Raw genomic sequence first — 55,320 nt, 5'->3', positions numbered from 1 at the left:
ACCGGGCGGCGGAAAGACGTCGGCAGTGCGCGCGTGGGCGCAGACCCGGGACGTGCCTGTGACATGGGTGACCCAGGCCGACGATGCCACCCTGGTCGACGAGATCTGTCAGGGCCTGGCGGCACCTGCGGCATGGGCCCGGTCGACGGGGCCCGCCGCGGACGACCCGGCCCGTACGGCTGCTCTCGCCGCCGAGCTTGGCGCCGCGCTGCCGTCCTCCGCGGTTCTCGTGATCGACGAGGCGGAACGGCTCGCCCCGCATACGGTCGGCAGCCGCCTGCTCGAAGGGCTGTGCCGGCACGGGGGAGACAACCTGCATCTGGTGCTGATCTCGCGTTCGGGTGCGCCCTTTCCGATTCAGCGGCTCTGCGGCCTGGGCCAGGTGTTCCGGGTCTCGACCGAACACCTGGCCTTCACGCTCGAGGAGACGGGATCGCTGGCCCGGCTGGTCCTCGGGGAGCACGACGACGTGCTGGCGAAGGAGGTCCAGCAGCTCACTGCCGGCTGGCCGGTGGCCGTGCGTCTGGCGCTGAGCTGGCTCCGCGGCCTGCCCCCTGAAGGCCGGTTGAAGCGCCTCGCCGCGGCGACCGGGCCGCTCTTCGACTATCTGGTCGAAGAGGTGCTCCATGACGGTGACGTGCGACTGAACGAGTTTCTCCGCGCGGCCGCGGCACTGCCCTGGTTCACCCCGGAGCTGTGCGCGGCGATCGGCCTCGACATCTCCCGTCACGAGATCAGCACCCTGGCCGACCAGCACATCCTGATCACGCAGCGTGAGGACGGCTATGCGGTGACGACCCTGGTCAGGGAAAGCATCGGAGGTGCCGACCGGAACCGCGCGTCGCGGGCGGCCCGCTGGTATGAAGAACACGGGTTCATCAGGGAGGCCCTGGCCGTCTCGAGCGACCCCGCCCACCTCGCCGCCATGATCGAACGTTGGTGGGACACGCTGCTGGCCGAGGGCCGTCCCGTGGAGGTGGTGCGGGCCTGCCGCGCCGTACCGGCGGAGCTGCGGACGTCCACTGTCGACCTGGCCGAGGGTCAGGCTCGGCAGGTTCGGGGCGACTGGGCGGGAGCGCTCGACTGTCTGCGCCACGCCACGGCCACGGATCCCGCCGTGGCGTGGCGGATCGGGATGATTCACTACCATCGCGGCGACTACCGGGCGGCGCTGAAGGCGTTCGAGCGCGGCGTCCTCACCGGTGAGGCCTCCCCCCACGAGGCCATGCTGCTGGCCTGGACCGCCAGCGCCCGCTGGCTCGTCGGCGACCTCTCGGACGCGGCGCGGCTGGCAGAGCGCGCCCTGTCCGTCGCGACAGCCTGTGGCGACGAGCGGTCGGCGGCGTGCGCGCACACCGCGCTGGCCATGGCCGCCCACGACGAGGGCGACCGGGCCGCGAGCGAGCGACACAGCACGCTCGCGCTCGCCGCCGCCGAGAGCGCGGGCGACCTGCTGCTGGCCGTACGCGTCCTGGCCAATCGAGCCTCGCACCGCACCGAGGAGGCGCGGTACGCGGAGGCTCTTGACCTGGAGCTCGCGGTACGGCGGGCGGAACTGGCAGGCGCGCCGGTCAACGCGGCGATCGTCCTGCACAACCGCGCGGAGGCACTCATGGGGCTCGGCAGGCTCGACGAAGCCCTGGCCGACTTCGGAGAGGCGCGCGACATCCTCGGACGGGTCGGCAGCGACAAGCTGGGCCATCCGTTGGCCGGCCTCGGCAAGGTCTACCTCGAGCGCGGAGACCTGTTACGCGCCAGGTTCAGATACGAGAACGCGTTGAAGCACGCCGAGCAGCTCCAGGATGTGCACCTGATCCAATCCGTCCTGGCCGGGCTGGCGCGAGTCCACGTCGTCGACGACCCTGAGCGAGCCGTCCGGCTCGCCGAACGCGCGGTAGCCACAGGCAGCGGATCCAGCCAGGTCGGGGCGTTCCTGGCGGCCGGTTGGGTCTGGGCGGAAGCCGGTGATCGGGCCAGGGCCGCCGCCTGCGCGCGGTCCGCCCGTGAGGCCGCCGCGAACCGGCGAGATCGGGCGGCCACGGCCGAGGCGCTGGAACTGTCGGCCACCACAGCGGCCGGCTCGCCGGAAGATCGTGCGGAACTGCTCGCGGCGGCCGGCGAGATCTGGACGGAGATCGGCAGCACGCTGGGTGCGGCGCGCAACGGTTTCGCCCGGGCGTCTCTCAGCCGCACCGATCGCGGCAGCCGGCGTGACGGCCGCCGCGAGGCGGAGCGTGAGCTGCGTCGCGCCGGGATCCGTGGTCCGCACGACTCCGGCGCGGGGCTGTTGCGGGCGATCGCCCTCCTGGACCCCGGCGCGGTGCGCTTCTGCGTGCTCGGCGGGGTACGGCTGAGCCGCCATGGACGTTCCGTCCCCGCCGCCGAGTGGCAGTCGCGGAAGGCTCGAGATCTGTTGACATGGCTGGTCTGCCAGCGAGGGCGACTCGTTGCCCGAGAGGCGGCGATGGAGGCTCTCTGGCCGGAGGAGGACCCGTCCCGATGCGCCAACCGGCTCTCGGTCGCGCTGTCGACCGTCCGCTCCGTCCTTGATCCGCAGCGGAAGTTCGGCGCGGGAGAGTTCGTTCGAGGAGACAAGCACACCGTCCAGTTGGTCGGTCTTCGCGTGGACGTCGAGGAGTTCCTGTCCGCCGCCGAAGCGCTCGCCGCGCACGATGATGATCTGCTTGCCTCGGCCGAGGCCCTGTACACAGGCGACGTCTGCGAGGACTCCCCCTACTCCGGATGGCTGGAACCCTTGCGGGAGGAGGCTCGAGCCGTCTACCAGGCGCTGCTGAGGGCACTGGCGTCGCGTGCACGGCAGGCCGCCGAACACGACGGGGCGGTCCGCTATTCGAGCATCGTGTCACCCGCCTTCTCGCGGCGTGCGCGACCTCTTGCGGCTGCTCGAACAGGACGCTTATGACGAGGAGGCGCACCTGGACCTGGTCCGGACATTGACCATGGCTCGCCGTCACGGGGAAGCCCGCAGACGGTACCGCATGTATGTCGAGGCGATGGGCGAGCTGGGTGTGGAACCGGCGCCCCTTCCTGTCGTCGACGACCGGTCGGCCCTCTCGGCGTAGTCGCGTTCCTGCCGAACCGGGCTCGCGCGTCACGAATCCTCGGTGGACAGCAGCCGGGCCAGGGTGTCCAGACCGTGGTGGAGCCGGCGGAAGTAGGTGGCCCTGCTGATGTGGAGCTGCCGGGCGAGCTGCTGGTGCGTGCGCGGTCTGCCCAGGTAGTAGTGGCGCAGGATCCACCCCGCCTCGGTGTCCTCCGGTGCGTCGCCGTCCTCCAGGGTGCGCACCGCGTCGCGCAGCCACTCCTGCAGGTCCTTCACCGTCGCCGTGCGTGCGCAGGACAGCAGCGGGCTGTCGGCCAGTCTGGCCTGGTCACGGATGTGGGTCAGGGCCCAGCCCACCTCCCGGCCCGTCGGGCCCTGGGCGGCGCCCCCGTCCGGGGCGGGGACGAGCCGCTCCACCCAGTCGGACAGCGCGTCCTGGCCGAAGTCCTGGCTGTAGATCTCGGGCCTGCGTCCGCACCGGTAGATGTCGTCGGTGGTCGTGCCGTGCCGCCGGAACCGCAGACCGTGCAGGAGCCGCTGGTAGACGGGGTTCGGCGTGGAGACCGTCAGCAGGACGCCGCGGGAGCGGACCTGGTGCAGCAGGTGGCGCAGCAGGAAGGCGTGCAGGCCCGCCTCGGGGCAGTAGGCGGCCCCGAGGACCAGGCTGCCGGCCCCCCGAGGCCGGTCGAAGAGCCCGTCGGTGTGTTCCTGGAGCAGCGACTCCACGCTGGTCGCGGTGCGCTCGGTGACGTGGAGCAGGCCGATGAGGCCGGCGGACCGGCCGTCGCCGTCCTTCAGCAGATGGAAGCCCGAGGGGTCGTCGCGCAGCCATTGCTCCACCATGCGGTCGGTTCGCCGGGGGTCCAGCCCTCCGTGCCGGGCCCAGCGGTGCATCAGCTGCCCGATGTCGTCGGCGTCCCCGGGGTCGGCGGTGTGGACCAGACCCGTGGGCAGGCCGGCGGGGAACCTGGCGGGAAACAACGTCTCGCGCACGGCCGCGTCGTCGGACAGCGCCATGACGCCCTCGGCGAGGCGGCTGCGGTACTCGGCGCTCGGCTCTGTGGCCACCAGGCGCTTGCGGTAGGCCAGCGCCCGGGTCCGCGTGCCGCGGTGGGCGGCCGGTTGCCGCCACCGGTGCGCCAGCTCGATCACCGTGCGGAACGGCTCGGCCACGGCGAGCCCGAGCTCGGTGCGGGTGACGACGCTGAGCCCGCCGAGGGCGTCGAACAGCTCCGGGTCGACCTTCAGCAGCGCCTCGTCGCCCGACCACACGGTGGCCAGCCGGTCCAGCGCGCCCCGCCACCGGGCAGCGGGCGATTCGCGCGACAGCCGTTCGACGATCTCCCGGGTGACCTGGTCGGCCACCGCCCCCGCAACGTGCGGCGAGGCGCCTGCGTGCAGCGCCCGGCATGCCGCGCCGGCGATCAGGGGGTTGCCTGCGGCGAGGCGGACGACCAGGTCCCGGCTTCGCGGGGCGTGCAGCTGCGCGTCGGCGGCCAGCTTCCTGATCCGCTCGTCCTGCCAGGCGGAGACCGTGAGGACCGTGACTCCCGACAGGGTCCAGGCCGGGTGGGCCAGCAGCGAGCGCCTGCTCACGATCAGAACCGGCCTGCCGTGCTCCGGCCGCCGGGTCCGCACGGCCTCCAGCGCGGACAGCGCTGCCTCGCTGTCGGCGCCGTCGAGGGCGAGCGGTGTCCTGGTCTGTTCGGCGAGCGCGGCCGGTACGGCCTGCCGGGTGCCCGGCTGCGACAGATCCAGCACCGGCACCGAGGTCAGGCTCGACACGAGCCGGGACTTGCCGATGCCGAGGGGGCCCGTGAGGTTGACGAGCGCGTGCCTCGTCAGTGCCTCCCGCAGGACATCCGGGGTCACGCCCGGAGCGGGCCCGGCCTCTGGTGTCTCTGCCATCAGATCTCCTTGCACTCCTCGACGAACGGTCCGTCGCCGCACGTGGCGAACACCTCATCGACCCGGCGACGCGGCGAGGAACCGGGCTGCGGCCCTCGTGAGACTGTGAGACTCCCGTGAGACTTGGTTTGTTTGCTTCCCGACTAGTTTGTCCTCCGTGGTCACCAGGCACGCGGGACCGAACGCGCGGGGGGAAGACATGCAGGGCCACACCATGTCCGTACTCGGCCTGACCGGAACCGAGGAGGACGTGTACCGCCACTTCCTGCGCCATCCACGCACGCCCGCACGCGACATCCGCGAGGTGTTCTCCTTCGACGAGGAGAGCGCGACGCGGGCGCTCTCGCGCCTGCGCGACCTGCGGCTCCTGCACGGGGACGACGAGAGCACGTGGGCGTCGGAGCCCGAGGTGGCCGTGCCCCGGCTGATCGAGGAACAGCTCGAGGCGATGCACCGGACGATGCGCCGGCTCGTGGACCCCTGGCCCATCGTGCGTTCGCTGCAGCGCGACCGGCAGGACCCGGTGCCGGGGCTCTCCGGGACGGCCGACGGCGCGGGCGTCGCGCTCCGCCGGCTGGAAGACGCGCGGGAGGTACGCGCCCACATCGACCAGCTGGCCTTCAGCGCCCGGGACGAGGTACTGGCCGCCGAGCCCTACGACACGCTGTCACCGCGGGACATCGCGCACGGGCGGCCCGTCGACGCCCGCTGCCTGCGGCGCGGCGTGCGCATCCGGAACCTCGTGCGCGCCTCCGCCCTGGAGGATCCGGCGACCCTGGGCTATCTGCGGGAACTGCACGCCGACGGTGCGCAGATCAGGGTCGCGGACGAGTTGTCGGACCTGATGCTGGTCTACGACCGACGCACGGCGCTCCTCCCGATCGACCTCCACGACACCGGCAGGGGCGCCCTTCGCATCGAGGAGAGCACTCTGGTGGGCGGCGTCATCAGCCTGTTCGAGAGGCTGTGGGCGGCGGCGACGGACCTCGCCGAGCTGACGGCCCCCGACGCCGGGCGGGTCATCCAGCTCTCCGAGACGCAGCTGCGGGTGCTGACCTGTATGTGCACCGTGAGCAAGGACGAGGTGGGCGCCCGGCGGGCCGGCATGTCGCTGCGCACCTACCGCCGGCACATAGCGGATCTGCTGCGGGTGCTCGACGCGGGTAGCCGCGCGCAGGCGGCGTTGACCGCGCGCGAGCGGGGCTGGGTGTGACCGCGTGGTACGGCCCGCTCGATGGGTCTCACCGTTCGTGATCAGCGGATTCGTACGGCAAGGCGCGGGCCTGACAAGCGGTGCGAGGTTCTTTCACACAGATCGTCACCCGCGCACGGCCTTTCTCCGTTATCGTCACTCGCGCATCATCGGCAAAGTCCGTCATGATCGGGAGACTTCATGCGCGCGGTCCTCTCCGCTGCTGCGGCGGCCTTCACCCTCCTCCTCACCTGCATGGCCGCCCCTTGGCCTGCTGCCGCCTCCACCGCGGCCCTGCCGGGCGGCAAGGCGACCTATGTCGTCTCGCAAGGACACCTGAAGGCCGCATCCAGCCAGAACTGGGTACGGCTCGGCAGCTACCGCTTCGCCGCCGACGGCACGGTGACCGCGGCTCTGTATCTGTGGTGGCAGCGCCATCCCGAGGCCAGGCAGCCCACCGGCAACACCCCCGACTCGGGCTGCACCACCAGGGCAGGCGGTTCCCGCTCGCTCCCCCGTACCTGCGAGGTGCTCACCGCCGGGGGTTTCACCGGCTCCCCCGACGAGAACCGCACCGGAACGTACACCGTGTCGGGCAACGTGGTGAGCATCCGGTGGAAGATCGCCCAGACGTGGACCGAGCAGTGGTACGTGCGGCCCTCCCCCGACGGCGCTCTGGCCCGCCTGGACCTCAAGTCCAGCACGCTGGCCACCCACGGTTACGGCTACGGCAGCAACGCGGCGCTCGGCACCCGGCGCGCGATGAGTTCGGTGAAGGCGTTCGCCGGCACTCTCAGGCAGGACCTGACGAGCTGGGCGGGCGGCAGGATCGTCGCCACCGGCGGTCAGAGGTTCGCTCATTCCTCCTTCCGCGCCTGTGCCGACACCACCTGGTGCCTGACCTACCTGCAACCGTCGTCCGCGGGCGCCTGCCAGAAGTCGGGCGGATGCCCCAGGTACGGAGGCGGGACGAAAGCGAACGTGAGTTCCATCCAGTACTACCTCACGAAGATCTCCAACTCCGATCGCCGCGACACGTTGTGGCACTGGTGCACCTGTCTGGCGATGGAGCGCGGCGAGTTCTGCTACACCGGCAACTCCCACGTCAAGCCGCTCATGCAGATCATCGACGACAAGGGCGCCTTCCGCGGATGGGTCGGCGCGGAGGCCTCGTTCTCGACCGGTTCCAGGGGCGCGGACATGCTGGCGGTGTTCCGCATCACCGACTTCCGCTGACCGGAGGGAGCGACCCGCACGATCTCCGCGTGACCCCTGGGGGCCGCCGTGGCCGCCGAGTAGGCTCGGGTCCAGCGGGTCGCCCCTCCATCGCAGAGCAGGAGTAGTCCCATCGCCGGTCCATCGAGCTTGGCGGAGCTGCTGCGCCGTCATCGGCATGCGGCACGTCTGACTCTGGAGCAGCTCGCCGAAGCATCGGGGGTCAGTGCCCGCACCCTGTCGAACATGGAACGCGGCCGCCGCCCGCCGTCGTCCTGGACTGCGCCGAGTCGATGCACTGGTTCTCCGACCGGTGGATGCACGGGCCGCACTGGCGGGGGGTTTTCACGCTCGGCGCGGACGCTGCCCGAACGGATCTGGCAGTCGGTTCGCGGTCCGAACTCCTGACGGGCGGGTCGACCGCGTCTGAGGATCAGCCCTCGGGCGGGGCGGCGAAGGGGGCCAGGTCGGCGGGGGTCACCGCGGTCAGGCGACCGGTGCGCACGTCGTCCAGGACCGAGGCCACCCAGCCGGCCTCCGCGGCGGCCATCGTGCGGAGGTACTCGATCTCGATCACCGTGATCCGGGGCAACCGGCGCGCGGCATCCGAGCCCAGGCTCGCGTCCAGGGCCGCCAGCCGTTCGGCGAGCGCGGCGGCCCGTTTCTCCAGCACCGCCGTCATCTCCGCCGGCGAGAGCATGAGCAGGTGCGCCAGGCCCACGGCGAACTCGGGGAACTCCTGCCTGGGCACGCCGAGCATCTCGTGCAGCCATCGGCGCGTCGCCTCCCGCCCCGCGTCCGTGATCTCGTAGACGGTCCGCTCGGGGTAGAGCTGGTCGCGCTCGGTCTCCTTGACGGTGACCAACCCGCCGGCGAGCAGCCGGTCGATCGTGCGGTACAGGCTCGACCGCTGCCCGACGTTGACCACCTGGTCCTTTCCGTACTCCTTCAGCAGCCGCTGGATCCGGTACGGGTGCAGCGGCCCGCCGTGCAGGAGCGCGAGCACGGTCAGACCGAGTGGCGAAGACTTCATGGCCCTAATCCTAGCAACTAGTTGACGTGAAACTAGTTGCACTGCAACTATCAGAGCCATGGACACCCAGGTACTGATCGTCGGAGGCGGCTACGCAGGCCTCGCCTCCTCACTGTTCCTGTCCCACCAGGGAGTGCGTTGCGTCCTGGTGGACCGGCATTCCGGCGTCTCGATCCTCGGACGGGCACGCGGCATCAACCCCAGGACCACGGAGATCTACCGCCCCCTCGGCCTCGACGCGGCGATCAAGGCCGCGGGCAGGCCGTTCGACGAGGAGTCGGGCGTGGCCCGCTGCACCACGCTGGCGGACGAATGGCACTGGATCTCCGACGAGAAGTCACCGCGCGCGCTGCCCGAGCTGACGGCCGGCGAGTTCGGCATGGCCGACCAGAGCACGGTCGAGCCGATCCTGGCCCGGGCCGCCCGCGACAGGGGCGCCGACCTCCGTTTCAACACCCGGTGCGTCTCGGTCGAGCCGGACGCCGACGGGGTCACGGCCGTCATCGAGGACCGCGCCACCGGCGAGCGGCAGACGATCAGGGCCGGCTACCTGATCGCGGCCGACGGCTATCGCGGGCGGATCAGGGAGCAGCTGGGCATCGAGCGCACCGGGCTGGGCGTGCTGCGCCATTACCTGTCCTTCGTCGTCAAGGCGGACCTGTCGCAGATCATCAGGAAGCGCGCGCTGTTCTGGATCATCGGCGGTCCTGGCGCCGCGGCCTCCGGAGCGTTCGCCGGCCACGCCGTGCCGGGCCAGTGGGGTATCGGGCTGACCTACGACCCCGCTGTGGAGTCGCCCGACGACTACCCGGACGAGCGGCTCGCGGCCACGGCCAAGCAGCTGATCGGCCGCGACGTCCCCGTCGAGATCCTGGACCGGGCGGCCTGGGTGGAGGCGGTCGGCGTCGCCGACCGGTACCGCCACGGACGGGTCTTCCTGGTCGGCGACGCCGCGCACGTGTGGCCGGCCGCCCAGGCGATGGGCGCGAACTCGGCGGTGCAGGACGCCCACAACCTGGCCTGGAAGCTCGCCATGGTCCTCGCCGGCGACGCGGGTGACGAACTGCTCGACACCTACGAGGCCGAGCGCAGGCCCGTCGCGCTCGAACTGGCCGACCTCACGGTGCGCAGCCAGGCGGCCAGGTTCGGGCCGAACCCCGAGGACGATCCGGTGGACCCGATCATGTGCGTGCTCGGGCAGCGCTACCGGTCCACCGCGATGGTCGGGGCCGAGCACGGGTCAGTCTTCGGCGAGAGCGTCGAGCAGTACGCCAGGCCGGGCACCCGCGCTCCGCACCTCTGGCTGGAGCGGGACGGCCGCAGGATCGGCGTGCACGACCTGTTCCACGACTCCTTCGTCCTGCTCACCGGGGCGGAGGGCGAGCAGTGGACGCGCGAGAAGGCGCACGTGCCGGTGCGCGCCTACCGCGTCGGGGTCGACCTGCTCGATCTCGACGCGGCCTGGCAGTCACGGTACGGCCTGGGCGAGAGCGGCGCGGTGCTGGTGCGTCCCGACGGCTATGTCGCGTGGCGCAGCGACTCCTCCGCCATGAGCCCCGCCGACGCCCTCCGTCAGGTGCTGGCCGCGGACAGGCGTGGCGGTCGCCAGTCGGCGGCGACCCCGACGCCGGCCTGAGCACGCCTGGCCGGGCCGTCCGGTCCGCCGCCGCCCGGACCAGCCGGTCCAGGCGGGCCCTCTCCACGGTCGCCGCCCGATGCGTCACCGGGTGGGCGACCTGCGCGAAGCCGAAGGTCACCGTGCCGCTCGGCCGGCGTGGCGGCGCGTGCCCCGGTACGGCGGGCCCGCTCAGCCGCTCGTCGTGGTCGAGGATCCGCGACTCGAGCTCGCGCAACCCCGGCCCGGGTTCGACACCCGACCGGGCGCGTCCAGACCGGCCAGGGGAGTTCCGCCCCACTGCGCGAGGGCCGCGGCGAGATCGCCCTCGCGCAGGTGCCGGCGAAAGCGCGTCACGTCGACCGCGTCGGGCGCCACGTCGAGGCGGTAGGCGGCACCGACCCGCACGATCGTGCCGCGACCGAGGCTCTTGCGCAGCCGGGCCACGTGCCACTGCAGGGTCTTGTCCGCCGTGCGCGGGGGCGCGTCACCCCATACGAGCTCCACCAGGCGCGACACCGGCAGCGGTGTCCCGGGCGACAAGGCCAGGGCCGCGAGCACCGTCCGCGACCTCGCCGAACCGATGTCGACCGGCTCGCCGTCCTCGGTGGCGACGCGGACACCACCGAGCAGACCGATCCGCACCACAGGGCTGCTCCATGGGTGTCCGGCTGGGCGCTCGTCGCGGTGGCACCGTACCTGGCCGGAAGTCTCCTCGTCATGTTCGACCTGCTCGCCGCGTCCTCGGCACGCCGTTCTGGTGGTCCCCCTGGCGCTGAACGAGATGGTGCTCGCGGTCCGGCTGCTGGCGAAGGGGTTCAGCACGCCGTCGTCGCCGCTCACCGCCCAGGTCGCCGGCACCGGCGGCGCCGCGTGACGTGGTGCGGAGGAGGGTGGCCGCCGGGGGCGGGCACGGCTGCCGTCAGCGCCAGAACCTCACCTCCGGGTAGCGGCGCGAGGCCCGGTCGAGCAGCGGCCGCGACTGCTTGCGCAGGTGCAGGTCGAAGAAGGCGCCGACGTACGTGCGGAGGACCTCCACGGTCCGCGGACCCGAGAGCGAGGAGTCCAGCTTGAGTCCGAGCTGCTGGGCGAGGAGCGGATAGTCGCAGAACGACCGGTGTTCCATGCCGTCGAAGGTGATCCAGCGCTTCCAGCCGGGAACTGCCGCACTCCCCGGGCGAGTCCGGCGCTGGGTGCCACGCGGACGCTAGGATGCCGCCGTGTCCCAAGAGACGTTGATCGTGGCGGTCGCCCAGACTTCGGCCCGCCTCGGTGACGTGACCGCCAATGCTCAGGCGGCGGCCACGTCAATCCCCGTGGCCGCCGAATCCGGGGCGAAGCTTCTCATCTTCCCCGAGCTCTCCCTCGTCGGCTACGACCTCGACCTCCTGGACGACCCGGCGGCGTGGGTGACCGAGGACGACCCACGACTCGACGTCGTCCGGCAGGCCGCGCGGGACTGCGGGGTGACCGCGGTGGTGGGCGCGGCCTACCGCCGGGCCGACGGCACGGCGTGGATCGCCTCGCTGGCGGTGCGTCCGGACGGAAGCATCCATGCCTACGGCAAGCAGAACCTGCACGGCCGCGAGCGCGATCTCTTCCAGCCCGGTGAGCCGGGTCCGCTTCTCGACGTCGACGGCTGGCGGGTCGCCCTCGCCATCTGTTACGACGCCGGCGTGCCGGCCCACGCCGAGGACGCGGTCCGCCGAGGTGCGGAGGTCTACGCCGGATCGGTCCTGTACACGCTCGCGGAGGCGCGGCGGCTGGACCTCCATTTCGGGGCACGCGCCATGGATCACCGCATGTTCGCGATCGCCGCCAACCACGCCGGCACGGGGCCGGGCTGGGTCTCGTGCGGTGGCAGCGGGGTCTGGCACCCGGACGGGACTCGGCTGACGCAGGCCGCGACCGGCCCGGGGCTGGTCACCGCGGCGCTGTCGCGCGGCGAGCTGCTCGCCTTGCGCGACAGGGACGCGCTGGCGGGCTACCCGCGCGGCACGGTTCCCGACGCCTCGCCCGCGTAGGGGGCCGAGATCGTCAGCGGCCGGCCGAGCGCCGCAGCTCGTCGAGGATCTCGAACTCCTCCGCCGTCAGGTCGGCGGCCACGCTCAGCCTGCCCGTGGACGTCTCGAGCTCGATGGGCGGCGGCCGCTCGGCGCTCTCCGGCACGACCTCGAAAAGCGGCTTGTGTTCGGGGTTGCTCACTTTCCCAGCATGCCACGGGATCACTGAGGGGGTCGCCGGCCGGTCGGGACAGGGAGCCGCGTGATGAGGACCGCCGGGCAGACACCGCCCCGCCGCCGCACTCGATGTGATCAAGGCAGGGCGAGGCGGTGAGGGCATCTCCTGACGGCGTCCGTGGCGGCCGGGCCAGGCGGGCCGGATCCGTCAGGTGCAGGTGACGCTGTACGTGACAGGTTCGGAAACCGCCGTGTTGGGCGCGACGACCTGAAGGTAGCCGGTCACCCTTCCGCCGGTGGACTGGACGGCGCGCCAGTCCTTCCACTCCACCGTCCTGGTGAGCGGGCCGCCCTCGGGGAAGGTGATCCGCTCGGTCGGGCTGCTGGTGTTGTTGTCGAAGCGCCAGGCGTACTCGACCGGCACCGACGTAGGCGCGGACACGGTGATCGTCGCGGTGGCCTTCAGGTCGACGGGGCAGGCGCCGGCGTGGTTGGACGGCGTGATGGCAGGGTTCGTCACCGACGTCACCTTCCCGCCGGTGTTGGGCGCGGGCGGCTTGCCGTTGCAGGTCAGGGAGTACTCGCCGGGCTCGCCCTGAACCTTGGCGGGGCCGGTGACGTCCAGCCATACCTTGGCCGCGTGGCTCTTGGAGGTCATCCAGGAATGGGCGGCACGCTGTGTCCCCGGTTCGGTGAACCGGAGCTTCTCCTCCTGCCAGTAGCCGCCGTCGTCCCAGCGCCACCGGTAGGTCACGGTCAGCGGGTAGGTCAGGCCCTTGGGGGCGGTGACCGTCGCCGCGGCGGTGAGCTGGTAGGGGTTGGCGGTCGTGCAGGCGCCCGGTTCGCGGCTCCACGTGGTGACGGCCGCCTTGGACACGGTGAGCTGGGCCGGCTCCTCGCCCTTGCAGGTGACCGACCAGGTGATCGGCGCCGAGTCCTTCCAGTGGCCGTAGTCGTCGCCGGTCGCGACGGCGAACGCGGTCGATCCCGTTGTCGTGCCGTTCTCGACCCAGTCCCTGGTGTAGGTCCTGGTCCCGGAGATCCTCTCGGAGGTGGCGGCCGTGCCCGGGTACTTCCAGTAGTGCCAGACCACCGCCGGCCCGCCCGTCACGGTGATCGTCGCCGTGGTCCGCACCGTCACGGGGCAGGCCCCCGTGTACGGCTGGGCGGGCGAGGCCACCTTGGTCTCGGAGAAGCTGATGTCGACGCACGCGATCGTGAACTTCACCGGTTCGGTTCGGGCCAGAGCCGGCGAGGTGACCTCGACCCAGGCGGATCCGCCGCTCGTCCTGGACGGATCGGCGACCGGCCAGGCGAGGGTGAGGTCCCTGGTGAGGTCGGTGCCCTTGATCTCGATCTCGCCGGGGACCGTGGTCCCGTCGCTGCGGACCCACCTGTAGGTGACCTTCGCCGGCTTCGACACCGCGAGGGTCGCGTGGAAGGTGAACTGCAGGGGCCTGGTGCAGGAGCCCTGGTAGCCGGCCGGGCTCACCCACGGGTTGGCCGCCTTCACGACGACCGGGGGCGGCGTCGGGTCGGTCGCGCAGGTGACGCGGTACGGGGCCCTGTTCGAGGTGCTCAGCACCCTGCCGTCCGGGCCCAGGATCTCGATCCAGCGCGTACCCGACTGGCTGGTCAGGAAGGTGCGGCTGGAGGTGACCGTACGCGTGGAGGCGTCGGAGAACCACAGCCGCTCGGTGCCGAGCGCGCCGCCGTCGCTGTCCACCCATCGGTAGGAGACGGCCGCGGGCACCCGGGAGACGGTCAGCCTGCCGGTGAAGCGCAGCGTTCCGCCGCCGGCCGGGCACTTCCCTGCGTAGTCGTCGCCGGTCGCCTCGGCCGACGCCGTGGGTGCCGGCGGCGCCTGTCCTGGTCGCCCGGAGACGCCGACGTCACGCAGGCCGGCGCCACAGGAGACCGTGTAGTAGGCGCGCTTGGAGATCAGCTTCTTCGGGCTGAGCACCTGGACGGCCTGCCAGCCCCGGGTGCTGCCGGTGAAGGAGCGCCGTTCCCGCAGCGTCACCTTCGCTCCCGCGCGGACGGTCTTCACCGCGCTCTTGCTTCCGTCGCTGCGGATCCAGCGGTACGTCAACCGGTCGGCCCCCTTGACCGTGACGGCCGCGGAGAACACGGTCGAGACCGGGCACTGCTCGCCGCCACGGGCCGGGGAGGCCTTGACCGCGGCGATCCTGACCATGGGGTCCGCCGCCGCGTTCGCGGGAGCGGTGAATGTCCCCGCCGACAGGCAGAGAGCGGCGGCCGTCGCCACGGCACTCCGCCACCATAGGTTCTTCCTCACGCAAACTCCGATTCAGTGATGTAGCGCGCGTAGTCTGGTCAACGCGACTTGCGGGAGAGTGGGAAACGGCTGCAAACGTCGCCGCCCCGCCGCCGGCGGCCTGCCGCCGGGATCACGCCGCGGCGCGCACGCGCTGCAACGTGCGCACGCCCGCTACCGCGAGCGGCAGGAACAGCAGGCTGAACGCGCCGCCCACCACATACGTCAGGTCGATCGGGATGAACATCATCGCGACGAAGGCGCCGAGGTAGACGGCGGTCAGCCACCAGCCGACGACACCGGCGCGGGCGAGCCCGGCGCACACGGCGAGCAGGCCCAGGAAGGCGAACATCTCGGTGCCGCTCCACAGGGGCATGAACGCCGACCCGTCCACGGTGTCCGAGATCCGCACCGCGACGTCGAGCGGGAGCTGCCGGCCGAGGACCATCCGCCACCAGTCGTCGCGCACGGCGCCGGACACGTTCAGCAGCCCGAGGGCGGCGGCCAACGCGCCGACCAGGGTCAGCCACCGCCCCTTCCTGCCGCGGACGAGCCCTGGCACGACCATCGCGCCCAGCCCGCCGGCGATCAGGCCGTAGTGCAGCAGGATCGCCGACAGCTCCGTCAGGAAAGCGTCGCGGGCCAGCGAGGTGATGTAGTCCATCGTCGAGTCGGAGTCCTGCGGCGGGCAGGTCATCATGCCGGCGAGCATGAGCAGGGGGCAGGCGATCAGGGCGGCACCGCCGGCGCGTCGCAGGAACCAGCCGGCTCGATCGGCGGGCTCGGCAAGCGCGGGCCCGGCGGCCGTCGCGCTGTGGGCAAGGGGGGTCATGTCGTACCTCCGGGCTTCGGTGTCGTTGGCGAAGGAACTCTCTCGCCGGGACGCCAGGCGGCGCGTCAGCCATTGCGTATCGTGACGGGTCCACGCGTCGGTGGACCGGCTCTCGCGCGGGTCCACCGTTCGAGGGACCCGGTGAGCGGCAGCGGTCCGCCATCCGGCGGACTCGGCGGCCATCGGGCATGATTACCATCTGTAGCCATGACGATGACCCGGCTGAGGGACGCCCGCCTCATCCCGCTGGTGTTCGGCCCGCTGATCGGCGTCCTGTCCGTCGTGGAGACGAAGCTCGACGACTTCTTCGGCGCCAGCGCCGCGGCCACCTGGGTCTCGGGGATCGTGCTCGGCGTCGGCGTGGTGCTCGCGACCTGGTATCCGCTCGCCGGTGCGGCCGTCGCGGCCATCTGCTTCCCGGTCGGCGTGGTGGCCTTCGACGCGCCGGGTGCCGGCGGTGCGGCGATGATCGGCCTCATCGGGGCGGTCGCCTGGGCCGGATGGCGGGAGCCGCCGCGGCGTTCGGCCGTCGCGCTGTGCGTCGCGGCCGTGTCCTTCGCCGGCACGTCGGTCGTCGGCGGCCAGTCGGTGTGGGAGCTGTTCTTCGTGCCGGCGATCCTGCTGCCGGGCTGGTACATGGGGCTGCTCGCGCGGCGCAACGGCGAACGCGCGGTGAAGCTGGCCGAACTGGCCGCGGCGCTGGACGCCGAACGGGAGGCCAACGCCCAGGCCGCGGTCGCGCAGGAACGCACGCGCATCGCACGGGAGGTGCACGACGCCGTCGCGCACTCGGTCAGCGTGATGACCCTGCAGCTGGGCGGCTTGCGCCGGCTGCTGGCCGATCGTCCCTCCGAGCAGGAGATCGTGGTCGGGCTGGAACGGCTCGGGCGGCAGACGGTCGAGGAGATGCGCGGCCTGGTCGGCATCCTGCGCGAGCGTCCCGACGGTGAGCGGCCGACGCCCGTCCCGTCGCTGTCCAGGGTCGACGAGCTGATCTCCGACGTCCGCGCCGCCGGCCTGGAAGTGCACCTGGACTCCCCCGCCGACCTGCCGCGGCTGCCGCCGGTGCTGGATCTCACCGCCTACCGGGTCCTGCAGGAAGCACTGACGAACGTGCTACGGCACGCCGGCGCGGCTCCGACCGCGGTCGCCATCGGATACACCGAGCAGGCGCTGACCCTGGAGGTGCGCAACGAACCCGGGCGGGCGGCGCGCGCATCCACCGCATCGCCCGCGAAGCGCGGCGGCCACGGGCTGGTCGGCATGCGCGAACGGCTGGCGATGGTGCACGGCAGCCTGCACGCCGCCCCCGAACCGGACGGCGGTTTCGCGGTCCGTGCCCGATTCCCGCTCCCCCGAACCCGGTAGGGACAGGCTCGGTCGCGCCCGTCCTTCCCGCTCGCCGTTCAGGCCTGCTCCTCGCCGAAGAGGATGACCTGCCGGACGGCCTTGCCGTCGGCGAGCTGGTCCATCGCCTCGTTCACCGCCGAGAGCCCGATCCTCGCCGACACCAGCGCGCCGACCGGCAGCCTGCCCTCGCGCCACATCCGGGCGAAGACGGGAATGTCACGGGAGGGGACCGCCGACCCGAGATAGCTGCCGATGATGGTCCGTCCCTCCGCCACGAGCTTGAGCGGCGAGATCGACGATCGGGCGTCGGGCGCCGGAAGTCCCACGGTGACGGTGCGGCCGCCGGGGGCGGTCGCGTCGACCGCGCTCTCGAAGGCGCGAGCGTTCCCGGCCGCCTCGATGACGACCGGCGCCTTGATACCGAGCGCGGCGACCTCGGCGGGACTGTAGGTCGCATGGGCGCCCAGGTCACGGGCGGTGGCGAGCTTGTCCGGATTGCTGTCGACGCCGACGACCGTGACGCCGTCCAGGGCACGCGCGGTGATCAGCGCGGCCATGCCCACGCCGCCGAGCCCGACGACCATCACCGTCTGGCCGGCGGCGGGTTCGCCGGCGTTGATGACCGCGCCGCCACCGGTGAGCACGGCGCAGCCGAGGATCGCGGCGACCTCGGGAGGGACGTCGTCGTCCACCGGGACGACCGAGTGCCGGTCCACGACCGCGTGCGTGGCGAAGGCCGAGACCCCGAGGTGGTGCAGGACCCTGCCGCCGTTCCGGTGCAGGCGGACGCCACCGGTCAGCAACCTCCCCTCGTTGTTGGCCGCGCTGCCCCGGACGCAGGGCGTCACGCCGTCGGTGGCGCAGCCCTCGCAGGCGCCGCAGCGGGGCAGGAAGGTCATGACGACCCGCCGGCCGACGGCGATGTCGTCGACACCGGCGCCGGCCTGCTCGACCACGCCGGCCGCCTCGTGTCCCAGGAGCATGGGTACGGGGCGCACCCGGTTCCCGTCGACGACCGACAGATCAGAGTGACACACGCCGGCCGCCTCGACCCTGACGAGGAGCTCGCCGGGGCCGGGCGGGTCGAGGTCGAGATCGCAGATCGTCAGCGGACGGGACTCGGCGTAGGGGCGCGCCCGGCCGATCTCCTCAAGGACGGCTCCGCGGATTCTCATCACATCACCTCTCAGAGGCTCCAAGGTTGTCTTCACGATAGGTTCGGCGTGCGGATACGGCCCGGCCGGACGCCGGGCCACTCCCTCGCCGCGGCGGCTGGACGCCGGGCGGCTTCCTGCCACGGCGGCGGCTTCCCCACGCGAGGCGGCGCCGTGACTCTCAGGACGGGGCGGACCGATGGTTGGCCAGCAGGACACCGGCGCCACCGAGAACCAGACCGACAACGGCGAGCGGATGCAGCACCTGGCCCACCAGGAGCCAGGCCAGCACCGCCGTCACCGAGGGAGTCAGGAAGAACACCGTGCTCACCCGGCTGGCGGACCAGCGGAGCAGCATCATGTTGAGCAGGATGAACGACGCGATGGAGTTGACCAGCACCATCCACGCGACGGACGCGCCGAACGCCGTCCAGTCCGACACCCGCGGCGTCTCGACCGCCAGGCAGGCCAGCCCGACGGCGGGGGCGCTGACGAGAAGCTGCACCGCGGTTCCGGCCCGCACGTCCATGTCGGGGACGAACCGCTTCTGGTAGAGGGTGCCGGCGCTCAACCCCAGCAGCCCGACCAGGCACAGCGCCACACCCCAGCCGGACAGGCTCACCCGGTCGGCCACCGCGAGGACGACGCCGGCAGCGCCGAGGGCGAAGCCGAGCCCCTGCCGCCTGGTGACCGTCTCGCCGAGCAGGCGCATGGCCAGCACGATGACCACGGGGCTGAGCCCCTGGACGAGGGAGACGACCGCGGCGGGGAAGCCCATGCCGAGCGCCGTGTAGAAGCAGCCGAACTGCAGGGCCTGGATCAGCAGCCCGGAGACGGCGATGTGCGCCGCGGCCCGGCCGCGCGGCCAGGGCGCGCGGGTGATCAGGGCGTAACCGGCGAGCAGCACCCCGGCCAGGGCGAAGCGCGCGAACATCAGCAGCAGCGGCGGAGCCGCCGCGACTCCCGGGATGCCGGCGATGAAGGCGCTGCTCCAGAGCAGGACGAACACGGCTGGCGCGACCGCCGTCAACCGCGGACCGCCGGACGTCCCCACGGGTGCCGCGTCACCGAGGCCGCGGGCCGTGCTGACCGGTGGCGGGCCAGGGGTCGCCGCCGGGGATCCGGGCGGCGCACCGGACGGCGGCCCGGGTGGCAGTCCGGGCAGGTCCGGGGTGACCGGCGTCATCGAGTCGTCCTTCCGTGCGAAGACCCACCGGTGGGGACACACGCGGCGGCCGAGGGGCGGCTGAGGGATGGCTGCGCCCGCCCCGCACGCCCGGCGCAGCGAACGGCGGGACGGCGGGACAGCGGACGGCGGGAGGCGGGAGGTGGTTCAGGAGGCGCGCAGGGCCGACCGGCGCAGCTCCCACAGGGCCTGCTCCGAGGTGCAGACCCCGGCGGCGCCGTGGCGGAGCGCCTCGGCCACGTCCGCCTCGCCCTGGACGAACCCGGCGGCCAGGTACGGCACGCCGAGCTCCCTGGCCTGCTTCTCCACGTATCGCAGCACGACGGCGGGCATGAGCTGGACCAGATCGGGACGGGACCGGGCGATGGCCTGGACGCTGCGGTGCAGGTTGGAACGGTCGGTCACGAACACCTTCTGCATGGCCAGCAGTCCCAGGCTGCTCGCCCGCTCGACGATCGCCGCGCGGGTGGAGCAGATCCCGACCGCCCCGATCCCCTTGAGGTAGGTCAGGGCGCCGGGGTCGTGGCCGAGGCCGGGGGTCGAGTCCATGTTGACGAACACGATCTTGTTCGCGGCCAGGGTCCGCCGGACGGTCGCCTCGAGATCGCCGAGCGGGACCGAGGCGAGGATGCCCAGCGGGGTCGAGGTGGTGGTGAACCGGTCCGCCATCTCCACGCCGACCAGCGACGCCATCACGGGGTGTTCCGCGAGCGAGGCCAGCAGGCGCCGGTCAAGGGGACGTTTCGGACGAGGGTTCACTGCTCCACCTTATGCGTCAGCCGTGCGCGGTTGTGTCGGCCTGGAACCGGCTGGGCAGCCCCAGCTTCCCCGGGTTCATGATCCCCTCGGGGTCGAGGGCCTGCTTGACCGCCACCAGGGTGCCGAAGCCGCCGGCCAGCGATCGTTCGACGTACGGCGAGCGCAGCAGTCCGACGCCGTGGTGGTGGCTGATGGCGGCGCCGTGCCGGATGAGCACCTCGTTGGCGGCGTCCCAGGCGGCCCGGTACCACTCGCGGCGGCGAGCGCGTTCCACGTCGCCGCGCAACGAGAAGTACAGGCAGGCGCCGTCGGTGTAGGCGTGCGACTGGTGGGCGGAGGCGCGCAGCGTCCCGGGGACCGCCTCGATGGCCGCCACCACCTGGTCGTAGATGGCCGTCAGCGACGACCACGGCGCGGCGATCTCGCAGGTGTCGGCGACGAAGCCGGGGCCTTTGGCGAAGCCGTCGCCGGACTTGCCGACGACCATCCGCTCGTCGAGCCACCGCGCGAGGACCGCGTCGCCGTCGAGCGTGACCGCCGCCCGCTCCTTGCAGACCTCCTCGACCACCGCCATGGTCGCGTCGACCAGCGCGGGGTCTCCCTCGTCGGCGATGAGCAGCAGATTGGTGTCCCGCTCGCCGAAGTGGGTGCCGCTCTCGTGCGCGTCGTACAGGCGCAGTACCGCCGGGGTGGCGCCGCGCTGGAGGATCTCCCTGCACGCGTCGAGCCCGGCCGCGAAGGTGTCGAAGCCGTACGCGAGCCCCACCGCGTAGCCGGGCAGCCGGTGGGTGCGCAGCCGCAGCCGGGTGATCACGCCGAGCGTGCCCTCGGAGCCGATGAACAGCTGGCGCAGGTCAGGCCCCACGGCGGCCCTCGGGTAGGTGCCGTAGCTGGCGGTGCTCCCGTCGGGCAGCACCACGTCCAGCCCGACGACCATGTCCTCGATCTTGCCGTAGCGGGTGGACAGCTGGCCCGCCCCCCGGCAGGCCGCCCAGCCGCCGACCGTCGAGATGGCGAAGGCGGACGGCCAGTGCCCGGTCGTGGCGCCGTACGTCTCCTGCAGTTCCTTCTCGAACAGGTCGCCGAACATGCCGGCCTGCACCTCGACGATCATCGACTCGGCGTCGAAGGAGATGATGCGGTTGAGCCGGCAGACGTCCAGCACGACCCCGCCGAACACCGGCAGGGCGGCACCGAGGACGTTGCTGCGGCCCGCCGAGACCGTCAGGGGGATGCGGTGCGCGTGGCAGAGCCTGACGATCGCGGCCACCTGCTCCTCGTCGGCCGCCTCGACGATCACGGCGTCCGGCGTGGCGGGGTGACCGTCCGTCTCGCCGATGGAGGTGCCCGCCCACCAGTCGCGGGTGCGCGTGATCACCTCGTCCCGCTCGGTGTGGACGGCGGCGGCGATCGCCCGCAGCTCGGCGACGACCGTGGCGGGAACCTCGACCACGGCGGCCTGCAGGCTGGCCGGGCCCGCGCCGGGCGGGCAGTCGGCGGCCCAGCGCGGCGGGGTGGGCGCGCCGACGACGTAGTCACCCCGGTTGAACGGGTGGGTGATGGTCTGCCTGCTGATCATGAATGTGCCTCCATCAGTACGGTCTTCTCGCGCTCGATGCCGGAGATGTAGTCGTCGACCTGCCGGGCGACCTCGTCGTCGGACAGCCCGAGCTCCCTCTGGAGCAGCCGGCCGACCTCAGGGGCGGCCTTGACCGACAGGTCACGGGCGAACACCCGCATCCGGGTGCGGCGCGACAGCACGTCGTCGACGCTTCGCGCCAGCTCGCACCTGGCCGCGTAGACCACCTCGGCCCGCAGGTGGGCGCTGCCCTCGATGATCGGCTCGGCCAGGGTGGGATCCTCGCCGAGGAGGTCGGCGACGAAGCGGGCCTCGGTGCCGTAGCGCTGTCCCAGGTGGGCGCCGAGCCCTCCGGTGGCCGAGGTGGCCTCGGCGTCGTAGCCGGCGCCGCCCAGCAGCGGGAGGCGTGCCGTACGGCAGCGGGCCCTGCGGCCGAGCACCTTCAGGGCCGCGTCGACCACGAGCTCCCCCATGTGGCGGCTGGTGGTGAGCTTTCCGCCGGTGACGGTGACGAGCCCGTGCGCGTCGGTCGAGACGCGGTGGTCGCGGCTCATGTCGAGCGTGGCCCCCTCCTTGCCGCCGACCAGGGGACGCAGCCCGGCGATCGAGCCGACCACGTCCTCGGGGCCGAGGTCGGCGTCGAAGGCGGTGTTGGCCCCGTCGAGGAGGTACTGCATCTCCTCCCTGGTGCACAGCACCTCATCGAGGGATCCGTCGTAGTCGGTGTCGGTCGTCCCGACGACGACCACGTCCCCCCAGCGGGTGCAGGTCGCGCGGCGGGCCCGTCCGGGGATGGGCACGGTCACGGTGCCGTCGATGGGCAGCCGCGTCCAGGGCACCACGATGTGCACCCCCTTGGCCGGACGGATCCGGGGCCGGTGGCCGGGATCCGACAGGGCGTCGATCGCGTCCGACCAGACGCCGGTGGCGTTGATCACGACGCCCGCCCGCACGTCGATCTCGCGGCCGTCGACCTCGATCTTCGCGCCGCGCACCCGGCCGCCCTCTCGGACCAGGCCGCGGCAGGCGGCGCCGTTGATCACGGTCGCCCCGAAGTGCGCCGCGGTCCGCGCGATCGTCAGGGTCAGGCGCGCGTCGTCGGTGCGGCTGTCGTAGTAGAGCAGCCCGCCCTTGAGCTGTCCTGCGCGCAGCCGCGGGGCGCGGGCGAGGACTTCGGCGGCGCTGAGGCGCTGGTGCAGCCTGCCGATGCGCCATCCTCCCGCGAGGTCGTACGTCCACAGCAGGCCCTCGAAGGCCTTGGCGATGCGCGCGTCGAAGACGCCGTCCTGGGCGAGCACGGGGAAGACGAACGGCAGCCGCTGCACCAGGTGCGGGGCGTTGTTGCGGAACCGCTGCCGCTCCAGCAGCGAACGCCGTACCAGCGGCAGGTTGCCCTGCTCGATGTAGCGCAGGCCGCCGTGCACCATCTTCGACGACTTGGAGGACGTGCCCGACGCGAAGTCGTCCCGTTCCACGAGCGCCACGGTCAGGCCGCGGGTGACGGCGTCCAGCGCGGTGTAGCAGCCGGTGATGCCGCCGCCGACGACCAGGACGTCCACGGGCCGGGCGGCGAGCCGTTCGATCTGTTCCCTGCGGTCGAGCGCGAGCGCGGTACGGCGGATGGCGCTGTTCGTCTCTGACCTCGCCTTGCGTGCGGGAAGCCGGATCACGAGGGTGATTCCTCCTGTACGTCGGGTTCGGGACCGCGGGAGCCCGGCGCGCCGGGGCCGGCGGTGGCGGTGTGGCGAGCCAGCAGGTCGCGCCATGCGGCGCGGGCCGCCACCCGCTCGCTCTCGGGAAGGGTGGGTTCGAAGACGGGGGCAGGCCGGAGGCCGGCGACGGCCGCCGAGACGTCCTGCCACAGCCCGGCGCGCACGCCTCCGAGGTAGGCGGTGCCGCGGAGGCTGGCGGTCTCGTGGTCGCGGGCCCGCCGTACCGGCCGGCCGATCAGGTCGGCCTGGCTGGACATCAGCACGTCGCTGCCGGCCAGCCCGCCTCCGCAGAACAGGTCGGTGACCGGCCTGCCCATGACGTCCTCCACGCCTTCCAGCAGGTCGCACACCGAGTGCGCGAAGCCGTTGAGGACGCCGCGGGCCAGCTCCGCCCTGGTCGTGGACAGGCTGAGGCCGGTGAGGACCCCCGTGGCCTCCGGCGACCAGACCGGGGTGCGCAGTCCCGCCAGTGCGGGCAGGAACATCACCCGGGTCGGCCCGGTGTGCTCGCGGGCGAGTTCGGCCAGCTGGGCCGGCGAGCCGAACAGCCCGATCTCCTCGCACAGCCAGCGCATCGCCGAGCCGGTCGTCGAGGCGTAGCTCTCCAGGCTGAACACGGAGGTGCCCCGCGACCGCCAGCCGACGAGGGTGAGCACCCCCGGCACCTGGCGGCCGGGAGCGGGCGGCCGGTCGCCGGCGACGGCGTCGAGGAACGTTCCGGTCCCGTGGACGCTCGTGGCCTGGCCGGGCCGGTGGGCGCCGAGCGCGATCATCGCCGCGTGCTGGTCGCCCATGACGGACAGGATGGGCAGCCGCACGCCGAGCACGGACGGGTCGGTAACACCGAAGTCGCCGTCGTCGTCGACGATCTCCGGCAGCAGGTCGGGCGGGCAGCCGAGGAACTTCACCCACGGCTCGTGCCAGCCGCCCGTCCGCAGGTCGTAGGCGCCCACGGCCACGGCGTTCGTGGCCGACATGACATGGCGCGCGCCCCCGGTCAGCTTCCAGACCAGCCAGGTGTCGACCGAGCCGAAGGCCAGCCTGCCCTCGTCGTGGGCCCGCCGGAGGGCCGGGTCGCCGGCGACCTCCTCGGCCGCCCACAGCAGCGGCGCCCGGGAGCCGACCGGCCGGCCGGTGTGCTCGACCAGGTGCGCGTCCCACTCCGGCTCCCACTCCCGCAGCCGGGCGGCGTACCGGCGGTCCTGCCACACCACGGCCTGGCTCAGCGGGGAGCCGGTCACCGTGTCCCACAGCAGCACCGTGGCGCGCTGGGTGGAGATCGACACCCCGGCGAGCTCCACCCCGTGCGCGGTCGCCCACTCCATCGCCTCCCGGCAGACCCGGACGGTGTCCGCCCAGATCTCCGTCGCGTCCTGCTCGACCCGCAGGTGGTCGGGCGAGCGGACCGAGAGCGGCAGGTAGGCGGCCGGTGCGGCGGTGCCGTCGTCGAGGACGACGGCGGCCCGGGTGCCCGTGGTGCCCTCATCGATGCTGAGCACGCCGCGACGGCGTTGCCTTGTCATGCGCGAAGGTCCTTTCATCGTGTCCGTACCGGACACCGTTCAGGCCGACACCGTCGTACGCTGCCGGAGGCTGATCGCCTCTTCCTCCAGGTTCACCGCGACCCGGGTGGGGTCCCACTTGATGGCCAGGCAGGTGAGCAGGCCGACCAGCGGCACCACCGACAGGACCATCAGGCTGTTGCCCACGCCGATTCCTGCCTGGAGCTGCGGGAACAGGTACAGGCCCGCCACCGAGCCGAGGCTGCCGAGCATGCCGGTCACGCCGGTGCCCAGCGTGCGGATGTCGCTGCGGTACGAGAGCGCGGCGATCGACTTGCCGTTGGGGCCGGGCCCGGCGGAGTGGAAGAAGATGAACAGCACCGGCAGCAGCGCGGCCAGCGCGACGGGCAGTTGCTTGAACGTCGCGCCCATGACCAGCAGGGCGACGAACACCATGGCGTAGCCGGCCATGGAGCTGACCCGCAGGCCGAAGCGGCGCCCCGCGTAGGCCGACAGGCAACCGCCGACGATGCCGACCGCGTTGAAGGCCATGGAACCCAGCGTCGCCTTCTCGAACTCGCTGCCGAACAGCTCGAGGCTGATCACCGGCAGGTACCAGCCCACGGCGAAGTACTGCATGGCCTGGGTGAGGGAGATGGCGGTCGACAGCACGGTCCTGGGCAGGTAGGGCTTGCGGAACAGGACACCCGCCTCACGGAACCCGACCGGGTGGGCGCCCTCCTGGGCCGGCCCGGTCTCCCGCGCCCCTTCCTGTACGGCGAAGCCGTACATCCGGCGCAGGTTCGCCACGGACTCCCCCAGCCTGTTCTTGGCGGCCAGCCAGGTGGGGCTCTCCACCAGGAACAGGCGCTGCAGGACGAGCAGGACGAGCGCGAAGGCCGCCGACGAGCCGACCGACCAGCGCCAGATGTCGGCGCCGACGTCGAAGTTGTAGAACAGCAGGGTGAGCAGGAGGTTGGTGGTCGTCGCGGTGTACCAGACCCCCTGCCAGAAGTTGAGTCTGCCCTTGAGGGAGGCGGGGGTGTACTCGGCGAGCAGCGCCATCGCCACGGCGAAGTCGACGCCGTAGGCGACGCCCACCAGGGCCCGCCCGGCGAAGACGGTCTCGAAGTCGGAGCCGACCGCGGTCAGCAGCGCGCCGCAGGCGAAGACGACCTTCGTCATCAGCAGCGGCTTGACCCTGCCGATCCGCGCGGCGAGCCAGCCGCCGAAGGGGTTGGAGATGATCGCGATCGCGGGGGCCATGGCGGTGAGCACGCCGACCTGCGTCGGCGACAGGCCCAGTTGCTTCACCATGGGCGACAGGCCGGCCCCCAACGCCGCGTTGGAGTAGGCGTCGAGGAACAGGCCTGCCAGGGCGAGGAACCAGATCCAGTTCGCCCGGCCGCTCAGGCGCTTGAGGGTGTCGATGAGGTCGGCCGCGTCTCCCGCGTTGCGGATGACCGCTGGTGCCGTGTTCGCAGAGCCGTCGTTCATGCTCAGCCGCCTTTCGGGGGGTGTCCCTTGCCAGCGGTCCAAGAACGACAAAAAGCACAGACGAAGACCACTGACAGGGATGTCTTCGTCTGTGCCTGTCGGTTAGCGGGACGTTAATCGCGTAGTGTCCGATATGTCAAGCATGATGGGCCGGGTGTGAGAGGTTCCGGCACCCGTCCTACAGTCACCCGTCATGGCATATGTTGTGCAAGCCGTGTGGACCGCGCGCGACGGCGAGGAGACCGCCGTCGCCGACATCATCCGGACCATCACCCCGCTGTCGCGCCAGGAACCGGGCAACCTCTCCTACCAGGCCCACGTCGCCGTCGACGACCCGCGGCGGTTCATGATCTACGAGCGGTACGTCGACGCGGCGGCCTTCGAGGCCCACCGCGCCTCCCCGCATTTCCAGAAGTACGTCGTCGGTGACTGCCTGGCCCGCCTCGCATCCCGGGAGGTCGTCGCCTACGAGCCTCTCGACCCCTGAGCGAGCCGGGCGGTCAGGCCGGGTTGCCGGCACAGGTGGGTCAGGCCGTAGACGGTGGCGTGCGCCGGTTCGGACGCCACGCGTACGGGCATGCGGAGCGTGCTGCGCAGCCGGTTCAGCAGCCGCGTCTGCCCGGCGCCGCCGCCGGTGACGATCAGGCCGCCGTCGCGGACCGTCGCACGCAGGTGGGCGGGCATGCGGTGCAGCAGACCGGCTGTCATGCGGACCACGCTGTCCACCGTGGGCCAGGGCAGGCCCGCGCGCGTGGTGGCGCTCAGCTGCAGGGCCACCGCGTCGGTGATGGCGCCGTCATGGATGACGACGGCCTCCACGACGCCCGCGCCCACGTCCAGCAGCAGGCACGGCCGAGGATCGGCCACATCGAGACCGGCGCCGACGGCGGCCGCCAGGGGCTCCTCCACCAGCACCACCGGGCACTCGGCCGCCTCGATGACCGCCGTGCGCAGCGACCGGCGCTCGCTCGCCGTGGCGGCCACCGGCACGCCGACCAGTATCCGCTCCAGCGGCCAGGCTCCGGCCAGCCGCGCGTCGTAGAGAACGATGTCGACCAGCCGCCGGCAGGCCGCTGGATCGGCGACCACGCCGTGCCGGATCGGCCAGCGCAGTCCGGAGGGCGCCGTGGTCCCCGGCGCCCCCGCGGGGACCGCCGAGAGCCGCTCGGCGATCGCGAACGTTCCCGAGGTCAGCGACCTGGTGCGCACGGTTCCGAGGTCCAGGACCGCGTAACCGCCCATGTCACGGCGGCGCCGTCCGGTCTGCTCGCCGGTGCGTGCGGTGGTCTGGGGGGAGGTGCTCATGCCGACGCCTCCCTCTGCGGAGGTACGGCGCAGCCGTCGCAGGCGAGCCGGTGCGGCGCGCGCAGCAGCTGCTCGTACGGGATGAACGACGCGCAGTCCGTGCACACGCCGTAGCGCTCCCGGTCCATGCGGTCGAGTGCGGCCTCGATGTCGGCGACCTGCCGGTCCGCGCGCGAGGTACGCCCGCCCGTCGCGGGCGTGAGGGCGGCGAGCTGGTCGTGCAGCAGCCGGCGCAGTTCCTCCAGCTGCGCCAGGTGCCGGTCGTAGTGCTGGAGGTGAACCTGGACTGATCTGACGTCGGCCATGACGATGATCGGCTCCTTGCTTGCGGGAAAGGCCACGCCGCGCTGGACGTGGCGATGCCGAGCTCCCGGCGGCGCCCGCGACGCGGGCCGCGCGTGCACACCCGGGCATGCACAGCGGGCCTCCCGGCGTGCGAGCGGCCGGAGACAGGAAATCGAAGGACGCGACTAGATCAGCGGAGGACTGCGCGAGCCGGCGGCGCGGTGCGCCTCCTGCTGAGGATGGCGGATGGCGCCGGCACCGGGTTCCGGCCCTCCCGGCGACGGGACCTGGTCGGTCTCCGGCCGCCGTTCGGCGCGCAGCGCCGTCCACAGCGACGACACATGGCGCGTGGTGACCCCGGAATTCCGCGGCGGCAGGCTGGACAGCAGAGCGTCCTCGGCGCCCGGCGCCCAGGACTGGCCGGAAGCGTCGGCCGGCCGCAGTGCCACGCCGTGACCGGCGGGAAAGGAGCCGGCCAGCAGTAGAGACAGCAGGATCAGGCCGATCACGCCGGTGAGCGCGACGGCCGCTCGTGGTGTCCTCCACGGCCCCCTTGTCATGCCCCCGACCCTAGCCCAACCTGCGCGAAAACCGGCATCCGGGCGAAACGGGCACCAGGTGCGGCACGCCGATCTTTGCAATTCCTCCACATCTCATGAGCCATGCCTGCACACGACCTTCCTATCGTGAGGCCGGTGACGGTCTTCGAGACGGGCCCGTCCGGTCGCGGGCGACCCGGACGGCGGCTCCCCATCTGGATTCCGCTGCTGTTCATGGGCGTCGTGACGGTGGCGCTGCCGGTGATGGAGCTGCACATCGGCCGGCTGTCGACGGCGCTGTGGATCCTCACTCCGGTGGTGACGCACGGGGCGTACGGCGTGGCGCTGCTCGTCTACGTGCTCGGGATGAAGTCCCTCGCCAGACGGGGCGCGCCGGCCGGCGCCGTGGGTCTGCTCCTGGTGGTCATCGGCATCGCCGGCCCGGTGACCCTGCGGTCCTTGCCCGAGTTGCGCATCCAGACCCGTTTCCTGCTCGAGCGGCCGGCGTTCGACGAGGTGGCCGCCCTGTCGGACAGCGGACGGCTGCCCGCGTCACAGCTCGGCGGCTACATGGGCGCGCGGCTGCCCGACCGCCTGTGCTTCGTCTCGGCCACCTGCCGGGTCAAGACCATCGGCACCAGCGGCGGGCGGCCCGTGCTGTTCGTGCCGGACTGGCTCGGCATCCCCGATGACGCCGTCGGCTACGCCCGTTTCGCGGCTCGTCCCGGCGGTGAGACCTTCGACGGGTACGGCATGCGCATCTGCCCGACCGTCGATCTCTCGGACGGCTGGTGGTGGATGGGCCGCTGCCCACCAACCCGCTGACCGGGCGTGGCGGTGGAACAGCGGCGCTGCTATGTCGCCCCGGTGAAGCGCGCGTGTGTGGTGGTCGCGGCGTCCTGTCCGGCCAGGTCCAGGGCGGCGAGCCAGCACGCCGCCCCCGCCGTGTCCCGTGCGGTGCTGACGCGGTGTCCACGCAGCAGTTCCATGACGGCGTCGCGGACGGCGCCTTCGCTGGTCAGGACGCTGCCCGCCAGCACGATCGGCCCCTCGCGATGCAGCCGGGAGACGGTGGCCACCAGGCGGGCGGCGGCGGCCTGGACGATCCGCGCGGCCGCCGGGTCCCCCAGCGCGGCCGCCTGCCCGATCAGGGGCGCGGCGGCGGCGAGCGTCATCCGGTCGGCCTGCGCCTGCCGGACGATGCGGTCGGCTCGCCGCCGGGGCGGGCCGGCCACGCCGAAGTGCCGGCTGACCAGGTCGACCAGGGGTCCCGGCGGCGTGCCGCCGTCGAGGGCGTGGACGGCCGCCCGCACTCCGGCACGTCCGAGCCAGAAGCCGCCGCCCTCGTCGCCGAGCAGCCAGCCGAGGCCGTCGGCGACGGCGTCGACGGCGCGGCCGGTGAAGCGGGCGGCGGCGGCCCCGGTCCCGGCCAGCAGCACCGTGCCCGAGGGGGCGGGCGTGCCGGCGGCGTAGGCCACGTCCACGTCGCTGACCAGCCGCGGAGCGTGGGCCAGGCCTTGCTCGGTCCAGACCTGCCGGAGCACGGCGGCGAAGGAGCCGTCCGAGCCGGCCACCCCGGCGACGGACGCGGTCACCGCCGACGGGTCCAGACCGCCCATCGCCTGGCGCAGGGCGCTCGCGATGGCCGCGGCCGCCGCGGCGTCGCCGTGCGCGGCCGGGTTGCCGCCGCCGGCCGTGCCGTAGCCGGCTCTGGCGCCGGACAGGGTGTGGACGGCGACGCGGGTGGAGGTGCCGCCCGCGTCGACACCGGCGACGAGCATCAGCGCACCAGCCGCGCGGCGCCGGGCGCGAGGACGAACGTGGCGCCGATGGGCTCGTAGGACCCGGTGGCGGGGTCGAATGCGGCGGCCGGGCGGGCGAGCGTCACCTCGGTGGGCCGGTCGTGGCGGGCGTTGCACACGAACAGGTGCCGCTCGCCGTACCGGCCGACCACGACGTCACCGGCCGGCACCGCGCCGTCGGCGGCCGGCGCCGCGCCACGTGGCACCGGGCCGGTGTGCCCGGCCGACCGCCACGGCAGCCGCGCCAGCTCCTCCCCCACCGGCCGCAGCCAGCCGGTGTTGAGGTCGCGCACGATCCCGTAGCGCTCGGTGGACTGCCCGCCGTCGACGAGGGCCGGCTGGAAGCCCTCGCCGCGCGCCGGATCGGGCGTCCAGTAGGTGAAGTACTGGATGCCGGTGTAGCCGTAGGCCAGCGCGGTGTTGACCTGCCAGGCCAGCTCGGCGGCCGTCGGCGTACGGTGCCCGTCGTAGGCGAGCGTCTGGACGTACATCCACGCGGGCAGGCCGGCCCGTCGCGCGTGCGCGCGGATCAGCGCCAGGTCGGCGAAGTAGCCCTCGTCCTCGCCGGCGGACAGGAACGGATAGCGGTCGAAGGAGACCACGTCGGGACGGACGGTGTCGACGAAGCCGCCGACGTAGGAGTCGTAGGACCCGGTGACGTGGCTGGGGAACAGGTTGACGTAGGCCAGGTGCCCGCGGGCGCGCACGGCCGAGACCCCGGCCGCCAGGCGCGGGAAACGCTCGGGCAGCGGTTCGTCCATGAGGCTGATGCCCCGGAACGACGGGTGCCCCGCGTAGTCGTCGATCACCCGGCCGATCAGCGCCCTGGTCTGCTCCTCGCCGGGGTCCAGGTCGCGCATGAGCACCTCGACCCGCGGGTCGGAGGCCACGAGCACGCCGAGGCCGGTCTCGTCCGCGCAGGCCAGGGCGTGCCGCAGGATGACCGTGTCATTGAGGTAGTTGCCGGTGATGACCAGGTCGATACCCGCGTCGGCGATCTCGCGGTACCTGGCCACGGTCGTCTCGTGCGGAGGCGGCGGCCAGAACGCGGCGATCGTGAGGCTCACAGCGCACCGGTCCTAATCCGCCCCGCGTAGCGCGCGGCCAACGCGTCGTTGTGCGCGTCGGCGCCCGGGATGTTGGCGGACAAGTAGGTGGGCGGGACGGTGCCGGCCGCGCCGATCAGGCCGATCGCCTCGGCGACCATGAGCTGGACGGCGGTGGCCGAGGTGATCGAGGAGATGCCGCACACCGGCCCGTGCTCGGCCTCCAGGACGGCGTCGCCGTACGGGGCGAGGTTGTCGATCACGACGTCGGCCAGCTCGAACAGCCGCTCGCCCGAGGGGTGGCGGGAGGTGATGGCGGTGGTGTGCGCCAGGGAGGTGATCGCGATCAGCGGCAGCGAGCGCTGCTTGACCAGCCTGGCCATCTCCACGGTGGAGCCGTTGCCGCCGGAGTTGGAGGCGATCACGAAGACGTCGGCCGGCTCGATCCTGTGCAGGGCGAGCACCTGGTGGGCGGTGTGCGGGTCGCGCTCGGCCAGCGGGTCGAACTCCTTCGGGGAGGCCGTGCCCAGCACCACGGGGTCGCGCAGGGTCAGCCGGTTGGTCGGGATGAGACCACCGGCCCGGCCGGCCACCTCCAGCGCCACGGCCTCTGAATGGCCGGTGCCGTAGGCGTGGACGACGCCTCCGGCCCGCACCGCCCCGGCGATCAGCGCCCCCGCCCGCCTGATGGCGGGCAGCTGGCTCCTCGTCAGCTCGTCCAGGCGCCGGCGCGCCTCGTCGGCGAAGGCCATCACAAGATCCATGAAGGGTTCCTCAACGGTTCATGCCGGCGGTCAGGCCGGCGACGATCTGGCGCGTGGCGATGACGAACAGCACGACCAGGGGGATCGTCGTCATCACCAGTCCGGCGAAGAGCGTTCCCCAGTCGTTCTGGAACTCGCCGAAGAAGTGGGTGAGCCCGACCGGCAGCGTCAGCCTGCTCTCGTCGCGCATCAGGACCAGAGGGTAGAAGAAGTCATTCCACAGCGGCACGAACTGGAAGACGACCACGGTGGCGACGGCCGGCCGTACCAGCGGCAGCATCACGTGCCAGAAGGTCGCCAGCGGGCCGGCGCCGTCCAGCGCGGCGGCCTCGTCCAGCTCGTGGGGCAGCTGGCGGAAGAACGCCGTCAGCACGAAGACGTTGAACGGGATCGAACCGGCCGCGTAGACGAGGATCAGCCCCAGCAGCGTGTCGACCAGGCCCATGCTCTCCATCAGGTAGAACAGCGGCAGCACGCCGAGGTGCGCGGGCAGCGTCATGCCGGAGATGAAGTAGGCGGTGAACAGGCCGCGCCCGCCGAAACGGCCGCGGCCCAGCGGGTAGGCCGCCAGCAGCGACACCGCGGCGCCCAGCAGCACCGCGCAGACCACGACGATCACCGAGTTGCCGACGTAGGTGGAGAAGGAGGCCTCGGTCCACGCCTTGGCGTAGTTGCCGAACCACGATCCGCCCGGCAGGCCGAGCGGGTCGTCGAAGATCTCGCCGGTGGGCCGGAACGAGCTCAGCACCATGACGATCAGGGGCGTCATGGAGAAGACGGCGTAGCCCCACAGCAGCAGCCTGATCCACAGGCCCTGTGCCCTGGTCATGCCTTCCTCCTCAGCACCCGCTCGAGCAGCAGGGTCGAGCCGAAGACGAAGGTGAACATGAACACCGCCAGCGCCGAGGAGGTGCCCAGCGCGTTGACGTCGCCCGAGGCGAAGGCGGCCCGGTAGAACAGCAGGCCGAGCACGTCGGTCGCGCCCGCCGGGGCGCCGTTCGAGCCGCCGAGGGCGTAGACGAGCGCGAAGGTGTTCATGCTGCCGATGAAGCTCAGGATCGTGACGGTGCCCATCGCGGGGCGCAGCAGCGGCAGCGTGATCCGCCGGAACACCTGCCACGAGCCGGCCCCGTCGGTCCTGGCGGCCTCGCCGTACTCCTGGGGGATGCCGCCGAGCGCGGCACTGAACAGCAGCATCGGGAAGCCGACCCACTGCCAGGTGGTGATCAGGATGACGGTGGGCAGCGCCGTGGCGGGGTCGCCCAGCCACGGGACGGCCAGCTGCTCCAGTCCCGCCCCGCGCAGCAGCGAGTTCACCGGCCCGAAGGTCGGGCTGAGCAGCAGCGTCCAGAGGTAGCCGATGACCAGCGGGTTGACCAGGTACGGCAGCGCGAACATGGTCTGCAGCGCGCGCTTGCCCCGCCGTACCCGCGACAGGGCGAGGGCGAAGGCCAGGCCGAGCGTGTTCTGGACGAGCACGCTGCCCGCGAACAGCAGGGCGTTGTGGCCGAGCGCGGGCAGGAGCTGGTCGAGGAAGGAGCCGGACAGCAGCCCCGCGTAGTTGGCCAGGCCGGCGAAGCCGTCGCGCAGCGTGCCCTTCCAGGTGAACACGCTGTAGCTGAGGGCGGTGAACAGCGGGTAGACGACGAAGAGGGAGTAGAGGAGGAGGGCGGGGACCAGGAACAGGTACGACGATCCCCGCCGCGGGCCTACAGCCATGTGGACACGCTCTTGTCGAGCTGCTCGGCCGCCTCCCGGGCGGTGATGCGGCCCAGCAGCATCTCCTGCAGCGACTTGGAGAAGACGACCTGCGAGGAGGGGTTGCCGTAGGCGAACTCGTTCATGAAGTAGGCGGCCCCCTGCTGCTCGAAGGTGGTGGCGACCTGCTTGAGCAGGGCGTCCTTCGGGGTGACGCCGGGGACCGCGGAGAAGATGCGCAGGGTGTCGGTGAAGAGCTGGCCGTAGTCCTTGGAGGCCAGCCAGGCGGCGAACTTCAGCGCCTCGGCCCTGTTCCTGCTCTTGGCGTTGATGCCGTACGAGCCGTCGGTGAAGCCCGGCATCAGGCCCGGCCCGTTCGGCGCGGGCGGCGTGAAGACGCCCAACTCGATGTCCTTGGCGTGCTGGCCGAAGAAGTTCAGCTCCCACAGGCCGCCGGGGAACATGGCGGCCTTGCCCGAGGAGAACAGGATCTGGGCGTCGGTGTAGGACACGCCGGCCACGTCGTCGGGGAAGTACGGCTTGAGCTTGTTGAGCTGGTCGATGCCCTCGACGAACGCGGGGTCGGCGAACTTCTTCTCCTTGGCCTTGACCGCCTTCAGGAAGTCGTCGCCGCCCCAGTGGGCGGTGCCGAAGATGCCGGCCACGACGGGCAGCATCCAGTCGTCCTTGCCGCCGAAGGCGAACGGCACGATCTTGGCGGCCTTCAGCTTCCCGGCCGCGGCGATCATCTCGTCCCACGTCCGGGGCGGGGAGATGCCGTGGTCGGCGAAGATCTTCTTGTTGTAGATGACCTGCAGCGTCTGCACGGCGAACGGCACGCCGTACACCTTGCCGTCCTTGTCGCCCTTGGCGGCGCGCAGCACCTTCTCGTCGTAGGCGGCCAGCCCCGGCACGTCCTTGACGTCGAGCGGCAGCAGGCGGCCGGCCTCGACGAGGGGCTGCAGGTTGGCTCCGGCGCGCAGCCAGGCCAGGTCGGGTCCGCTGTCCCCGGCCAGGCCGGTCGACAGGATGGTGTCGTACTCGGTGGCGGTGGTGAAGGAACGGGCGTCGACGTCGACGCCGGGGTGGAGTTTCTCGTACTCGGTGAACATCTTGTCGTAGTCGGCGTCCGGTCCCCACCCCCAGACCGACAGGGTGACCTTGCCGCCGGGCGCGGTGGAGGTCGAAGGGGAGGTCGAGGTGGAGGTCGAGGGGGCGCAGGCGGTGGCGGACAGGAGGGTGAGGGACAGCAGGACGGCGGCCGTGCGGGGGGCCAGGCGCATGGGGGGCTCCTGAGTCAGCGTTGGGGCAGGCGATGCTTGGCGACCGCGTCCGTCGCCGCGGTCAGCAGCTGGTTGCTGGTCTCGTGGGTGCGCTGGACGACGCCGATGTACAGGCAGTCGAGGACCAGCATCTGGGTGTGGCGGGCGGCCACGCCGCCGGCGCGGAAGGGGGTGTCCTGCGCCGCGGTCGTCAGCACGATGTCGGCGGCCTCGGCCAGCGGGCTGCGCGGGAAGTTGGTGACCGCGACGGTGGTGGCGCCGCGCTGTCTGGCGATGGCCAGCGGTTCGACGACCTCCGCCGTGGTGCCGGAGTGGGAGATGCCGATGGCCACGTCGCGGTGGTCGCGCGCGTTGGCGCTGCAGACGGCGCTGTGCACGTCGGTCCACAGCGCGCACGGCCGGCCGATCGCGTGCAGCCTGAGGTGCAGGTCCATGGCCACTCCCGCGCTGCCGGAGACGGCGAAGAAGTCGATGAACCTGGCCCGTACGAGGGCGGAGACCGCCCGTTCCACGGCGGTGACGTCGAGCTGCGCGGCGGTCTCCTCCATCGCGCGCATGTCGCTGGCCAGCAGGCTGCGCAGCACCATGCTGAGCGGGTCGTCAGGGGAGAAGGCGATGACGCTGTCACGCGGGCTGGCGTTGGTACGGCCGAGCTCGGCGGCCAGCGCCAGCCTGAGCTCGGGGTAGCCGGCCAGGCCCAGCTCGCGGCAGAAGCGGGTGATCGTGGTCAGTGAGGTGGCGCAGCGTTCGGCCAGCTCGGTGATGGTGGAGGCGGCCACGGCGGCGGGCTCGGCGAGGATCGTCTCGGCGATGCGCTGGTGTGCGGCGGTGAGGGTGGGCGCCACTCCCCTGATCCGGGCCAGGATCCCGGTGGCGGTAGGTGAATTATTCTCCGTGGACGTGGCCATGGGAGGAAATTTCCCGTACTGACTGTCGTAATGTCAAGAGTTCACCTCGATGCCTCGGCGTATCCACCCGCATGATGTGAATAATTCCCTTCGACGATCTCTTGTCAAGAGAGTCTTTACTTCGCCCTGAATGCGTGTCTACGCTCGCCCCGACCAAGCCCTGAAGGGACGCACATGCGCAATCTCTTAGCCGCGCTGGTGCTGGGCGGCGCCACCCTGCTGCCCGCCCACGCCGACACGGTCGACATCCAGCTGCTCGGCATCAACGACTTCCACTCCGCCCTGCCCACGAGCTTCGCCATGACCCCGGACGGCCCCGTCGAGGCGGGCGGCGCCGAATACCTCGCCGCCCATCTCGACCGGCTCCAGCGGGACAACCCCCAGGGCACGCTGCGGCTGTCCGCGGGCGACAACATCTCCTCCAGCACGCTGGCCGCCACCGCGCTGCACGACGAACCCGGCATCGAGGCGCTGTCCATGATGCGCCTGGACGCCTCCAGCGTGGGCAACCACGAGTTCGACGAAGGACTGGCTGAGCTGCGCAGGATGGAGGAGGGCGGCTGCCACCCCATCGACGGCTGCGCCCTGCCCGGCTTCAAGGGCGCCGCCTTCCCCTACCTGGGCGCCAACATCGTCGACACCACCACCGGCAAGCCCGCCTTCCTCCCCTACGTCGTCAAGGAGGTCAAGGGCGTCAAGGTCGGCGTCATCGGCGTCAGCTACACCAACACGCTCAAGGAGGCCCCGGGCCCCACCGCGCCGCTCGAGGCCCGCGACGAGGCCACCGCCGTCAACGCCTACACGGCCGAGCTCAAGGCCAAGGGCGTGCGCACCATCGTCGTCGTGATCCATCAGGGCGGCGGGCAGACCGGCGGCGGCCTGCCCAACCAGTGCAACAACCTGGTCGGGCCGATCAAGGACATCGTGCAGAGGTTCGACCCCGAGGTCGACGCGGTGATCTCCGGACACACCCACAACGCCTACAACTGCGTGGTCAACGGGATCCCCGTCACCCAGACCTCCGGCCACAGCCGCGAGGTCACCCGCATCGTCCTCACCGTCGACCGCGCCACCGGCGACCCCACCGCCGCCAAGGCCGACAACATCACCGTCACCCACGACATCAAGCCCGACCAGCGCATCGCCGAACTGCGCCGCAAGAGCGACGAGCATGCCCACCGCCTGCTGGACCGCCCCGTCGGCATGCTCCACCGCGACCTGACCGCGGTCAGGAACGCCGCCGGCGAGTCCACCCTCGGCCACGCCCTGGCCGACGCCCGCCTGCACGCCACCTCCTCCCCCGACACCGGCGGCGCCCAGATCGCCGTCCAGCCCCCGTACGGCGGCGGCATCGCCGGCGACCTGTGGGTCTCGCCGATCGGCAACGACATGCCCAACCTCGTCACCCACGGCGAGGCACTGCGCGTGCAGCCGTTCAGCAACATGCTGGTCACCATGACGCTGACCGGCGCCCAGGTGGAGCGGCTGCTCGAACAGCAGTGGTGCGGCCAGGGCACCCAGCGCGTGCTGGGCGTCTCCCAGGGCCTCACCTACACCTACGACAACGCCAAGCCCGCCTGCGACAGGATCGACCCGGCCTCGATCAGGCTCAACGGCACCGTCATCGATCCGGCGGGCAGGTACCGGCTGACCGCCAACTCCTTCATCGCCTCCGGCGGCGACGGGTTCACGGTGCTGACCGAGGGCACCGAACGGGTCGAGAAGGTCCGCGACATCGAGGCCTTCGAGTCCTACATCCGGGCCGTCAGCCCGCTCCAGCCGCCCGCGCTGGGCCGCGTCACGCGGGTCAACTGACCCTCGGGACGGCCGCGCCGTGGCCGGACGCCACGGCCGGCCGTTCCTTCGTTCCCTGGTCGCGCTACAGGCCCCGGTATCCGGGATGGACGCCGGGGGTGAGCCCCTGCTGGGCCGCGACGGCCTCGAGCATGGCGGTCAGCGCGGCGCGCTGGTCGTGGTCGAGGGCCGCCAGCAGGTCGTCCTGGTGCGCGGCGCCCAGCTCGCGGACGGCCCCCATCAGCCGCAGCCCCTCACCGGTCAGGTGCAGGGCGTAGTTGCGCCGGTCGGCGGGGTTGCGCCGCCGTTCGACCAGCCCCTTGCCCTCCAGGGCGTCCAGCAGCGTGACCACCCTGCTGGGCACGACGCCCAGCTCCTCGGCCAGGGACTGCTGGCTGCGGCCCGGCGCCGTGATGATCATGCGGAGCAGGCCGATGTCGGCCGGGACCACGCCCAGCTCGGCCACGCGCTCGGCGAACCGCCTGGCGGCGTGCGCGCCCACCTGGGCCAGGAGGAACGCCGCGCCGGACGGCGGCCTGTCGTCAGCGGTCGGCATGACGAACACGATAGCGCGTCACGAAAATAGTTCTGTGCTATAAACGATTCATCTAAGAGAACGGATTCGTGACATGACCTTCCCCACGCCCGAACGGCTCATCCGCTTCCAGCACCCCGAGAAGGTGCTCGGCTACCTCGGCCCGCTCGACGAGGACCGCCTCGGCCCGCTGTTCGGGCTGCCGGCCGAGCGCTTCGGCGCGATCCGCCGTGAGCACGCCGCGCACGCCCGGCGGCTCGCCGAAGACCTGCTCGCCGACGACGACTTCGCCGCCGCCGTCGACCGGCTGCCCTTCGCCGCCGGCCAGCGGGTGGTGGCCGTCGGCGAGAGCACCACCGCCGACCTGCTGTCCTGGTTCGAGATCCTGCGTCACCTGCTCGACCTGCGCCGCCCCGGCCACGGCAGCACGCTGGTCAACCTGGCCGTCTCCGGCCAGAGCACCACGCAGGCGCTGGGCACCCTGCCCGCGCTGGCCGCCCAGCGGCCCGACTGGGTGCTGTGCATGCTGGGCGGCAACGACGCCATGCGCGTCGGCGGCACGAAGGACACCCAGGTCAGCCTCCTCGAGACCGAACGCAACCTGCGCCTGCTCCGCCAGGCGGCCCCGGCCGCCACATGGCTCTGGCTGGCGCCCACGTCGGTGGACGAGGCTCGCGTCACCGCCTACCAGCCGTTCCAGCGGGCACGTCTGAGCTGGGCCAACGAGGACCTGCGGGCGATCGGCGAGGTGCTGGCCGCCATGCCCGAGCAGGTGGTGAGCCTGGCCGAGCCGGACCACGAGGACGACGGACTGCACCTGTCGCCGGCAGGCCAGCGAGCGCTGGCCGCCGCGTTCGTCGCGAGCCTGGCATGAGGATCCTGCTGTTCGGGGCGAGCGGCGGCACCGGCGCGCAGGTCCTGCGGCAGGCGACCGAGGCCGGGCACGAGGTCACGGTCGTCGCCCGCGACCCGGCCTCGGTACGGCACGACACCGTGGTGGCCGCCGACGTCCTCCGGCCGGAGACCTGGCGGGCGAGCCTGGACGGGCAGGAGGCCGTCGTGTCCTGCCTCGGCACCAGGGACCGCCGCCGCCCGACCACGGTCTACTCCGAAGGCACCGCCAACATCCTGGAGGCGATGGGCGAGTACGGCGTGCGCCGCCTGCTGTGCCTGTCGTCGGCCGGACTGGACATCCCGCCGGACCTGCCGCTGCCGCAACGGCTGGTCGTCAAGCACGTCATCCAGCGGCTGTACCGGTACGCCTACGCGGACATGGCCGAGATGGAGCGTCTGGTGAAGGACAGCGCCGCCGACTGGACGATCGTCCGGCCGCCGATGCTGACCGACGGGCCCGCCACCGGCGCCTACCGCTTCTCGACCGACGGCGGGCTGACCGCGGCCAGGAGCGTGTCCAGGGCCGACCTGGCCCACTTCCTGCTGCACCACCTGGACGACGCCGCGTGTGTACGCCGCGTCGTGGACATCTCCTCGTGAGCCGTCTACCACGACGGGCGTACCCCGGCCGCCTCTCCCGGGCGGATGCCCCGGGGGGCGGCCGCGGCGAGGCTGGATCCATGTCCAACCCTCAGCGCTTCGGCTACGGCGTGGCCGCGCTCCTGCTGGCCAGCAGCGCCTTCCACCTGCTGGTGTACGCCGTCGACGGCGGCGGATGGGGCGGCCCGGTGTCGTGGCGCAAGCCCATCCTGTTCGGCTTCTCCTTCGGGGTGACGCTGATCAGCCTGGTCTGGATCGCCGGACGGTCGGGGCTGAGCCCCAGGGCGAGCCGGCTGCTCGTCGGCACGCTCGCCGTGGCCAGCCTCGTCGAGACCGCGCTCATCGATCTCCAGCGCTGGCGCGGCGTGCCCTCGCACCTCAACTTCACCACCCCCTTCGACGCGACCGTCTCGGCCGCGCTGGCCGCCTTCGCGATCGTGGGCCTGATCCCGTCGATCATCGTGATCATCGTGGTGGCCTGGCGGCGCTTCGACGGGCCGCCGAGCATGCGGCTGGCGGTGCGGGCCGGACTGGCGGTGCTGTCGCTGACGCTGGTCTCGGGGGCGGCGCTCATCGCCAACGGCCGGGCCATCGGACTGCCGCCCCAGGCCACCGACCTGTCGATCTTCGGGGCGGCGGGGCAGCTCAAGGTGCCGCACGCGGTGACGCTTCACGCGGTGCAGGTGCTGCAGGTGCTGGCCTGGCTGCTCACCCTGACCGCCTGGAGCGAGGCGGCCAGGGTGCGTCTGGTGGCGGTGGTGGCCGCGGGCTACGGCGGGGTGGTGCTGGTCTCCGTGCTGCAGGCGGCCGCCGGGCTGGCCCCGGCCGACCTGACGGTGGCCTCCGGCGTCCTGCTGGTGGCCGCGCTCGCGGCCATGGCCGGCGCGGGGACCGCCACGCTCGCCCGCCTGCGCCCGCCTGGCCGGTAATCCGGTCGGCGGGACCGGGCTGTTCAGCGCACCGGTTCGCCGACGCCCAGCAGGTTCCCCTCGCTGTCACGGAACCAGGCTCCGCGTTCGCCGCGCGCGCCCTTGCTCGGATAGTTCCCGTCGATCTCCGCGATCCCGTCCCTTGTCCGGAACCCGGGGACGTCGACCTCTTCGAACACCACGCCGCGCCGTCTGAGTTCCGAGACCGCTGCCTCGATGTCGTCGACCTCCCAGGCCATCTGGGTGAAGGTGCCCGGCGAGGATCCCGTCGACTGGAACACGACGAACTCCGCGCCTTCACACCGGTAGAGCAGCCCCCCGGGCCGTTCGTCGACGGGCTCCAGACCGAGCCGCTCGGAATAGAACCGCCGCGCCCGGTCCAGGTCCTGGGCCGGAAGCCTGGTCGCCACGCGTGCCCGGGACAGCACGTTCCTGTCATCCGCGTTCATGTCTCCACTGTTCCACGGGCGGCGCCCGGAGGAGTGGAGGCGTCCCGCCGTCGCGGCGTGGGCATGGCGTGCCGAGAAGCTCAGCAGGCGATCACCTCGAGCGGGATGTCGAGAACCCGTCGGCGGCTCCGACGAGTGCGTGAGAGACACCCGACGACAGGAGTTGCACAGATGGGCAAGGTCACCTCTGACATGGCGATGTCCGTGGACGGTTACGTCGCGGGCCCGAACCAGAGCCTGGACAACCCGTTCGGCGAAGGGGTCGAGGAGCGCCTGCACCGGTGGATGTTCGAGGAGCCCGAGGCGCACGCCGAGGTCATCGAGGCCATCACGGCGGCGGGCGCCTACATCATGGGCCGCAACATGTTCGGGCCCGGCCGGGGCGACTGGGACCTGGACTGGAAGGGCTGGTGGGGTGACGAGCCGCCGTACCACGGCCCGGTGTTCGTCCTCACCAACCACCCGCGCGAGCCCCTGGAGATGAAGGGTGGCACGACCTTCACCTTCGTGACCGACGGGATCGAGCCGGCGCTGGCCATGGCGCGCGCGGCCGCGGGCGACGCCGACGTCGCGATCGCGGGTGGCGCCCACACGGTCAACCAGTACCTCGCGGCGGGCCTGATCGACGAGCTGCGCCTGCACATCGCGCCGGTGATCCTCGGCGCCGGCGAGCGCCTGCTCGAGGGCGCAGGGAGCGTCGACCTCGAACCCGTCCACGTCTCGGGCACCGGCCTGGTCACCCACGTGACCTACCGGGTGGTGCGCGGCTGAGCGCGTGACCACGGAGAGGCGGGGCCGGTCCTGCTCCCCGCCTCTCCACGTACGGCCGGCGCACAACGCCGGCGTCCGTCCACGGGGGGTCAACATTCGGCCACCAGTTGCTCCGGCCTCTTGACCGGCCAAGAAAAGCGACGGAGAGGATGAGAAGGTGACACTCTGGACGCCGGACCCGACCTTCTATCCGTCGCCGCGCGACGCCGCGGCCGCGCCGGCCGAGCGGTACGCCTACGTCGCCGCCTTCGACCGTCAGGCGGCCAGACCCGACGCGATGGCCGTCATCGACGTCGACCCCGACTCCCCGGGGTACGGCGGCGTGGCCGGCTGGACGGACCTGCCGTACACGGGCGACGAGCTGCATCACTTCGGGTGGAACGCCTGCAGCAGCGCGCTGTGCCCCAACGCGCCGCACCCGCACGTCGAGCGCCGCTACCTCGTCGTGCCCGGCCTGCGCTCCTCACGCATCTACATCCTGGACACCAAGGACCGCGTCAGCCCCGAGGTGGTCAAGGTGATCGAGCCGGAGGAACTGGCCGCGGGGGCCGGGTACTCCCGGCCGCACACCGTGCACTGCGGGCCCGAGGGCCTCTACGTCTCCGCGCTCGGCGGGGCGAACGGCGAGGAGGGCCCCGGCGGCATCGCCGTCCTCGACCACCAGACGTTCGAGGTACGCGGCCGCTGGGAGGCCGACAGGGGCCCGCAGCACCTCGCCTACGACTTCTGGTGGCACATCAACCACGACGTACTGATCAGCTCGGAGTGGGGCACCCCCTCCATGATCGAGAACGGCGTCGTCGGCGAGCTGCTGCTCGGCCGGAAGTACGGTCACCACGTGCACTTCTGGGACCTGCGCAAGCGCCGCCACCTCCAGGCGGTCGACCTCGGCGACCAGTACCAGATGACCCTCGAACTGCGCCCGGCCCACGACCCGCGACGGACCTACGGCTTCGTCGGCGTGGTCGTCAGCGTCGAGGACCTGTCGGCCTCGGTGTGGACGTGGTTCCAGGAGGACGGCCGCTGGCAGGTGCGCAAGGTGATCGACATCCCCGCCGAGCCGGCCGACCCGGCGGACCTGCCGGACCTGCTCAAGCCGTTCGGGGCGGTGCCGCCGCTGGTCACCGACATCGACCTGGCCGTGGACGACCAGCGGCTGTACGTCTCCTGCTGGGGCACGGGCGAGCTCAAGCAGTACGACGTCAGCGACCCGTTGCACCCGGTGGAGACCGGCTCGCTGCGGATCGGCGGGATCGTGCGCGGCGACCCGCACCCCGCACTGGACGAACGCCTGCGTGGCGGCCCCCAGATGGTGGAGGTCAGCAGGGACGCCCGGCGCGTCTACGTGACCAACTCCCTGTACGGCGCCTGGGACGACCAGTTCTACCCCGAGGGCGTCGGCGCCTGGATGGCCAAGATCGACGCCGAGTCGTTCACGTTCGACAAGAGCTTCTTCCCGCACGGCGACGACTTCCGCGGCCTGCGCCCGCACCAGGTCAGGCTGCAGGGCGGGGACGCCTCCTCGGACTCCTACTGCTACCCGTGACGCTCGCGGCCGCCCTGCTGCTCGGGGCCCTGCACGGGCTGAATCCGGCCATGGGCTGGCTGTTCGCCGTGGCCCGCGGGCTGCAGGAACGCAGCAGGGCCAAGCTGCTCGCCTCGCTTCCGGCGATCGCCGCCGGGCACCTGGCCGCCGTCGGGCTGGTCGCCGCGGTCATCGTGGTGACCGGCTCGCTCGCCACGGGCCGGGTGGTGGCGCTGGTGGGCGGGACGGTGCTGGTCGGGTTCGGGCTGTGGCGGCTGCTGTCCAGGCGGCACTTCCGCTGGGTGGGCATGCGGCTGTCGCTGCCGCAGCTGGCCGCCTGGTCCTTTCTCATGTCGTCGGCGCACGGCGCCGGGCTGATGCTCATCCCGCTGTTCGCCGGGGTGAACGCCGCCCACGCGGGGCACGCCGGGCACGCCGGGCACGCCATGGGCGGCAGCATGGCCATCGCGCTGGCCCACACGCTGGCCATGTTCGTGGTCGCGGGCGTGGTGGCCGTGATCGTCTACGAGGTCGCCGGGCTGACCATCCTGCGCCGCGCCTGGTTCAACGTGGACCGCATGTGGGCGGCCGCGCTCATCGCGGCCGGCGTGATCACCCTGGTCCAGGCCTGATCGCGGGCGCGTCGGCGGCGGGCCGGAACGCTCTGACTCATCCCTTAACTCCCGCACCGCCGCTCTGATACGATCTTGACCCACTTCACTGGCTGGAGACTTCGTGACCGAAGCGGTGGCCCTCTTAGCTGAGGACCCACGAGTGGTCGGGCCCTACCGCCTGGAAGGGCGGCTCGGGCTGGGCGGGCAGGGCACCGTCTACATGGGGCGGGACGGCGACGGCGGGCTCGCGGCGATCAAGCTCCTGCATCCGCACCTGATGGCCGACCCGCGGGAGCGACAGCTCTTCCTGCGCGAGGTGGAGACGGCCAAGCGGGTCGCGCCCTTCTGCACGGCCCAGGTGCTCGACCTCGGGTTCGTCGGCGACCGGCCGTACATCGTCAGCGAGTACGTCGACGGGCCGTCGCTGCAGAACGCCGTGCGGGACAACGGGCCGCGCGGAGCGGCCGCCCTGCAACGGCTGGCGGTCAACACGGCGACCGCCCTGGCGGCCATCCACGAGGCCGGGGTGGTGCACCGCGACTTCAAGCCCGGCAACGTGCTGCTCGGGCCCGACGGGCCGGTCGTCATCGACTTCGGCATCGCGCGGGCGCTGGACCTCAGCCAGTCGGTCATCAGCAGCCGGCCCATCGGCAGCCCCGCCTACATGGCGCCCGAGCAGATCGCCGGCGGCGACGTCGGGCCCGCGGCCGACGTGTTCGCCTGGGGCGCGACCATGGTCTACGCGGCCACCGGGGAGCGTGCCTTCGCCGGCGACTCGATCCCCGGGATCCTGCACGGCATCCTGCAGGGCGAGCCGGACCTCGGCGGGCTGGAGGGCGCGCTGCGGGAACTGCTGCGCGAGTGCCTGGACAAGGACCCGGCCCGGCGGCCCACCATCGTCCAGGTGATCGAACGCCTGCGCGCGCTGCCCGCCCCCGCCTGGCATGCCGCCCGCGGCGCCCGCTCGGGCGGCTTCGCCGTTCCCGACGTGCCCGGCGTCGGCTCCGGCGCCCCGACCGCTCCCGGTACCGCCGTCGCGGGCGGTCCTGCCGTACCCGCTCGGAAGGCGCGGCGCGGCCTGGTCCTCGGTACGGCGGGCGCGGGCGTGCTCGTCGCCGCGGCCGCCGCCTACTTCGCCCTGGCGCCCAGCGCCTCCGGCAACCACGCCGGGCAGGCGAGCCAGGCGGCGACCGTACCGGCCGTGGCGCTGCCGTCGTCTTCCGTGGTGCCCGTCGAGCCTTCTCCCAGCGCGCCCGAGACGCCGACCCTGGATGACACGCCCACTCCGAAGGCGACCAAGCGGTCGCAGGCGGCCAAGGCGGTGCCCCGTGCGAGCGCCGCCCCGCAGGAGGCGCCCCGGCAGACCCGCAAGACCACCACGACCTCCGACGCGCCCACCACCACACGCACCACGAAGCCGACCCGCAAGCCCGTGACCGCGCCGATCGGGACCACGCCGCCGCGCGACGACGACCCGCCCCCGCCACCGCACAGCGACCCGCCCGCGCCCGCCCAAGGCTCGATCACCTTCAACGACGCCAGCGCGTACTGCGCGGCGCAGGGCCAGAGCATGGCCGGCGGCACCTGGGACAACCTGTGGTGCTTCGGCGGCGCCGGGGCGCGCATCAGCGCGACCACGGTGTGCCAGTGGAAGTACCAGGGCCGCGACGCGGTCGCCGAGCAGCCGCCCAACACGTGGTCGCAGGAGGTGACCTGCCGGCTGTCATGACCGCCCCGACCGGCCGCGACACCGCTCGTCCCGCGTCGTTCCGTCCCCTTCCCGCGAACGTCCCCTCGGCTGGAGACGGCGGTGACGAGCGGCGGGCCCGCGTCCAGGTAACACCAACAGCTGTTCCGTTGTCCTCCAACTTGGCGTACGGCCCTCGCGTTCGGGTACCGGGGAGCGCCAGGAAGGGAGTAGCCATGACATCGGACGCCATCAGCATGATCACCGCGGACCACCGCGACGTGGAGCGGCTTTTCGACCGGCTCAAGAAGGACACCGAGGACCGCCCCGCGCTGCTGGCCGAACTGGCCGCCAAGTTCGTCGCCCACTCCAGGGGCGAGGAGGAACTGATCTACCCGGAGATCGCCAAGACCGTTCCCAGCGAGAAGGACCAGGTGCGCGAAGGCGCGGAGGAACACCACGAGGCCGAGCGGATGCTGCTCAGCCTCCTGGACGTCGACCCGGACACGCCGAAGTTCGACACGCTCCTGGACCAGCTCGTCCAGGCGGTCAACCACCACGTCCAGGAGGAGGAGAGCGAGATCCTGCCGGCGCTCAGGAAGGCGGTTCCCCGCCGGCGGCTGGAGGAGCTCGGCCGGGCCTTCAGCGAGCGCAAGGCACAGGAGATCCAGCACGGTCTACCCGTGGGGAACGGCAGGAAGTCGGGCAAGCGGACCCGGGCCGGCGGAGGAGGATCCACGGGGATGAGCAAGGAGGAGCTGTACCACCGGGCCCAGGAGGCCAAGATTCCGGGCCGCTCGTCCATGACCAAGGAAGAGCTCACCAAAGCGCTGCAGAAGAGCGGGAAGGCCTGACGGGCCGGGAAAACCGTCCGGCAGGGGTCGCTCGTGACCCCTGCCGTCCAGCGGGGGGTCGCTCCTGACAGTGACACATGCGCGACGTGGCCACGCGCGCCCTGGTCCGGCGCTGAGCGGCGGGCTGCCGACCCACGCGGATGACGATCAGCCCCCGCCGGCGGGTCTCGTTCGGCTCGAAGGTGACGGGCGCCCGCGCCAGTCGGAAGGGAGGATGAACTCCCACCCGGGTTGCCAGCGAGGCGCCGCCTCGACGAGCGCCGTCAGGTCGGCGCCGCCCAGCAGGCACTCCAGCGCCCAGCGGTTGGCGGAGTGCGCGATCACGAGGACCCGGCCCCCGTCCCGGCGGGCGAGCAGGTCGTCCAGGAAGTCGGCTGTCGCGGCGAGCACGCCGCGGTAGCTCTGCCCACCAGGAAAGGGCACGTCGACGTGCCGCGCCCGCAAGGGGGCGACGAGCGCCATGGGACGGGCCGCTTGCCAAGGCACAGCCTGACAACCTACTATGACAGTTAGTTGAGAAGGACCGATCGGGTGCGACAGGCGCGGGAGCCCCGACTCGAGCATGCCCGGCATCTTCCCCGTGGATGCTGGGCATCCCCCTGTTCCCGCTCGGCGCGGACCGCCGGCGGCCGCCACCGAGCCATCGACCCGCGATGTCCTGTCCGACGATACGGGCTCGTAGATCCGCCGGCTCTCAGGCCTGGTAGACGGGGTAGCCGTAGCCGACGACCTGCGAGGCGGCCCTGATCCGCTGCTCCACCCTGCCGTTGCCGGTGTTGCCTTCGATCGTGGTGATGGTGCCGTCCCCGTTGTCCTTCTTGACCAGGCCCATGTGGTCGATGCCGCTGACGCTCTTGCTGCCGCTCCACGAGAAGTACACGACGGCGCCCGGCTTGGCGGCGGTTCCCCAACGCCGGTTGTTCTTGAACCACTGGGCCCAGGTGACGGTGTAGGCGTCCCAGCCGACCGTGGGCCTGGCGCCGGCCTTCTCGCCGACCCAGGCCACGAACATGGCGCACCACGGCGCGTTGGTGTAGGCGCGCAGGCTGCCCCCGTCGCGCTTCAGGGTCTCGCTCGCCCGCCGGGACGACATGTACCAGCGGTGGAAGGGGGTGCCGCCGCCGGAGGCGTTCTCCTTCACGCCGAGCTGTGACTCGGCCACCTTCAGCACCGCCGCGGCCGTCGCCGGGTTCCGCTTCTCGGCCGCCGGCGCCGGGACGGCGACGGGACGGGAGACCTGGGGGCGCACGTCGTTCGTGTGGCCGGCGAGGGCGGGACCGGCGCCCGCGATCGCGCTTGCCGCGACTGTCAGGCCCAGACCGATGCGGGACAGGTTCGCGGGCATACGGAAGTGAGAGAGGGCAGGCCTCGACATACTGGGGTTTGACTCCTTGTTTCATGCCGCCCACCGGGACGGGTTCGGGCATGGAAGTGCCCTACGGCGCTGTGTCGGTGCACGCGCCACCCTGGAGAGATGTGGGTTCCCGGCTCCGCGAGAGTGCGGACTCGGCGGCCGCGCCACGTCGGGCCTGAGGCTCCGACCGGTGGTCACGAATTCATCGGTATGCAGGCGGCAACCTGCCGCCTGGCGTCGCCCCAACGTAAGCGAACCGTATAGAGCGATGCAAGGCCGGGCCGCGAACGCCTCACGGAATCGCCTGCGCGACAGGCGTTCGCGAGGAAATTCTTTACCTTGGCGACGGCCGTCCCGCCTGGCCGGGCAACGGCCTTTCCGGCTGTTTCCAGGACCCGGTACGGCACGAGCGCGCCGTCGCCGCCGGGGACCCGCCTCACCGCCCACCCTGCCCCGGGCCACCCCGCGACAACCGGGCATAATCGGAGGAAACCCGCAGGTGGGAGGGGGTACGCATGATGCGCGGCCTGGGCGACCTGGAGTCCACGATCATGGAGCGCATGTGGTCCTACCGCAAGCCCGCGTCGGTCAGACAGGTGCTGGAGGACCTGCGCCAGGAGCGGGAGATCGCCTACACGACGGTCATGACCGTGATGGACAAACTCCATACCAAAGGGCTCCTCTCGCGGGAGCCCGTCGGCAAGGCCTACATCTACGCGGCGACCTCCTCCAAGGAGGCCTACACCGCAGACCGCATGCGTGAGTCGCTGGCGCGGAGCGGCAACCAGGCGGCCACGCTGGTGTACTTCCTGCAGCGGCTGACGCCGGAGGAGGCCGACGCCTTCGAGGCGGCGCTGCAGATCTTCCAGCCGAGGGACCGGCAATGACAACGGCCGTCCTGGCGGTGTACGCGATCGTCGCCGCCATCCTGCTGCCGCGGGTGGTGGGGCGCGCGCGCTGGGCCGACCGCGCCCCCAGTCTGGCGATCGCGCTGTGGCTGGCCGCCACCACGTCCGTGGTCGCCTCCGTCCTGCTGGCCGCGTTCGCGCTGGCGGTCCCCGCCTCCATGGTGGGCCAGAGTTTCGCCGCGGTCTTCGACCTCTGCGTCGCCCTGTTCGGGCAGCAGCCGGGCCTGACGTCGACGACCACCGGCATCGCGCTCCTCGTCGCGGGCGCCCTCGCCGTACGGATCACCTGCTGCGCCACCGCCGTCCAGGTCCGCGTACGGACCGAGCGGCAGCACCACGCGGCGATGCTGCGCCTGCTCGGCGAGCGCGACCGCTGGCGCGGCGCCATCGTGCTGGACTACGACGAGCGGCTCGCCTACTGCCTTCCCGGCAGGCCGGGCGAGGCCGTCATCACCACGGCCGCCCTGCGGGCGCTCACGCCGGGGCAGGCCGAGGCCGTGCTGGCACACGAGCGGGCGCACCTGCACGGGCGTCATCACCTGCTGCTCGCGGGGGCGGAGGCGCTGGCCAGGTCCTTCCCGCGCATTCCCTTGTTCGAGCGCACCAGGAGCGAGGTGGCCAGGCTGCTGGAACTGCTCGCCGACGACGTGGCCGCCCGCCGCCATCCGCGCATTCTCATCGCCACCGCGCTGGTGCAGCTGGCCACCGGGCGCGCGCCCGACTTCGCGCTGGGCGCGGGAGGCGACACCGCGGTGACGCGCGTGCGCCGCATGCTCACCCACCAGGCGCCGCTCACGGCCAGGGAACGGCTGGGCGGCCTGCTCGCGGTGGCGCTGCTGCTCACCGGGCCCGCGGCGGTCGCTCTCGCTCCCGGGTTCGGCGACTTCCTCACGCATCACTGCCACGAAATCCTTCTCGGCTGCTAGACCTACGATGACGCGTAGTAGGCTGCGGCCGTACGTCTGGGACATCAGCGAGGTCGTCATATGCATGGAACGCGTCTCCGGATCCGCGCCGCGGCGGTAGCCGCGGCGCTGGTCGCGGCCACCGCCGCCTGCGGCACCGGCAGCCAGGCACCGGGCAGGGACCCGGGTGTCGGCCACATCCACGGCCTGGGCGTCGATCCGGCCGACGGCGCCGTCTACGTCGCCGGCCACTACGGGCTGTTCCGCGTCAAGGACGGCCGGAGTGTCGAGCGGGTCGCCGGCCGCGTCCAGGACCACATGGGGTTCACGGTCGTGGGACCGAAGACGTTCCTGGCCAGCGGCCACCCGGGTGAGGAGGCGGCCGCCGCCTCGCCGCACCTCGGTCTCATCCGCACCACCGACGGCGGCCGGACCTGGGTGACGGTCTCGGAGGAGGGCACCGCGGACTTCCACGCGCTGGAGCAGTCCGGCGACACCCTGTACGGCTTCGACTCCCAGTCCGGGCAGCTGCGCCGCAGCGCCGACGGCGGCCAGAGCTGGACGCCCGGAGCCGAGGAACCCCTGATCGACCTCGCCGTGGACCGCGGCAAGGTCTACGCGACCACGCCCGAGGGGCTGAAGGTCAGCGAGAACGACGGCGCGGCCTTCGCGAAGGTGGCGAACGCGCCGCTGCTCAGCCACATCGCCGCCCCCGCCGCGAACACCCTCGTCGGGCCGGGCACCGACGGCCGCGTCCACACCAGCCGTGACGGCGGCAGGACATGGACGGCCGGCGGCGCGCTGCCGGGCGCCGTCAGCGCGTTCACGGCCGTCGACGCGCGGCGGCTGCTGGCCGCCACCGAGGACAACACCGTCCTGGAGTCGAAGGACGGCGGCCTGACCTTCTCCCCGATCTTCCGGCCCCCGACCGGCTGACCAGGAGGAGTCCCGGGGACGAGCCCTACACGGAACTCGCCGGCCGGTGGGCGCGCACGTAGTACAGCAGGGACGGCAGCGCGCCCTCCGACTCCACGTCGAAGCCCGCGTCGGGAACGAGCCTGCCGAGCAGGTCGCGGGGATCGTGCCGCATGGCGGGCCCGGACAGCATGCCCACGACCCGCCTGGCGAGGTGGTTGGCGGGCGGCCGGAACTCGGCGATGACCAGCCGTCCTCCCGGCCTCAGCACGCGGAACATCTGGCGCAGCGCCGCGGGGCGGTCGTCGGCCGGGATGTGGTGGACGGCCAGGCTGGAGACCACCGTGTCGAAGGAGCCGTCGGGGAACGGCAGGTCCTGGGCGGCTCCCACCACGTAGGCGCAGTTGCCCGGTGCGCGGCCGCGGGCGTAGTCGATCATCTCGGGTGCGAGGTCGATGCCGGTGACCTGTCCGGCAGGGGTGACGACCGGGGAGATGACCCGGCTCAGGTAGCCGGTGCCGCAGCCGACGTCGAGGACCCGGTCGCCCGCCCTCGGCCTGGCCAGGGCCGCGACGCGGGTGAACGCGGCCCTGCGGCCCCCGGCGAAACCGATCGTCGCGAACAGCTCGTAGGCGCGCGGATGGTCGATGGTGCCGCCCGCGTCGGCGTGCTCGGCGTGGTTGTGCAGCAGCTTCCCCAGCCCCATGGCTTACCCCCTTGATACTGAACACTCTGTTCGTTAACAAATCATGCGTTCACTATGGTGAGAGGGTCAACGACCAGATCGGGCGAGGTGTGCGGTCCTGAACAGGAACGGGAAAGTGTCCGGAGACCGGCGCGTACGGCGCACGCGGCGGGCCGTCCAGGACGCGCTCGTGGCGCTCATCCTGGAGAAGGGCTACAGCGCCGTGACGGTCACCGACATCATCGACCGTGCCGACGTCGGCAGGTCGACCTTCTACTCGCATTTCGCCGACAAGCAGGACGTGCTGGTCAGCAACATCGAGGAGCTCGGCTTCCTGCACCCTGACCACGCCGTCCGCGACGGGGAGCTGTTCGCGTTCAGCCTGCCGATGTTCGAGCACGTGCGGGAGCAGCGCTCACTGGTGCGGGCGCTGCTGGGACGGCGCAGCGGCGGCCCGGCGGAGGCGCACGGGGAGCGCCTGCTGGCCGCCGTCGTCAGGGACGAGCTCGTCGCCAGGGCGGGCGGGCCGGCGCCCTCCCTCGACCTGATGGTGATCTGCGTCGTCGGCGCGTTCCTGGGGCTGGTGCGGGCGTGGGTGGACGGCGAGATCTCCGCCACGCCCGCCGAGCTGGACGCCGCCTTCCGCGCGGCGACCGTTCCAGGCGTCCGGGCGGCGCTCGACCGGCTCTGACCTCGGCGAAGCCCCGCCGGCGACCACCCCGCGGCCGACCGGCGGGACGCGGCGCGCGGGAGGCCCGCGCCTCGCCCCTGGTAGGGCCAGCACTACCTCCGAGACGGTAGACCACCAGCTGGTGTCCGAAATGACCGGATCACTACGTTAGGTGGCGGTCAAAGAGGCACACAGATCAGAACGGGGGCCGGAGTGACGACGCACGCGGTGCGCCTGAACACGGTGACGAAGACGTACGGGCACGGGACACAGGCGGTGCACGCGCTGCGCGGGGTCACGGTCGACCTGCCGCGCGGCGGGTTCACCGCCGTGATGGGGCCCTCCGGCTCGGGCAAGAGCACCTTCCTGCACTGCGCGGCGGGCCTCGACACGCCCACGTCGGGAACGGTCCACCTCGGCGAGGTGGAGCTGTCGGGGATGAACGAGACCCAGCTGACCGAGCTGCGCAGGCAGAAGGCGGGCTTCGTCTTCCAGGCCTTCAACCTGATCCCGGCGCTCAGCGTGACGGAGAACGTCACCCTGCCGCTCCGGCTGGCGGGCGCCAGGCCGGACCGCGCCTGGCTGGCCGAGGTGATCGCGCGGGTGGGTCTCGGGGACCGTACGGGACACCGGCCGTCGCAGCTGTCCGGCGGACAGCAGCAGCGGGTCGCGCTCGCACGGGCGCTGGTGACCAGGCCCGAGGTGGTCTTCGCCGACGAGCCGACCGGCGCGCTCGACACCCGCACCGCCGCCGAGGTGCTCGGCCTGCTGCGCCAGGTCGTGGACGCGACGGGCCAGACCGTGGTGATGGTGACCCACGACCCGGTGGCCGCGGCCTACGCCGACCGGGTGCTGTTCCTGGCCGGGGGCACGCTGGTGGACGAGGTGTGGTCCGCCTCCGCGGACGCGATCGGGCGGCGCCTGGCCGGCCTCGGCGGGTACGGCAGGCCGGCGGAGGCCGCGCGATGCTGAGACTCGCCTTCGCCACGCTGCGCGGCCGGATGTCCTCGCTCGCCGGTTCGTTCCTCGCGCTGCTGTTCGCCACGGCCGTGATCACCTCGTGCGGGCTGCTCATGGAGACCGGCCTGCGCGCGAACACGCCCCCGGAACGGTACGCCGCGGCCCCGGTCGTGGTGGCCGGCGACCAGTGGGTCTCCGTCGGCATCAAGGCCGGCGGGGACACCTCGGCCGAGATGAGCGAACCGCTGCCGGAGCCCGTGGCGGTCCCGGCCGCGCTGGCCGGGAAGATCCGTAAGGTGGAGGGCGTGACGCGGGTCGTACCCGAGCTCACCTTCCCGGTGGGGCTGGTGGGCCGCGACGGCCGGCTGGTCGGGGGCGCCGGAGGGCGCACCCTCGGGCACGCCTGGGAGTCCGCGGTGCTCGCGCCGTACACCCTGCGCGCGGGCCGGGCGCCCGCCGCGCCCGGCGAGATCGTCCTGGACGCCGCGCTGGCCGGGCGGGCACGGCTGGAGGTCGGCGGGACCGCACGCGTCCTGGGCAGGGACGGCGTCAGGGAGTACACGGTGGCCGGGATCGCCGGTCCGGGGCTGGCCCGGCAGTCGTCGGTGTTCTTCACCGCCGAGCGGGCCGCCGAGCTGTTCGGCCGCCCCGGCCGGGTGTCGGCCTTCGGCGTGACCGGGCAGGGCGACCCCGAGCAGCTGAAGGAGCGGATCGACGCCGCGCTGGGCGGCGCCGGCGTGGTCGCCCACGCGGGCGCCGAAAGGGGGCTCGCCGACGACATCCGGGCCCTGACGGGCAGGGAGATGCTCGTCGGGCTCAGCGGCAGCCTCGCCGGGATCGCCGTCATGGTGGCGGTCTTCGTGGTGTCCGGGACGTTCGCGCTGACCGTACGGCAGCGCCAGCGGGAGATCGCGCTGCTGCGGGCGATCGGGGCGACGCCCCGGCAGGTCCGCATGATGCTCGGCCGTGAGGCCCTGCTGGTCGGGACGGTGGCGGCGGCGCTCGGCCTCCCGCTGGGGGTCGCCGTGGGCGACTGGATGTTCGGCCGATTCGTCTCGGTGGGGCTGCTGCCGGACACGTTCACGCTCGCCGTCGGCCCGCTGCCGATGCTGGCCGCCGTCGTGGCCGGGCTGGCCACCGCGTGGCTGGCGGCCCGCGCCGCCGTCCGGCGGGCGACGCGGATCCGCCCCACCGAGGCGCTGGGCGAGGCCGCGGTGGAACACCACGCGCTGGGCCGCGGCCGGATGATCAGCGGTCTGGCCTTCCTCGCCCTGGGGTCGGGCGTCACCGGTCTGGCGATGTCCATGACCGGCGAGACGGCGGCCGCGAGCGCGGGCGGGATCGTGCTGTTCCTCGTCACCGCCGCCGCGCTGCTGGGGCCGTGGCTCGTCCGGCTGGCCGCCGGGCTCGTCGGCGGCGCGCTCGGCCGGGCCTCCCGGGTGGGCGGCTACCTGGCCGTGGCGAACACCCGGGTCGGGGCCAAGCGGCTGGCGTCCGTCGTGAGCCCGCTCATCCTGCTGATGGCGTTCGCCGCGACCATCCTCTTCACCCAGTCGACGCTCGGCCACGCCGCCACCCGGCAGGCCGCGGAGGGCAACCGCGCGGACTACGTGCTGGAGTCGGCGGGACCGGGGCTGCCCGCGCAGGCGGCGCGCGCGGCGCGTGCGCTGCCGGGGGTGAAGGGCGTGACGGAGGTGATCGAGACGCAGGTGATCGCCCACCACGAGCAGCTGGGTGACCCCATGCTGACCTCGTACGGCGCCATCGGGCTGACCGTGCCGGCGCACGGGATCGACCTGGGCGTGCGAGCCGGCTCGCTGGACCGGCTGGACGACGGCGGGGTCGCGCTGAGCACGCTCAGCGCCGGCACCCTGGGCGCGTCGGTCGGCGAGAAGGTACGGCTGCGCCTCGGGGACGGCACGCCGGTCACGCGGACGGTGGTGGCCGTCTACGAGCGGGGCCTGGGCTTCGGCGACGTGGCCCTGCCGTACAGCGTGGTGCGTGACCACTCGGCGTCGGGCATGACCGGCCGGCTGTACGTCGTGGGCGGAGAGAAGGACCGGCTCACCGGACTGGCACCTGGCCTGACGGTCCTCGACAGGGCGGAGGTCGCCACCGCGCGGGACGCGGCGCAGGAGCTGAGCGACATGGCCAACCTCCTGGTCCTCGGGATGATCATCGTGTTCATCGCGATCTCGGTGGTCAACACGCTGGTGATGGCCACCGGATCGCGGGTGCGGGAGTTCGCGCTGCTTCGCCTGGTCGGCGGCACCCGGCGGCAGGTGCTCAGCATGGTCCGCTGGGAGGCGCTGCTGGTCGGCGGCATCGCGGTGACGGTCGGTACGGCGGTCGCCGCCCCGACGCTGATGGCGCTCAGCTACGGCGTGACGGGCTCGCCCTGGCCGTACGTGCCGCCGCTGGCCTACGCGGCGATGGCGGCGGCGACGCTGGGGCTGGCCTTCGCGGCGAGCCTCGTGCCCGCCCGGACGGTGCTGCTCGGCAGGCCGGCGGAGCAGATCCGCGGCTGACCGCCGTCCTGCGGGCTCCACCGGGAGTGGAAGCGGGCCGCGACGCGCTGCCGCGCG

At 72.4% G+C, this 55,320-nt stretch carries 53 protein-coding genes; 24 read left to right on the top strand and 29 right to left on the bottom strand.

Annotated elements, in window-relative coordinates; genetic code table 11:
- Positions 1-52: 52 nt before the first annotated feature.
- The gene (locus ACWEVS_RS40555) at positions 53-2,923 is read left to right on the top strand and encodes a tetratricopeptide repeat protein (protein ID WP_452556126.1); all 2,871 of its coding nucleotides are present in this window, start codon (positions 53-55) and stop codon (positions 2,921-2,923) included.
- Between the two features lie 189 nt (positions 2,924-3,112).
- On the opposite strand, the gene ACWEVS_RS40550 is transcribed toward ACWEVS_RS40555, so the two are convergent.
- Positions 3,113-4,972: a hypothetical protein gene (locus ACWEVS_RS40550; protein WP_452556124.1), complete on the bottom strand. Its 1,860-nt coding sequence runs from the start codon at positions 4,970-4,972 to the stop codon at positions 3,113-3,115.
- Between the two features lie 214 nt (positions 4,973-5,186).
- On the opposite strand from ACWEVS_RS40550, the gene ACWEVS_RS40545 reads away from it, so the two are divergent.
- The 3 genes from ACWEVS_RS40545 (at position 5,187) to ACWEVS_RS40535 (ending at position 7,787) form a co-directional block, all read left to right on the top strand.
- Positions 5,187-6,185, top strand: coding sequence for a hypothetical protein (locus ACWEVS_RS40545; RefSeq protein WP_449919016.1), 999 nt, complete (start codon positions 5,187-5,189; stop codon positions 6,183-6,185).
- A gap of 180 nt (positions 6,186-6,365) precedes the next feature.
- Entirely contained in the window at positions 6,366-7,400 is a 1,035-nt protein-coding gene (locus ACWEVS_RS40540; protein WP_449919013.1) for a hypothetical protein, read from the top strand.
- A gap of 129 nt (positions 7,401-7,529) precedes the next feature.
- Positions 7,530-7,787: a helix-turn-helix transcriptional regulator gene (locus ACWEVS_RS40535; protein WP_452556122.1), complete on the top strand. Its 258-nt coding sequence runs from the start codon at positions 7,530-7,532 to the stop codon at positions 7,785-7,787.
- Between the two features lie 25 nt (positions 7,788-7,812).
- On the opposite strand, the gene ACWEVS_RS40530 is transcribed toward ACWEVS_RS40535, so the two are convergent.
- The gene (locus ACWEVS_RS40530) at positions 7,813-8,412 is read right to left on the bottom strand and encodes a PadR family transcriptional regulator (protein ID WP_449919007.1); all 600 of its coding nucleotides are present in this window, start codon (positions 8,410-8,412) and stop codon (positions 7,813-7,815) included.
- A 58-nt stretch (positions 8,413-8,470) separates the two neighbouring features.
- Between ACWEVS_RS40530 and ACWEVS_RS40525 the strand changes: the two genes are divergently transcribed.
- Positions 8,471-10,048 carry an FAD-dependent monooxygenase gene (locus ACWEVS_RS40525; protein ID WP_452556119.1) on the top strand — a complete coding sequence of 526 codons (1,578 nt, stop codon included), beginning with the start codon at positions 8,471-8,473 and terminating at the stop codon, positions 10,046-10,048.
- Between the two features lie 171 nt (positions 10,049-10,219).
- Here the strand turns inward: ACWEVS_RS40525 and ACWEVS_RS40520 are convergent, their stop codons facing one another.
- Together ACWEVS_RS40520 and ACWEVS_RS40515 are read right to left on the bottom strand one after the other, a co-directional pair.
- Positions 10,220-10,675, bottom strand: a complete 456-nt coding sequence (locus ACWEVS_RS40520) for an AfsR/SARP family transcriptional regulator (protein WP_452556117.1) — start codon at positions 10,673-10,675, stop codon at positions 10,220-10,222.
- Positions 10,676-10,949: 274 nt separating this feature from the next.
- On the bottom strand, positions 10,950-11,153 hold the full coding sequence (locus ACWEVS_RS40515; protein ID WP_452556115.1) for a hypothetical protein: 204 nt from the start codon (positions 11,151-11,153) through the stop codon (positions 10,950-10,952).
- Positions 11,154-11,247: 94 nt separating this feature from the next.
- Here ACWEVS_RS40515 and ACWEVS_RS40510 point away from each other — a divergent pair, with 94 nt between their 5' ends.
- Entirely contained in the window at positions 11,248-12,051 is an 804-nt protein-coding gene (locus ACWEVS_RS40510) for a carbon-nitrogen hydrolase family protein (RefSeq protein ID WP_452556113.1), read from the top strand.
- A 13-nt stretch (positions 12,052-12,064) separates the two neighbouring features.
- Here ACWEVS_RS40510 and ACWEVS_RS40505 read toward each other — a convergent pair whose 3' ends face one another.
- The 3 genes from ACWEVS_RS40505 to ACWEVS_RS40495 all read right to left on the bottom strand — a co-directional run bounded on the left by ACWEVS_RS40505 (position 12,065) and on the right by ACWEVS_RS40495 (position 15,317).
- Positions 12,065-12,232 (bottom strand): hypothetical protein, encoded by a 168-nt coding sequence (locus tag ACWEVS_RS40505; protein WP_452556111.1) that lies wholly within the window; start codon positions 12,230-12,232, stop codon positions 12,065-12,067.
- Between the two features lie 183 nt (positions 12,233-12,415).
- Positions 12,416-14,506, bottom strand: coding sequence for a hypothetical protein (locus tag ACWEVS_RS40500; protein ID WP_452556109.1), 2,091 nt, complete (start codon positions 14,504-14,506; stop codon positions 12,416-12,418).
- A gap of 112 nt (positions 14,507-14,618) precedes the next feature.
- Positions 14,619-15,317 (bottom strand): hypothetical protein, encoded by a 699-nt coding sequence (locus ACWEVS_RS40495; protein WP_452556107.1) that lies wholly within the window; start codon positions 15,315-15,317, stop codon positions 14,619-14,621.
- 207 nt (positions 15,318-15,524) lie between these two features.
- On the opposite strand from ACWEVS_RS40495, the gene ACWEVS_RS40490 reads away from it, so the two are divergent.
- Entirely contained in the window at positions 15,525-16,685 is a 1,161-nt protein-coding gene (locus tag ACWEVS_RS40490; protein ID WP_449918985.1) for a sensor histidine kinase, read from the top strand.
- 38 nt (positions 16,686-16,723) lie between these two features.
- Here ACWEVS_RS40490 and ACWEVS_RS40485 read toward each other — a convergent pair whose 3' ends face one another.
- The 7 genes from ACWEVS_RS40485 to ACWEVS_RS40455 all read right to left on the bottom strand — a co-directional run bounded on the left by ACWEVS_RS40485 (position 16,724) and on the right by ACWEVS_RS40455 (position 26,056).
- Positions 16,724-17,842, bottom strand: coding sequence for an alcohol dehydrogenase catalytic domain-containing protein (locus ACWEVS_RS40485; RefSeq protein WP_449918982.1), 1,119 nt, complete (start codon positions 17,840-17,842; stop codon positions 16,724-16,726).
- A gap of 160 nt (positions 17,843-18,002) precedes the next feature.
- Positions 18,003-19,007, bottom strand: a complete 1,005-nt coding sequence (locus ACWEVS_RS40480; RefSeq protein WP_452556106.1) for a DMT family transporter — start codon at positions 19,005-19,007, stop codon at positions 18,003-18,005.
- Between the two features lie 147 nt (positions 19,008-19,154).
- Positions 19,155-19,766 carry a glycerol-3-phosphate responsive antiterminator gene (locus ACWEVS_RS40475; RefSeq protein ID WP_354908194.1) on the bottom strand — a complete coding sequence of 204 codons (612 nt, stop codon included), beginning with the start codon at positions 19,764-19,766 and terminating at the stop codon, positions 19,155-19,157.
- Between the two features lie 16 nt (positions 19,767-19,782).
- Positions 19,783-21,345, bottom strand: coding sequence for an FAD-binding oxidoreductase (locus ACWEVS_RS40470; RefSeq protein WP_452556104.1), 1,563 nt, complete (start codon positions 21,343-21,345; stop codon positions 19,783-19,785).
- Complete coding sequence (locus tag ACWEVS_RS40465; protein ID WP_452556102.1) at positions 21,342-23,015, bottom strand: FAD-dependent oxidoreductase; 1,674 nt, start codon at positions 23,013-23,015, stop codon at positions 21,342-21,344. The genes ACWEVS_RS40470 and ACWEVS_RS40465 overlap by 4 nt, the downstream gene beginning before the upstream one ends.
- Entirely contained in the window at positions 23,012-24,580 is a 1,569-nt protein-coding gene (locus tag ACWEVS_RS40460; RefSeq protein WP_452556100.1) for an FGGY family carbohydrate kinase, read from the bottom strand. The genes ACWEVS_RS40465 and ACWEVS_RS40460 overlap by 4 nt, the downstream gene beginning before the upstream one ends.
- A 39-nt stretch (positions 24,581-24,619) precedes the next feature.
- Positions 24,620-26,056, bottom strand: coding sequence for an MFS transporter (locus tag ACWEVS_RS40455; protein ID WP_449918970.1), 1,437 nt, complete (start codon positions 26,054-26,056; stop codon positions 24,620-24,622).
- A 193-nt stretch (positions 26,057-26,249) separates the two neighbouring features.
- On the opposite strand from ACWEVS_RS40455, the gene ACWEVS_RS40450 reads away from it, so the two are divergent.
- Positions 26,250-26,543, top strand: a complete 294-nt coding sequence (locus tag ACWEVS_RS40450) for a putative quinol monooxygenase (RefSeq protein WP_354908187.1) — start codon at positions 26,250-26,252, stop codon at positions 26,541-26,543.
- Here ACWEVS_RS40450 and ACWEVS_RS40445 read toward each other — a convergent pair.
- The 3 genes from ACWEVS_RS40445 to ACWEVS_RS40435 form a co-directional block, all read right to left on the bottom strand.
- Complete coding sequence (locus tag ACWEVS_RS40445) at positions 26,522-27,361, bottom strand: rod shape-determining protein (RefSeq protein WP_452556098.1); 840 nt, start codon at positions 27,359-27,361, stop codon at positions 26,522-26,524. The genes ACWEVS_RS40450 and ACWEVS_RS40445 overlap by 22 nt on opposite strands.
- The gene (locus tag ACWEVS_RS40440; RefSeq protein WP_452556096.1) at positions 27,358-27,702 is read right to left on the bottom strand and encodes a hypothetical protein; all 345 of its coding nucleotides are present in this window, start codon (positions 27,700-27,702) and stop codon (positions 27,358-27,360) included. Before ACWEVS_RS40440 ends, ACWEVS_RS40445 begins: the two co-directional genes overlap by 4 nt.
- Before the next feature lie 129 nt (positions 27,703-27,831).
- Positions 27,832-28,206, bottom strand: a complete 375-nt coding sequence (locus ACWEVS_RS40435; protein WP_449918964.1) for a hypothetical protein — start codon at positions 28,204-28,206, stop codon at positions 27,832-27,834.
- 135 nt (positions 28,207-28,341) lie between these two features.
- Between ACWEVS_RS40435 and ACWEVS_RS40430 the strand changes: the two genes are divergently transcribed.
- Complete coding sequence (locus tag ACWEVS_RS40430; RefSeq protein WP_452556094.1) at positions 28,342-29,010, top strand: hypothetical protein; 669 nt, start codon at positions 28,342-28,344, stop codon at positions 29,008-29,010.
- 29 nt (positions 29,011-29,039) lie between these two features.
- Here ACWEVS_RS40430 and ACWEVS_RS40425 read toward each other — a convergent pair whose 3' ends face one another.
- From ACWEVS_RS40425 to ACWEVS_RS40395, 7 genes are read right to left on the bottom strand one after another with little or no spacing between them, the layout of a single operon-like run.
- Positions 29,040-29,966 carry an N-acetylglucosamine kinase gene (locus ACWEVS_RS40425; RefSeq protein WP_452556092.1) on the bottom strand — a complete coding sequence of 309 codons (927 nt, stop codon included), beginning with the start codon at positions 29,964-29,966 and terminating at the stop codon, positions 29,040-29,042.
- On the bottom strand, positions 29,966-31,054 hold the full coding sequence (locus ACWEVS_RS40420) for a hypothetical protein (protein WP_452556090.1): 1,089 nt from the start codon (positions 31,052-31,054) through the stop codon (positions 29,966-29,968). The genes ACWEVS_RS40425 and ACWEVS_RS40420 overlap by 1 nt, the downstream gene beginning before the upstream one ends.
- A complete protein-coding gene (locus ACWEVS_RS40415; protein ID WP_449918951.1) occupies positions 31,051-31,797 on the bottom strand; it encodes a sugar isomerase domain-containing protein in 747 nt (248 codons plus the stop codon). Before ACWEVS_RS40415 ends, ACWEVS_RS40420 begins: the two co-directional genes overlap by 4 nt.
- A gap of 10 nt (positions 31,798-31,807) precedes the next feature.
- Positions 31,808-32,626 carry a carbohydrate ABC transporter permease gene (locus ACWEVS_RS40410; RefSeq protein ID WP_354908176.1) on the bottom strand — a complete coding sequence of 273 codons (819 nt, stop codon included), beginning with the start codon at positions 32,624-32,626 and terminating at the stop codon, positions 31,808-31,810.
- Entirely contained in the window at positions 32,623-33,516 is an 894-nt protein-coding gene (locus tag ACWEVS_RS40405) for a carbohydrate ABC transporter permease (RefSeq protein ID WP_449918948.1), read from the bottom strand. Before ACWEVS_RS40405 ends, ACWEVS_RS40410 begins: the two co-directional genes overlap by 4 nt.
- Positions 33,507-34,778 (bottom strand): extracellular solute-binding protein, encoded by a 1,272-nt coding sequence (locus tag ACWEVS_RS40400; RefSeq protein WP_449918946.1) that lies wholly within the window; start codon positions 34,776-34,778, stop codon positions 33,507-33,509. The genes ACWEVS_RS40405 and ACWEVS_RS40400 overlap by 10 nt, the downstream gene beginning before the upstream one ends.
- A gap of 14 nt (positions 34,779-34,792) precedes the next feature.
- Positions 34,793-35,686 (bottom strand): MurR/RpiR family transcriptional regulator, encoded by an 894-nt coding sequence (locus tag ACWEVS_RS40395; RefSeq protein WP_354908173.1) that lies wholly within the window; start codon positions 35,684-35,686, stop codon positions 34,793-34,795.
- Positions 35,687-35,860: 174 nt separating this feature from the next.
- On the opposite strand from ACWEVS_RS40395, the gene ACWEVS_RS40390 reads away from it, so the two are divergent.
- Positions 35,861-37,501 carry a bifunctional metallophosphatase/5'-nucleotidase gene (locus ACWEVS_RS40390; RefSeq protein ID WP_449918942.1) on the top strand — a complete coding sequence of 547 codons (1,641 nt, stop codon included), beginning with the start codon at positions 35,861-35,863 and terminating at the stop codon, positions 37,499-37,501.
- Between the two features lie 64 nt (positions 37,502-37,565).
- Here ACWEVS_RS40390 and ACWEVS_RS40385 read toward each other — a convergent pair whose 3' ends face one another.
- Complete coding sequence (locus ACWEVS_RS40385; RefSeq protein WP_354908170.1) at positions 37,566-38,036, bottom strand: MarR family winged helix-turn-helix transcriptional regulator; 471 nt, start codon at positions 38,034-38,036, stop codon at positions 37,566-37,568.
- Between the two features lie 73 nt (positions 38,037-38,109).
- Here ACWEVS_RS40385 and ACWEVS_RS40380 point away from each other — a divergent pair, with 73 nt between their 5' ends.
- From ACWEVS_RS40380 to ACWEVS_RS40370, 3 genes are all read left to right on the top strand, one after another.
- Positions 38,110-38,889, top strand: coding sequence for an SGNH/GDSL hydrolase family protein (locus ACWEVS_RS40380; RefSeq protein WP_452556087.1), 780 nt, complete (start codon positions 38,110-38,112; stop codon positions 38,887-38,889).
- On the top strand, positions 38,886-39,509 hold the full coding sequence (locus ACWEVS_RS40375; protein ID WP_449918936.1) for an NAD(P)-dependent oxidoreductase: 624 nt from the start codon (positions 38,886-38,888) through the stop codon (positions 39,507-39,509). The genes ACWEVS_RS40380 and ACWEVS_RS40375 overlap by 4 nt, the downstream gene beginning before the upstream one ends.
- A gap of 80 nt (positions 39,510-39,589) precedes the next feature.
- Positions 39,590-40,438, top strand: coding sequence for a hypothetical protein (locus ACWEVS_RS40370; protein WP_452556085.1), 849 nt, complete (start codon positions 39,590-39,592; stop codon positions 40,436-40,438).
- A gap of 23 nt (positions 40,439-40,461) precedes the next feature.
- On the opposite strand, the gene ACWEVS_RS40365 is transcribed toward ACWEVS_RS40370, so the two are convergent.
- Positions 40,462-40,887: a VOC family protein gene (locus tag ACWEVS_RS40365; protein ID WP_449918931.1), complete on the bottom strand. Its 426-nt coding sequence runs from the start codon at positions 40,885-40,887 to the stop codon at positions 40,462-40,464.
- A 171-nt stretch (positions 40,888-41,058) separates the two neighbouring features.
- Between ACWEVS_RS40365 and ACWEVS_RS40360 the strand changes: the two genes are divergently transcribed.
- The 5 genes from ACWEVS_RS40360 to ACWEVS_RS40340 all read left to right on the top strand — a co-directional run bounded on the left by ACWEVS_RS40360 (position 41,059) and on the right by ACWEVS_RS40340 (position 46,338).
- The gene (locus ACWEVS_RS40360; protein WP_354908161.1) at positions 41,059-41,658 is read left to right on the top strand and encodes a dihydrofolate reductase family protein; all 600 of its coding nucleotides are present in this window, start codon (positions 41,059-41,061) and stop codon (positions 41,656-41,658) included.
- 157 nt (positions 41,659-41,815) lie between these two features.
- A complete protein-coding gene (locus ACWEVS_RS40355; protein ID WP_452556083.1) occupies positions 41,816-43,204 on the top strand; it encodes a selenium-binding protein SBP56-related protein in 1,389 nt (462 codons plus the stop codon).
- Positions 43,201-43,815: a hypothetical protein gene (locus ACWEVS_RS40350; RefSeq protein ID WP_452556081.1), complete on the top strand. Its 615-nt coding sequence runs from the start codon at positions 43,201-43,203 to the stop codon at positions 43,813-43,815. The genes ACWEVS_RS40355 and ACWEVS_RS40350 overlap by 4 nt, the downstream gene beginning before the upstream one ends.
- Before the next feature lie 103 nt (positions 43,816-43,918).
- On the top strand, positions 43,919-45,526 hold the full coding sequence (locus tag ACWEVS_RS40345; RefSeq protein ID WP_452556079.1) for a protein kinase domain-containing protein: 1,608 nt from the start codon (positions 43,919-43,921) through the stop codon (positions 45,524-45,526).
- A 194-nt stretch (positions 45,527-45,720) separates the two neighbouring features.
- Complete coding sequence (locus ACWEVS_RS40340) at positions 45,721-46,338, top strand: hemerythrin domain-containing protein (protein WP_354908156.1); 618 nt, start codon at positions 45,721-45,723, stop codon at positions 46,336-46,338.
- 147 nt (positions 46,339-46,485) lie between these two features.
- Here the strand turns inward: ACWEVS_RS40340 and ACWEVS_RS40335 are convergent, their stop codons facing one another.
- Both ACWEVS_RS40335 and ACWEVS_RS40330 read right to left on the bottom strand, forming a co-directional pair.
- The gene (locus tag ACWEVS_RS40335; protein WP_452556077.1) at positions 46,486-46,824 is read right to left on the bottom strand and encodes a histidine phosphatase family protein; all 339 of its coding nucleotides are present in this window, start codon (positions 46,822-46,824) and stop codon (positions 46,486-46,488) included.
- 208 nt (positions 46,825-47,032) lie between these two features.
- Positions 47,033-47,683 carry a CHAP domain-containing protein gene (locus ACWEVS_RS40330; RefSeq protein WP_452556075.1) on the bottom strand — a complete coding sequence of 217 codons (651 nt, stop codon included), beginning with the start codon at positions 47,681-47,683 and terminating at the stop codon, positions 47,033-47,035.
- Positions 47,684-48,207: 524 nt separating this feature from the next.
- Here ACWEVS_RS40330 and ACWEVS_RS40325 point away from each other — a divergent pair.
- From ACWEVS_RS40325 to ACWEVS_RS40315, 3 genes are read left to right on the top strand one after another with little or no spacing between them, the layout of a single operon-like run.
- On the top strand, positions 48,208-48,579 hold the full coding sequence (locus ACWEVS_RS40325) for a BlaI/MecI/CopY family transcriptional regulator (protein WP_449918917.1): 372 nt from the start codon (positions 48,208-48,210) through the stop codon (positions 48,577-48,579).
- Positions 48,576-49,526 (top strand): M56 family metallopeptidase, encoded by a 951-nt coding sequence (locus ACWEVS_RS40320; RefSeq protein ID WP_452556073.1) that lies wholly within the window; start codon positions 48,576-48,578, stop codon positions 49,524-49,526. The genes ACWEVS_RS40325 and ACWEVS_RS40320 overlap by 4 nt, the downstream gene beginning before the upstream one ends.
- A gap of 60 nt (positions 49,527-49,586) precedes the next feature.
- Positions 49,587-50,441: a F510_1955 family glycosylhydrolase gene (locus tag ACWEVS_RS40315; RefSeq protein WP_452556071.1), complete on the top strand. Its 855-nt coding sequence runs from the start codon at positions 49,587-49,589 to the stop codon at positions 50,439-50,441.
- Positions 50,442-50,466: 25 nt separating this feature from the next.
- Here the strand turns inward: ACWEVS_RS40315 and ACWEVS_RS40310 are convergent, their stop codons facing one another.
- Positions 50,467-51,126, bottom strand: coding sequence for a class I SAM-dependent methyltransferase (locus ACWEVS_RS40310; RefSeq protein ID WP_449918910.1), 660 nt, complete (start codon positions 51,124-51,126; stop codon positions 50,467-50,469).
- Positions 51,127-51,241: 115 nt separating this feature from the next.
- Between ACWEVS_RS40310 and ACWEVS_RS40305 the strand changes: the two genes are divergently transcribed.
- The 3 genes from ACWEVS_RS40305 to ACWEVS_RS40295 all read left to right on the top strand — a co-directional run bounded on the left by ACWEVS_RS40305 (position 51,242) and on the right by ACWEVS_RS40295 (position 55,263).
- Positions 51,242-51,796, top strand: a complete 555-nt coding sequence (locus ACWEVS_RS40305; protein ID WP_452556068.1) for a TetR/AcrR family transcriptional regulator — start codon at positions 51,242-51,244, stop codon at positions 51,794-51,796.
- Between the two features lie 192 nt (positions 51,797-51,988).
- Entirely contained in the window at positions 51,989-52,747 is a 759-nt protein-coding gene (locus ACWEVS_RS40300) for an ABC transporter ATP-binding protein (RefSeq protein WP_449918906.1), read from the top strand.
- On the top strand, positions 52,741-55,263 hold the full coding sequence (locus ACWEVS_RS40295; protein WP_452556066.1) for an FtsX-like permease family protein: 2,523 nt from the start codon (positions 52,741-52,743) through the stop codon (positions 55,261-55,263). Before ACWEVS_RS40300 ends, ACWEVS_RS40295 begins: the two co-directional genes overlap by 7 nt.
- Positions 55,264-55,320 lie beyond the last annotated feature (57 nt).

It is taken from the genome of Nonomuraea sp. NPDC003754, from assembly GCF_053605785.1.
The sequence above is the reverse complement of the archived record's forward strand: the minus strand, read 5'-3'. Positions and strand labels throughout refer to the sequence as shown.

What these genes read in the sequence shown, in the direction of transcription:
- ACWEVS_RS40550 (WP_452556124.1), bottom strand. Translation starts at nt 4,972, where the DNA reads ATGGCAGAGACACCAGAGGCCGGGCCCGCTCCGGGCGTGACCCCGGAT.
- ACWEVS_RS40545 (WP_449919016.1), top strand. Translation starts at nt 5,187, where the DNA reads ATGTCCGTACTCGGCCTGACCGGAACCGAGGAGGACGTGTACCGCCAC.
- ACWEVS_RS40540 (WP_449919013.1), top strand. Translation starts at nt 6,366, where the DNA reads ATGCGCGCGGTCCTCTCCGCTGCTGCGGCGGCCTTCACCCTCCTCCTC.
- ACWEVS_RS40530 (WP_449919007.1), bottom strand. Translation starts at nt 8,412, where the DNA reads ATGAAGTCTTCGCCACTCGGTCTGACCGTGCTCGCGCTCCTGCACGGC.
- ACWEVS_RS40525 (WP_452556119.1), top strand. Translation starts at nt 8,471, where the DNA reads ATGGACACCCAGGTACTGATCGTCGGAGGCGGCTACGCAGGCCTCGCC.
- ACWEVS_RS40515 (WP_452556115.1), bottom strand. Translation starts at nt 11,153, where the DNA reads ATGGAACACCGGTCGTTCTGCGACTATCCGCTCCTCGCCCAGCAGCTC.
- ACWEVS_RS40495 (WP_452556107.1), bottom strand. Translation starts at nt 15,317, where the DNA reads ATGACCCCCCTTGCCCACAGCGCGACGGCCGCCGGGCCCGCGCTTGCC.
- ACWEVS_RS40490 (WP_449918985.1), top strand. Translation starts at nt 15,525, where the DNA reads ATGACGATGACCCGGCTGAGGGACGCCCGCCTCATCCCGCTGGTGTTC.
- ACWEVS_RS40485 (WP_449918982.1), bottom strand. Translation starts at nt 17,842, where the DNA reads ATGAGAATCCGCGGAGCCGTCCTTGAGGAGATCGGCCGGGCGCGCCCC.
- ACWEVS_RS40480 (WP_452556106.1), bottom strand. Translation starts at nt 19,007, where the DNA reads ATGACGCCGGTCACCCCGGACCTGCCCGGACTGCCACCCGGGCCGCCG.
- ACWEVS_RS40470 (WP_452556104.1), bottom strand. Translation starts at nt 21,345, where the DNA reads ATGATCAGCAGGCAGACCATCACCCACCCGTTCAACCGGGGTGACTAC.
- ACWEVS_RS40460 (WP_452556100.1), bottom strand. Translation starts at nt 24,580, where the DNA reads ATGACAAGGCAACGCCGTCGCGGCGTGCTCAGCATCGATGAGGGCACC.
- ACWEVS_RS40455 (WP_449918970.1), bottom strand. Translation starts at nt 26,056, where the DNA reads ATGAACGACGGCTCTGCGAACACGGCACCAGCGGTCATCCGCAACGCG.
- ACWEVS_RS40450 (WP_354908187.1), top strand. Translation starts at nt 26,250, where the DNA reads ATGGCATATGTTGTGCAAGCCGTGTGGACCGCGCGCGACGGCGAGGAG.
- ACWEVS_RS40445 (WP_452556098.1), bottom strand. Translation starts at nt 27,361, where the DNA reads ATGAGCACCTCCCCCCAGACCACCGCACGCACCGGCGAGCAGACCGGA.
- ACWEVS_RS40435 (WP_449918964.1), bottom strand. Translation starts at nt 28,206, where the DNA reads ATGACAAGGGGGCCGTGGAGGACACCACGAGCGGCCGTCGCGCTCACC.
- ACWEVS_RS40425 (WP_452556092.1), bottom strand. Translation starts at nt 29,966, where the DNA reads ATGCTCGTCGCCGGTGTCGACGCGGGCGGCACCTCCACCCGCGTCGCC.
- ACWEVS_RS40415 (WP_449918951.1), bottom strand. Translation starts at nt 31,797, where the DNA reads ATGGATCTTGTGATGGCCTTCGCCGACGAGGCGCGCCGGCGCCTGGAC.
- ACWEVS_RS40410 (WP_354908176.1), bottom strand. Translation starts at nt 32,626, where the DNA reads ATGACCAGGGCACAGGGCCTGTGGATCAGGCTGCTGCTGTGGGGCTAC.
- ACWEVS_RS40405 (WP_449918948.1), bottom strand. Translation starts at nt 33,516, where the DNA reads ATGGCTGTAGGCCCGCGGCGGGGATCGTCGTACCTGTTCCTGGTCCCC.
- ACWEVS_RS40400 (WP_449918946.1), bottom strand. Translation starts at nt 34,778, where the DNA reads ATGCGCCTGGCCCCCCGCACGGCCGCCGTCCTGCTGTCCCTCACCCTC.
- ACWEVS_RS40395 (WP_354908173.1), bottom strand. Translation starts at nt 35,686, where the DNA reads ATGGCCACGTCCACGGAGAATAATTCACCTACCGCCACCGGGATCCTG.
- ACWEVS_RS40390 (WP_449918942.1), top strand. Translation starts at nt 35,861, where the DNA reads ATGCGCAATCTCTTAGCCGCGCTGGTGCTGGGCGGCGCCACCCTGCTG.
- ACWEVS_RS40385 (WP_354908170.1), bottom strand. Translation starts at nt 38,036, where the DNA reads ATGCCGACCGCTGACGACAGGCCGCCGTCCGGCGCGGCGTTCCTCCTG.
- ACWEVS_RS40380 (WP_452556087.1), top strand. Translation starts at nt 38,110, where the DNA reads ATGACCTTCCCCACGCCCGAACGGCTCATCCGCTTCCAGCACCCCGAG.
- ACWEVS_RS40375 (WP_449918936.1), top strand. Translation starts at nt 38,886, where the DNA reads ATGAGGATCCTGCTGTTCGGGGCGAGCGGCGGCACCGGCGCGCAGGTC.
- ACWEVS_RS40370 (WP_452556085.1), top strand. Translation starts at nt 39,590, where the DNA reads ATGTCCAACCCTCAGCGCTTCGGCTACGGCGTGGCCGCGCTCCTGCTG.
- ACWEVS_RS40365 (WP_449918931.1), bottom strand. Translation starts at nt 40,887, where the DNA reads ATGAACGCGGATGACAGGAACGTGCTGTCCCGGGCACGCGTGGCGACC.
- ACWEVS_RS40360 (WP_354908161.1), top strand. Translation starts at nt 41,059, where the DNA reads ATGGGCAAGGTCACCTCTGACATGGCGATGTCCGTGGACGGTTACGTC.
- ACWEVS_RS40340 (WP_354908156.1), top strand. Translation starts at nt 45,721, where the DNA reads ATGACATCGGACGCCATCAGCATGATCACCGCGGACCACCGCGACGTG.
- ACWEVS_RS40330 (WP_452556075.1), bottom strand. Translation starts at nt 47,683, where the DNA reads ATGCCCGCGAACCTGTCCCGCATCGGTCTGGGCCTGACAGTCGCGGCA.
- ACWEVS_RS40325 (WP_449918917.1), top strand. Translation starts at nt 48,208, where the DNA reads ATGATGCGCGGCCTGGGCGACCTGGAGTCCACGATCATGGAGCGCATG.
- ACWEVS_RS40320 (WP_452556073.1), top strand. Translation starts at nt 48,576, where the DNA reads ATGACAACGGCCGTCCTGGCGGTGTACGCGATCGTCGCCGCCATCCTG.
- ACWEVS_RS40315 (WP_452556071.1), top strand. Translation starts at nt 49,587, where the DNA reads ATGCATGGAACGCGTCTCCGGATCCGCGCCGCGGCGGTAGCCGCGGCG.
- ACWEVS_RS40310 (WP_449918910.1), bottom strand. Translation starts at nt 51,126, where the DNA reads ATGGGGCTGGGGAAGCTGCTGCACAACCACGCCGAGCACGCCGACGCG.
- ACWEVS_RS40295 (WP_452556066.1), top strand. Translation starts at nt 52,741, where the DNA reads ATGCTGAGACTCGCCTTCGCCACGCTGCGCGGCCGGATGTCCTCGCTC.